General features: G+C 44.4%; 60 protein-coding genes, 1 tRNA gene and 1 riboswitch (1 of these 62 only partly in view). Of the genes, 9 read left to right on the forward strand and 52 right to left on the reverse strand.

All coding sequences use genetic code 11. The features are described 5' to 3' along the window. Positions 1-52: 52 nt before the first annotated feature. Complete coding sequence (locus ACSNJE_RS04410; protein ID WP_495252083.1) at positions 53-484, forward strand: YckD family protein; 432 nt, start codon at positions 53-55, stop codon at positions 482-484. Positions 485-597: 113 nt separating this feature from the next. On the opposite strand, the gene ACSNJE_RS04415 is transcribed toward ACSNJE_RS04410, so the two are convergent. Together ACSNJE_RS04415 and ACSNJE_RS04420 are read right to left on the reverse strand one after the other, a co-directional pair. Further along, positions 598-1434, reverse strand: coding sequence for a hypothetical protein (locus ACSNJE_RS04415; protein WP_495252084.1), 837 nt, complete (start codon positions 1432-1434; stop codon positions 598-600). A gap of 81 nt (positions 1435-1515) precedes the next feature. After that, entirely contained in the window at positions 1516-1680 is a 165-nt protein-coding gene (locus ACSNJE_RS04420; protein WP_152908933.1) for a Flp family type IVb pilin, read from the reverse strand. Between the two features lie 215 nt (positions 1681-1895). Here ACSNJE_RS04420 and ACSNJE_RS04425 point away from each other — a divergent pair, with 215 nt between their 5' ends. Further along, the gene (locus ACSNJE_RS04425; RefSeq protein ID WP_495252085.1) at positions 1896-2909 is read left to right on the forward strand and encodes a LysM peptidoglycan-binding domain-containing protein; all 1014 of its coding nucleotides are present in this window, start codon (positions 1896-1898) and stop codon (positions 2907-2909) included. A 282-nt stretch (positions 2910-3191) separates the two neighbouring features. Here ACSNJE_RS04425 and ACSNJE_RS04430 read toward each other — a convergent pair whose 3' ends face one another. From ACSNJE_RS04430 to ACSNJE_RS04450, 5 genes are all read right to left on the reverse strand, one after another. After that, a complete protein-coding gene (locus tag ACSNJE_RS04430; protein ID WP_013120098.1) occupies positions 3192-3359 on the reverse strand; it encodes a DUF2197 domain-containing protein in 168 nt (55 codons plus the stop codon). Positions 3360-3427: 68 nt separating this feature from the next. Then, positions 3428-3718, reverse strand: a complete 291-nt coding sequence (locus ACSNJE_RS04435; protein WP_052216465.1) for a late competence development ComFB family protein — start codon at positions 3716-3718, stop codon at positions 3428-3430. Between the two features lie 68 nt (positions 3719-3786). After that, positions 3787-4353, reverse strand: coding sequence for a GDSL-type esterase/lipase family protein (locus ACSNJE_RS04440; RefSeq protein ID WP_474773333.1), 567 nt, complete (start codon positions 4351-4353; stop codon positions 3787-3789). 73 nt (positions 4354-4426) lie between these two features. Then, on the reverse strand, positions 4427-5428 hold the full coding sequence (locus ACSNJE_RS04445) for a potassium channel family protein (RefSeq protein ID WP_474773334.1): 1002 nt from the start codon (positions 5426-5428) through the stop codon (positions 4427-4429). A gap of 302 nt (positions 5429-5730) precedes the next feature. Then, positions 5731-6564 carry a PHP domain-containing protein gene (locus ACSNJE_RS04450; protein WP_495252086.1) on the reverse strand — a complete coding sequence of 278 codons (834 nt, stop codon included), beginning with the start codon at positions 6562-6564 and terminating at the stop codon, positions 5731-5733. Between the two features lie 83 nt (positions 6565-6647). On the opposite strand from ACSNJE_RS04450, the gene ACSNJE_RS04455 reads away from it, so the two are divergent. Continuing rightward, positions 6648-6723 (forward strand) — tRNA-Trp (locus ACSNJE_RS04455). A gap of 152 nt (positions 6724-6875) precedes the next feature. Here ACSNJE_RS04455 and ACSNJE_RS04460 read toward each other — a convergent pair. The 16 genes from ACSNJE_RS04460 to ACSNJE_RS04535 form a co-directional block, all read right to left on the reverse strand. Further along, positions 6876-7349 carry a hypothetical protein gene (locus ACSNJE_RS04460; protein ID WP_052216460.1) on the reverse strand — a complete coding sequence of 158 codons (474 nt, stop codon included), beginning with the start codon at positions 7347-7349 and terminating at the stop codon, positions 6876-6878. Between the two features lie 81 nt (positions 7350-7430). Beyond that, positions 7431-8282: a delta-lactam-biosynthetic de-N-acetylase gene (locus ACSNJE_RS04465; RefSeq protein WP_013120092.1), complete on the reverse strand. Its 852-nt coding sequence runs from the start codon at positions 8280-8282 to the stop codon at positions 7431-7433. A gap of 141 nt (positions 8283-8423) precedes the next feature. Next, the gene (locus ACSNJE_RS04470; protein WP_474773336.1) at positions 8424-9044 is read right to left on the reverse strand and encodes an MBL fold metallo-hydrolase; all 621 of its coding nucleotides are present in this window, start codon (positions 9042-9044) and stop codon (positions 8424-8426) included. A gap of 51 nt (positions 9045-9095) precedes the next feature. After that, positions 9096-9545: a D-aminoacyl-tRNA deacylase gene (gene dtd / locus ACSNJE_RS04475; protein WP_474773337.1), complete on the reverse strand. Its 450-nt coding sequence runs from the start codon at positions 9543-9545 to the stop codon at positions 9096-9098. A 416-nt stretch (positions 9546-9961) separates the two neighbouring features. Beyond that, positions 9962-12130 (reverse strand): RelA/SpoT family protein, encoded by a 2169-nt coding sequence (locus ACSNJE_RS04480; RefSeq protein WP_013120089.1) that lies wholly within the window; start codon positions 12128-12130, stop codon positions 9962-9964. Between the two features lie 69 nt (positions 12131-12199). After that, positions 12200-15901: a single-stranded-DNA-specific exonuclease RecJ gene (recJ, locus tag ACSNJE_RS04485; protein ID WP_495252087.1), complete on the reverse strand. Its 3702-nt coding sequence runs from the start codon at positions 15899-15901 to the stop codon at positions 12200-12202. A 196-nt stretch (positions 15902-16097) separates the two neighbouring features. Continuing rightward, on the reverse strand, positions 16098-17000 hold the full coding sequence (gene secF, locus ACSNJE_RS04490) for a protein translocase subunit SecF (RefSeq protein WP_013120087.1): 903 nt from the start codon (positions 16998-17000) through the stop codon (positions 16098-16100). Positions 17001-17012: 12 nt separating this feature from the next. After that, positions 17013-18251 (reverse strand): protein translocase subunit SecD, encoded by a 1239-nt coding sequence (gene secD, locus ACSNJE_RS04495; protein ID WP_013120086.1) that lies wholly within the window; start codon positions 18249-18251, stop codon positions 17013-17015. A 119-nt stretch (positions 18252-18370) separates the two neighbouring features. Beyond that, positions 18371-19030 carry an HD domain-containing protein gene (locus ACSNJE_RS04500; RefSeq protein ID WP_013120085.1) on the reverse strand — a complete coding sequence of 220 codons (660 nt, stop codon included), beginning with the start codon at positions 19028-19030 and terminating at the stop codon, positions 18371-18373. A 100-nt stretch (positions 19031-19130) separates the two neighbouring features. Further along, positions 19131-19403 carry a preprotein translocase subunit YajC gene (gene yajC, locus ACSNJE_RS04505; protein WP_013120084.1) on the reverse strand — a complete coding sequence of 91 codons (273 nt, stop codon included), beginning with the start codon at positions 19401-19403 and terminating at the stop codon, positions 19131-19133. A gap of 62 nt (positions 19404-19465) precedes the next feature. Further along, positions 19466-20599, reverse strand: coding sequence for a tRNA guanosine(34) transglycosylase Tgt (gene tgt, locus ACSNJE_RS04510; RefSeq protein WP_461569889.1), 1134 nt, complete (start codon positions 20597-20599; stop codon positions 19466-19468). Between the two features lie 178 nt (positions 20600-20777). Next, complete coding sequence (locus tag ACSNJE_RS04515) at positions 20778-21365, reverse strand: HPP family protein (RefSeq protein ID WP_495252088.1); 588 nt, start codon at positions 21363-21365, stop codon at positions 20778-20780. Positions 21366-21464: 99 nt separating this feature from the next. Further along, a complete protein-coding gene (locus ACSNJE_RS04520; protein ID WP_495252089.1) occupies positions 21465-22709 on the reverse strand; it encodes an ammonia-forming cytochrome c nitrite reductase subunit c552 in 1245 nt (414 codons plus the stop codon). A gap of 82 nt (positions 22710-22791) precedes the next feature. Continuing rightward, positions 22792-23235, reverse strand: coding sequence for a cytochrome c nitrite reductase small subunit (nrfH, locus tag ACSNJE_RS04525; RefSeq protein WP_052216448.1), 444 nt, complete (start codon positions 23233-23235; stop codon positions 22792-22794). Positions 23236-23372: 137 nt separating this feature from the next. Then, positions 23373-24071, reverse strand: a complete 699-nt coding sequence (locus tag ACSNJE_RS04530) for a response regulator (protein WP_013120079.1) — start codon at positions 24069-24071, stop codon at positions 23373-23375. Between the two features lie 13 nt (positions 24072-24084). After that, complete coding sequence (locus ACSNJE_RS04535; protein WP_495252090.1) at positions 24085-25719, reverse strand: ATP-binding protein; 1635 nt, start codon at positions 25717-25719, stop codon at positions 24085-24087. Between the two features lie 339 nt (positions 25720-26058). Between ACSNJE_RS04535 and pduL the strand changes: the two genes are divergently transcribed. After that, on the forward strand, positions 26059-27297 hold the full coding sequence (gene pduL / locus ACSNJE_RS04540; RefSeq protein WP_461569885.1) for a phosphate propanoyltransferase: 1239 nt from the start codon (positions 26059-26061) through the stop codon (positions 27295-27297). A gap of 49 nt (positions 27298-27346) precedes the next feature. Here the strand turns inward: pduL and ACSNJE_RS04545 are convergent, their stop codons facing one another. The 3 genes from ACSNJE_RS04545 to ACSNJE_RS04555 form a co-directional block, all read right to left on the reverse strand. Next, positions 27347-28066 carry an amino acid ABC transporter ATP-binding protein gene (locus ACSNJE_RS04545; protein ID WP_013120076.1) on the reverse strand — a complete coding sequence of 240 codons (720 nt, stop codon included), beginning with the start codon at positions 28064-28066 and terminating at the stop codon, positions 27347-27349. Next, positions 28050-28727 (reverse strand): amino acid ABC transporter permease, encoded by a 678-nt coding sequence (locus ACSNJE_RS04550; RefSeq protein WP_495252107.1) that lies wholly within the window; start codon positions 28725-28727, stop codon positions 28050-28052. The genes ACSNJE_RS04545 and ACSNJE_RS04550 overlap by 17 nt, the downstream gene beginning before the upstream one ends. Positions 28728-28922: 195 nt before the next feature. Then, positions 28923-29705, reverse strand: coding sequence for a basic amino acid ABC transporter substrate-binding protein (locus tag ACSNJE_RS04555; RefSeq protein ID WP_495252091.1), 783 nt, complete (start codon positions 29703-29705; stop codon positions 28923-28925). A 222-nt stretch (positions 29706-29927) separates the two neighbouring features. Here ACSNJE_RS04555 and ACSNJE_RS04560 point away from each other — a divergent pair, with 222 nt between their 5' ends. Continuing rightward, a complete protein-coding gene (locus ACSNJE_RS04560; protein ID WP_495252092.1) occupies positions 29928-30845 on the forward strand; it encodes a DMT family transporter in 918 nt (305 codons plus the stop codon). A 2-nt stretch (positions 30846-30847) separates the two neighbouring features. On the opposite strand, the gene ACSNJE_RS04565 is transcribed toward ACSNJE_RS04560, so the two are convergent. From ACSNJE_RS04565 to ACSNJE_RS04625, 13 genes are all read right to left on the reverse strand, one after another. Then, positions 30848-31792 (reverse strand): DMT family transporter, encoded by a 945-nt coding sequence (locus ACSNJE_RS04565; RefSeq protein ID WP_495252093.1) that lies wholly within the window; start codon positions 31790-31792, stop codon positions 30848-30850. Positions 31793-31809: 17 nt separating this feature from the next. Next, positions 31810-32835 carry a tRNA preQ1(34) S-adenosylmethionine ribosyltransferase-isomerase QueA gene (queA, locus tag ACSNJE_RS04570; protein ID WP_495252094.1) on the reverse strand — a complete coding sequence of 342 codons (1026 nt, stop codon included), beginning with the start codon at positions 32833-32835 and terminating at the stop codon, positions 31810-31812. Between the two features lie 25 nt (positions 32836-32860). Then, the gene (locus tag ACSNJE_RS04575) at positions 32861-34339 is read right to left on the reverse strand and encodes a SpoIID/LytB domain-containing protein (protein ID WP_495252095.1); all 1479 of its coding nucleotides are present in this window, start codon (positions 34337-34339) and stop codon (positions 32861-32863) included. Between the two features lie 133 nt (positions 34340-34472). Further along, positions 34473-35633 carry an anti-sigma factor domain-containing protein gene (locus ACSNJE_RS04580; RefSeq protein WP_495252096.1) on the reverse strand — a complete coding sequence of 387 codons (1161 nt, stop codon included), beginning with the start codon at positions 35631-35633 and terminating at the stop codon, positions 34473-34475. Positions 35634-35648: 15 nt separating this feature from the next. After that, positions 35649-36407: an RNA polymerase sigma factor SigI gene (sigI, locus tag ACSNJE_RS04585; protein ID WP_495252097.1), complete on the reverse strand. Its 759-nt coding sequence runs from the start codon at positions 36405-36407 to the stop codon at positions 35649-35651. Positions 36408-36481: 74 nt separating this feature from the next. Then, the gene (locus tag ACSNJE_RS04590; protein ID WP_052216436.1) at positions 36482-36703 is read right to left on the reverse strand and encodes a DUF2905 domain-containing protein; all 222 of its coding nucleotides are present in this window, start codon (positions 36701-36703) and stop codon (positions 36482-36484) included. A 12-nt stretch (positions 36704-36715) separates the two neighbouring features. Then, a complete protein-coding gene (locus ACSNJE_RS04595; RefSeq protein WP_013120066.1) occupies positions 36716-37243 on the reverse strand; it encodes an epoxyqueuosine reductase QueH in 528 nt (175 codons plus the stop codon). Between the two features lie 59 nt (positions 37244-37302). Beyond that, a complete protein-coding gene (gene ruvB / locus ACSNJE_RS04600; protein ID WP_052216435.1) occupies positions 37303-38331 on the reverse strand; it encodes a Holliday junction branch migration DNA helicase RuvB in 1029 nt (342 codons plus the stop codon). Between the two features lie 15 nt (positions 38332-38346). Next, on the reverse strand, positions 38347-38946 hold the full coding sequence (gene ruvA / locus ACSNJE_RS04605) for a Holliday junction branch migration protein RuvA (RefSeq protein WP_041587710.1): 600 nt from the start codon (positions 38944-38946) through the stop codon (positions 38347-38349). A gap of 18 nt (positions 38947-38964) precedes the next feature. Beyond that, the gene (gene ruvC, locus ACSNJE_RS04610; RefSeq protein WP_052216434.1) at positions 38965-39465 is read right to left on the reverse strand and encodes a crossover junction endodeoxyribonuclease RuvC; all 501 of its coding nucleotides are present in this window, start codon (positions 39463-39465) and stop codon (positions 38965-38967) included. Between the two features lie 317 nt (positions 39466-39782). After that, the gene (locus ACSNJE_RS04615) at positions 39783-39974 is read right to left on the reverse strand and encodes an ATP-binding protein (RefSeq protein ID WP_013120062.1); all 192 of its coding nucleotides are present in this window, start codon (positions 39972-39974) and stop codon (positions 39783-39785) included. Between the two features lie 161 nt (positions 39975-40135). Beyond that, entirely contained in the window at positions 40136-40765 is a 630-nt protein-coding gene (locus ACSNJE_RS04620) for a hypothetical protein (protein ID WP_013120061.1), read from the reverse strand. Positions 40766-40846: 81 nt separating this feature from the next. Next, complete coding sequence (locus ACSNJE_RS04625) at positions 40847-41599, reverse strand: YebC/PmpR family DNA-binding transcriptional regulator (protein WP_013120060.1); 753 nt, start codon at positions 41597-41599, stop codon at positions 40847-40849. 245 nt (positions 41600-41844) lie between these two features. Between ACSNJE_RS04625 and ACSNJE_RS04630 the strand changes: the two genes are divergently transcribed. Beyond that, complete coding sequence (locus ACSNJE_RS04630) at positions 41845-42942, forward strand: D-alanine--D-alanine ligase (protein ID WP_013120059.1); 1098 nt, start codon at positions 41845-41847, stop codon at positions 42940-42942. A 38-nt stretch (positions 42943-42980) separates the two neighbouring features. Here ACSNJE_RS04630 and ACSNJE_RS04635 read toward each other — a convergent pair whose 3' ends face one another. From ACSNJE_RS04635 to ACSNJE_RS04645, 3 genes are read right to left on the reverse strand one after another with little or no spacing between them, the layout of a single operon-like run. Beyond that, a complete protein-coding gene (locus tag ACSNJE_RS04635; protein ID WP_013120058.1) occupies positions 42981-43721 on the reverse strand; it encodes a UPF0280 family protein in 741 nt (246 codons plus the stop codon). A gap of 14 nt (positions 43722-43735) precedes the next feature. Beyond that, on the reverse strand, positions 43736-44149 hold the full coding sequence (locus tag ACSNJE_RS04640; protein ID WP_013120057.1) for an NIL domain-containing protein: 414 nt from the start codon (positions 44147-44149) through the stop codon (positions 43736-43738). Between the two features lie 46 nt (positions 44150-44195). Next, positions 44196-45392, reverse strand: coding sequence for a homocysteine biosynthesis protein (locus ACSNJE_RS04645; RefSeq protein ID WP_495252098.1), 1197 nt, complete (start codon positions 45390-45392; stop codon positions 44196-44198). A gap of 140 nt (positions 45393-45532) precedes the next feature. Further along, positions 45533-45640: riboswitch (SAM riboswitch) on the reverse strand. 147 nt (positions 45641-45787) lie between these two features. Between ACSNJE_RS04645 and ACSNJE_RS04650 the strand changes: the two genes are divergently transcribed. From ACSNJE_RS04650 to ACSNJE_RS04660, 3 genes are all read left to right on the forward strand, one after another. Next, positions 45788-46213, forward strand: a complete 426-nt coding sequence (locus tag ACSNJE_RS04650; RefSeq protein WP_052216431.1) for a hypothetical protein — start codon at positions 45788-45790, stop codon at positions 46211-46213. Between the two features lie 24 nt (positions 46214-46237). Continuing rightward, entirely contained in the window at positions 46238-46849 is a 612-nt protein-coding gene (locus tag ACSNJE_RS04655; protein WP_495252099.1) for a DedA family protein, read from the forward strand. A 126-nt stretch (positions 46850-46975) separates the two neighbouring features. Next, on the forward strand, positions 46976-47158 hold the full coding sequence (locus ACSNJE_RS04660) for an H-type small acid-soluble spore protein (RefSeq protein WP_495252100.1): 183 nt from the start codon (positions 46976-46978) through the stop codon (positions 47156-47158). 12 nt (positions 47159-47170) lie between these two features. Here ACSNJE_RS04660 and ACSNJE_RS04665 read toward each other — a convergent pair whose 3' ends face one another. The 10 genes from ACSNJE_RS04665 to acsC all read right to left on the reverse strand — a co-directional run. Next, the gene (locus ACSNJE_RS04665) at positions 47171-47869 is read right to left on the reverse strand and encodes an HAD family hydrolase (RefSeq protein ID WP_474773352.1); all 699 of its coding nucleotides are present in this window, start codon (positions 47867-47869) and stop codon (positions 47171-47173) included. Between the two features lie 30 nt (positions 47870-47899). Further along, entirely contained in the window at positions 47900-48319 is a 420-nt protein-coding gene (locus ACSNJE_RS04670) for a zinc metalloprotease (protein ID WP_052216428.1), read from the reverse strand. Positions 48320-48794: 475 nt separating this feature from the next. After that, positions 48795-49835, reverse strand: a complete 1041-nt coding sequence (locus ACSNJE_RS04675; RefSeq protein ID WP_495252101.1) for an FAD-dependent oxidoreductase — start codon at positions 49833-49835, stop codon at positions 48795-48797. A gap of 27 nt (positions 49836-49862) precedes the next feature. Beyond that, the gene (locus ACSNJE_RS04680) at positions 49863-50783 is read right to left on the reverse strand and encodes a methylenetetrahydrofolate reductase (protein ID WP_495252102.1); all 921 of its coding nucleotides are present in this window, start codon (positions 50781-50783) and stop codon (positions 49863-49865) included. Then, on the reverse strand, positions 50767-51450 hold the full coding sequence (locus ACSNJE_RS04685) for a methylenetetrahydrofolate reductase C-terminal domain-containing protein (RefSeq protein ID WP_052216425.1): 684 nt from the start codon (positions 51448-51450) through the stop codon (positions 50767-50769). Before ACSNJE_RS04685 ends, ACSNJE_RS04680 begins: the two co-directional genes overlap by 17 nt. Then, the gene (locus tag ACSNJE_RS04690) at positions 51447-51872 is read right to left on the reverse strand and encodes a hydrogenase iron-sulfur subunit (protein WP_013120046.1); all 426 of its coding nucleotides are present in this window, start codon (positions 51870-51872) and stop codon (positions 51447-51449) included. The genes ACSNJE_RS04685 and ACSNJE_RS04690 overlap by 4 nt, the downstream gene beginning before the upstream one ends. A 2-nt stretch (positions 51873-51874) precedes the next feature. Further along, a complete protein-coding gene (locus ACSNJE_RS04695; RefSeq protein ID WP_495252103.1) occupies positions 51875-53557 on the reverse strand; it encodes a CoB--CoM heterodisulfide reductase iron-sulfur subunit A family protein in 1683 nt (560 codons plus the stop codon). An 85-nt stretch (positions 53558-53642) separates the two neighbouring features. Beyond that, positions 53643-54440 carry a methyltetrahydrofolate cobalamin methyltransferase gene (locus ACSNJE_RS04700; RefSeq protein WP_013120044.1) on the reverse strand — a complete coding sequence of 266 codons (798 nt, stop codon included), beginning with the start codon at positions 54438-54440 and terminating at the stop codon, positions 53643-53645. Between the two features lie 28 nt (positions 54441-54468). Continuing rightward, positions 54469-55413: an acetyl-CoA decarbonylase/synthase complex subunit delta gene (locus ACSNJE_RS04705; RefSeq protein WP_052216582.1), complete on the reverse strand. Its 945-nt coding sequence runs from the start codon at positions 55411-55413 to the stop codon at positions 54469-54471. Between the two features lie 136 nt (positions 55414-55549). Next, positions 55550-56875: the 3' portion of an acetyl-CoA decarbonylase/synthase complex subunit gamma gene (acsC, locus tag ACSNJE_RS04710; RefSeq protein ID WP_013120042.1), read on the reverse strand. It continues 3 nt past the right edge of the window; the window shows 1326 of its 1329 coding nt (coding positions 4-1329); its start codon lies off the right edge, out of view — the gene reads right to left on this strand; its stop codon occupies positions 55550-55552.

A 56875-nucleotide genomic window follows, 5' to 3' on the forward strand; every position in this document is an offset into this window, starting at 1 on the left:
GTTATACTCAAATCAGAAATAAAACTTGAGCCCATGAAAGGTGGTGACAAAGATGACAGCCAGAAAAATGCTTATCGCTGTTGCAGCCGTACTCTTAGTAGCTATGATAGTTCCGGTGGCATTTGCCGACACCACGCCTGCTCCCGCCACCTCCACTTACCCGGGAGCCCTGACCAAAGAGCAGGTCGAGCAGGTTAAACCGATCCTGGATAAGATGCTGGAATTGAGGAAAGAGTTGCTGCAAAAATACGTAGATATGGGCAAAATCACCAAAGAAGACGCTGACGCCCGCATTCAATGGATGGAACAAAACCATAACGCCCGTATTGAAAGCGGTTATGTACCTGGCCTTGGCATGGGCAGAGGCAGAGGTGCTAGAGGTTTCGGCGGAGGTGGCTGTGGAGGCTACGGCTGCGGCGGAGCCGGATGTGGTTACTATGGCAATCCTCCATCTGCTCCGGCGCCCACTACCAACCAGCTTTAATTGCTCATAGTTTACTTGCCAGAACAGGATTTGCACAAAAAAAGAACGAGGTTATCCCTCGTTCTTTTTCGTTATAGCACTGCAGTGGTGAAACAATCGTTGTTCCGCAGCGGTCAAAATTGTTGTTCCCCATTTGGCGAGTATTCACAAACCACTGTAAAGGTGTAGTTGTTTTTGGCAGCCTTGGTCAAAGCAGCAGCATAATCCTGGAACTCATAAACAGCATTATAGAAACGGTTGGCCATTATTTTATCTTTCAGGCGTAAATCATCCAGTTCCATTTTGGCCACATCGTAAAATAAAGAGAAAAAAGAAGCCAGCATAACCAGAGACCGGTCTCCCAATGTTCCCGAAAAAAAGGCATATTGAAATATATCATCGGTCGATAAATTATTTTTGCAAAAAATCCATTTACCGCCCCAGGAATATTCTATTCCTTCGGATAGCTCAAAATAGACAGGGTATCTCTGCCCGCTGCCTACCGGTTCCGTATAACATTTACGCATTTGTTTTATCTGCTGAGTATTAATAACTTTGCAAGCTAATTCTTTGATAAAATAACCAGCGGCGTCCTCCCAGTGGTTTTCGATAACCAACCGAACTGTATGGTATAAAACATACTCCACTTCTTTTTCAACAGGAAATTGAATTTCCCCACAGCATCCGCATTCGCGCTGGAAAATATTGACTGGGCACTTGTTGCAGAAATTTTTGTACTTAAGCAGGGGAAGTATGTACTCGCGCATGCCGGCAACGGTAATGGATTCTGTTTTGATTACTCCATCCTCTAAATGGTCAACAATAAAACGTTTTGTTTCACTTACAGGCATAAAGGTACTCTGGTCAACTACATCTAGAATTGATTTAATTTTTCTTAATTTAAAGATTTCTTTCAAAGGGATTTCCTCTTTTAACCTGCATGGCCTGTCAATAACATACTGAATTGACATTTAAGCTGCCCCCAAATAAAATCTGCTTTCATTAACATTAAAAATAAGCCGGGTTCCAAAGGAATCCGGCTCATAAAGGTTTTACTGGTTAATTTGGGCGGAAGCATTACTGAACAGATTGGAAATGCGAAAACCGAAAGACAATAAAACTGCTGCAACTGTAACAACTATAAGGCTTAATACCAGGGCATATTCGGTCAAACTTTGTCCGTTTTCCTCAACAAGAAACCGGGTAACCGTTAACATAATCACTGCCCCCCTGACAATTTCATCTGTTTTATATTTCTACAAATTGTCTTTTTATCCTTCTTTATAACAAAGCATATTAATCATATTCACTGTTTGCTTATTAATTAAATAGTGCTCTTTGCATCTATTTAGCAGGAAAAAAAAGCACTTGCTCGAACAAGTTATTTAAGATTGGAAAACTTTTTCACTTTATTGACAATGAGGTGGAACCGATGGATATACGAATAGAGTTGTCCCCCAAGGTGAAGACTTTTCTCCAAACTCCCCCTAAAGACAAAACGATTGTTCAGGGAGGAATTTTAATCGGTAATATTTCTGTGCAGGATGCGTATGTTACAGTTTGTGCTGAAGATTTCATCGCAGCAAAAATAACCCATGATTTTGTTGAGGAAGTGAAATTCTCGGCCAACTTATGGAAAGATATGTACCAACAAAAAAGCACCGATTTCCCCGCCAAAAAAATAATAGGTTGGTACCTATTCTCAACAAAGGAAACACCTTCTGATAAAGAAAAAGAAATTCATCGGCGTTTCTTTACCGATCCTAACCAGGTCTTCCTAATTTCTACGCCACAGCAAAGCATCAATGCTTTCCGGTATGAAAACGCCGGCTTTCTTAAATGCCCCGTCGCTGAAACCTTTGACAATCATATTAATGCCGTCGATGACCTTGCATATACAATTGAAAACAAACCAATCCCACAAGACAGGCCGGGTAGGATTCCACTTGCCCTGAAAAAGATTTTAGCCTTTACCGCTATTTTTACCATCTGCTTGCTCAGCGTCATGTACCGGGACTTAACAAAGCCAGTAAGAGAAGATAATGTTGTTCAGGATGAAAGGCCCCGGATAACCGCCAGTAACACAGATGAAACCAGGAAAGCAGGTCAATCAGGGTCCCGGAAATCTTTGCTGGTAGCAGACAACAGCTCCACACTAACCCATAAAAAAGCTTCCGAGGCATCTTCTGAAAAACCAGGGACCACTTCATCGTCTACTCACGAAATACCTTCTGAGTCTGCCGTTCCACCTGATTCCATTGCAGGTAAACCCTTTACCCCGGAGGGCGGCGCCACATATGTTGTACAAAAAGGCGATTCCCTGTGGTCCATCAGCGAAAAGTACTATGGTACCGGCTTTAGTTTTTATAAAATCATGCGGGAAAATAAAATAATCAACCCAAATACCCTGCATGTAGGTCAGGTATTAATTATTCCAAAAGAGTAAAAAGCTGCAACTTATTGTTTTTGCCATTTTTAATTTCTTAAATCACATGCACAAAAAAAAGCTTCGCTCTATAGCGAAGCGTTGGATATTTAAAATTAAAAATTAAGCTTTTTTGTATTCGCTCTCCCTATTAACAAAACAGCCAAAAGTGAGAAAAAAGTAACAATGACACCAAAAACCAATCCGCTAAGTGTACTGGTAAACAACCTTCTCCCCCCTTTTAGACGAACTGTTATTTTTGAATATTTCGTCAATTTACCATACAGAAGAATTCGCAAAGGCTTACATTGGCTTATTGGGTTTTTGGCCTTCTTTGGCTTCATGATAGGTACGAGCCATGCAGAGGGTACAGATATATACAGCTTTCGGATTTTTGGATAACTTATTATATTCAACATGATCTTTGCCGATGCTTTCTTTTTTACCGCACATCATACACCTTACTTCCACCCTGACCCCTCCCTCAAATAAAATCGCTCTCTTATATTATTTTATGTAGGCCTATCCTATTTCTGTTCTTACTTATCAGCAACTTCGTTTGCAGCATGGTGTGGTTGTCGGGAAACCTGCATGATGGCTTTCGTAATTTCTGTAACCACTTTTGTTCTTGTATCCAGGTAAGAGGCCAGCAGTTTGGAAAAGACTTCGCCCCTGTCGGTAACATAATACTGCGGCGGCAGATTGTTCAAAGCCTTGGCCATAATATCTAACTGGCAAGTTTCGCACTTGCAGATATCATCCCTGTCGGCCAGGATTTCTTTAAGTACCTGTTCCACCACAGTTTCCGTATAGTTATTTAATTTTTTCATCCCAACAACACCATCCAGCATCGTATTTTTTATATATATTTCAGCAACAAACGTAAAAAATCCTTCTTTTAGGGTGTAATTTCTCCATTACTCGACCGTAAGGCCTTTTTCAGAAAATCAACGGCCAATTTTCCCATGGCACGGTAACCGTCTGCGCTGGGATGAACCTCATCCAGGTAATACTCGGTCCGGCACCTATTATTTTTATCAAGCATAACAGGGCTAAAATCCAGGTAACTCAACCCTTTCTGCAAGGCGAAACCAGTAAGAAAACTCCTGTAGGGCGCCAGTCTTTTTTCCAGATATGAATCAGCAGAAGGAATGGGTAGGCCAATCAGCGTGGTAATGCTTGCTCCCTCAAGCATTTCTACGATTTTAGCAACATTTTGTGCATATGCGGTAACGTCCAAGCCCAGGTCGGCGTCATTAGTTCCTATCATTATAAAAGTATAGCGGGGGTTTTCCAGTATGACATCTTTTTGCACCCGGCGCAACAGATCAAACGAAGTATCGCCATTTTCGCCGGCATTGACAGTTTCCAGACCGCTATGTTCACCCGTGTATTTAACCCAGGAAGCGTCTGGGCCATAAGGAAATCCGTATGTAATGCTGTCGCCAAAGCAAACCAGTTTCATTTTCAACCACTCGTTTGAAAAAGTTTTTTGTCGATGTTTTTTGTCCATGTTGTTGTTAAATAAGATAATCTTCTCAGCGCGGCGAAGCCATTGCTTCCAATTCCGCCAACTGGCTTCTGGTACCCAAAACTATTAATAAGTCTCCCCCCATGATAACATCGTCGGCTGATGGATTGTTGATAATGTCTTCACCGCGCTTGATGGCAACCACCATAGCGCCGGTCTTTTGTTTAATACCCGATTCCTTCAGGCATTTGCCCGCAAGAGGCGAGTTATTGCCAAGTACGATTTCTTCTATCTCTATCTCAAATCCCTGGTGAATTAAGGTTTCTACAAAATCCACGCTCACCGGTTTTAACATGGAAATTGCCATTCTCCGGCCGCCTATAACCGACGGCGATATAACTTTATCGGCCCCGGCTCTGATTAGCTTGTTTTGAGATTCCACATGATTCGCCCTGGCTACAACCTTAATGTGCGGATTTAATTCTTTACTGGTCAATGACACAAAAACATTATCTGCATCACCGGGCAGAGCCGTGATTAATCCCCTGGCTTTTTTGATCCCGACTTTTTCCAATACCTCGTCTTCCGCAGCATCTCCTTCTATAGCCAAAATGCCCTCTGCCGTTAACTTGGCAATAATTTCCGGGTTCTTGTCAATTACCACAAAGGGGACATCTTCCTTAACCAACCGACTGACAACGTGCTGTCCTACCCGCCCGGCCCCGCAAACGATTATATGGTTTTCCAGAGAACTAATCTTTTTTAGCATTTTTGTTCGCCCCACTATGTTTTTTAATTGTCCTTCCAGTATAATACCTACCACACTGCCAAAAACATAAGCAACTAAACTAACTCCCAGTGTTATAATCATCAATGTCAAGATTTTACCGGAAACAGTATGTGGTACCAAATTTCCGAAACCCACCGTACTGGTGGTCAGGGTTGCTATCGTGACAGCAATAGCATCAAGTATATTGTACCCTTCAAGGTACATAAACCCGATGGTACCTGTAATAATAATTAAAAGAATAGTACTCAGGGCAAAAACAATCTTTTTTATCGGATTCAAAAACGCCACCTCTTTGAAAAAGGTATTCTCCCCACACAGTCCTATTTCCTTCAGATTTTACCAATTTCGACTTTTTTAATGTAACTTACTTCAATAACTTCTATTCAGCAAAAAAAATATGCCTTAAGACGGGCTTAAGGCAAACACCTTAATAATTTAAGGTGAAGGCGGGCTAAAATAGACGATGCACTTAAAAGATTTCTACATAATGATATAAATTCCTGCAACAGAAACAAAATTCTCGTACTTTTTTGTATTCTATATACCTTTTTCAACCAAAATATACCTTTTTTAACAAACACTTAAAAAAGCTTCTTACTTTCTTTTAATGATGCTACTACCGCATCGGGTATTTCTGTCTCGCCCAAAACCACCGGAGTAATGGTACCATGGTAATCGCTTCCGCCTGTCATCAGCAGACCATGGTCTAAAGCCATTTTCTCATATTTGGCTATATAGTTATTCTTGTTGGGCCCAAAATAATTATAATACACTTCCAGACCCGATATGCCCATTTTAATGAGATCCAATACCAGATTATCGTCTCCTATTAACCCCGGATGAGCCAGGATAGGAATTCCCCTTGCTGATTTAATTAAATCTACCGCCTCGGCAGAAGGGAAATTATAACAACTGTAGGCTTTTCCTTCCTGGTTAAAATATAATCCCAATATCCTAGCGGCATCTTCCCTGGTTTTAATGTAGCCCTTTAGTTTTAAAACCTGCATGATATGCCCTTTTGATATAGGCCCGCCAAAACAACTAAGTCTTTCTACTTCATCCCATTTTATGTCAAAACCACAACGGCGAATTTTTTCCACCATGGCCATGGCACACCGGTTTTTATCCATTCGCAGTTCGGTTAAGCGTTTTTGAAAATTAATATCGTTTACATCAATAAAATATCCCAAAATATGGATTTCTTTGTTTTTATGCCAGGTCTGCAGCTCAAGGGCAGGTATAATTTCCAGTCCTTTACCCTCTGCCATATCCTTCACTGCAGTATATCCGGCCGTATTTTCATGGTCGGCAAAAGCAATTGTTCTTAGACCTGCTTGCACCGCCAGGTCAATAACCTCCGCAGGGCTGATATTTCCGTCAGAAGCGCTGGTATGAATGTGTAAATCAACAGCCATCAGTTTTCTCCCCAAGATTTGTCAGTGTTTTTCTATTGACGAATGCCATCTTTTTGGTTATACTATTTAATGCAACAAGATACAGGGGAGTAGCTCAATTGGTAGAGTAGCGGTCTCCAAAACCGTTGGTTGCGGGTTCGAGTCCTGTCTCCCCTGCCATAAAAAACATGCACTGCAAATTATTGCAGTGTTTTTTTATTTTTCGATACTTCATTATACCATTAATGCATACCCATGAAAATCCGTTTGTCCAAAAAACTGTTATTTTAACTCCCAAGCAAAACAGGGCGCTTTTTAGGCGCCCTATAGCATTATCGTATTAAATCTTGCACAATAACCCAACGACCGTCGGGTTCCTGGTTTACCACTATGTCATGGCGCCGGTTGGCCCATGCATCTTCTTTCGCAAAATCGGTGCCTTTTACTCTGCCCGGATCTATATAATCCCATGACACCACCGCAGTTTCGTATACTTCCGCCCTGGCCTGTTTACCGCTGATCTTTAAGTTTTCTATTCTTATGGAATAGGAATATTTTAAATCCTTGACATTATCCCACTGTCCCTTTGGCGACCAATCCAACAACCCTTTACTCTGCTGCAGCGCTTCCGGACTGAAATATTTTGTCAAAGGCTGTTTATCCTGATATTTAAAAACAGCTTCCGCCCGGGCCTTAAAAGCATCGTTGATAACCTGCTCAACATCTTTGGCAGTCTGGCTGCTTCCACATCCGATTAAAAACACGAAGCAGAAAAATATTGTAAGAATCAATGTTTTTCTCAACATAAGCCTCTCCCCTGTAATAAAGCAAACCTAATTATTTTAAATTATTATACTATAGATAAGGGGACTAGCATAGACAGACCATTATTTATCTATTTCATAAATAGGAACAATTTTAAAACCCTTAGCCCTGGTCTGTAAAATAATTTGTTCCAGCCCCTGGACAACCTCTTCGGAGTTGCCATGGAGGAGAACTACTGCTCCATTGTGCAGATAGTTTACCACTCCCTCAACAGCTTTATGGGCGCCTCCCATCGGCATCCAGTCGCGCATAGCGATACTCCAGAAAGCAGTGGTATACCCTAGTTCCTGAGTTACCCTGAGACTTTTTTCACTGTATTCCCCCATCGGCGGTCGCATGTATTTATATTTTGGCAGGCTACCTGTTACTTCTTTGGCCACATTCTCCCAGCCGCGAATCTCGGCTTTTATTTTTTCTTCACTGAGGGTAGGTAGGCTTTTGTGGGAACAGGTATGATTGCCTAATAAATGGCCGTCGGCCACCATTCTTTTAGCCAACTCCCGATTTGATCTCAGCCAGTGAGCAGTAACAAAGAAACTGGCTTTAACATTATGTTTTTTCAGAGTATCCAGCATAGCAGGAGTTAATCCTTCTTTTTCGTAACCCATGTCGAAAGTCAGAGTAACCTGTTTTTTGCCGGTATTGCCGACAAAAAGGGCACCGTATTTTTTAATCAACTGTTTTTGGCGAACAGTTATTTCCGGTGTTTTACCGTCCCGGGATTTTACAAACCCCCAACCCTCGGGCACCCTTTGGGTAGGTGAAACCGGTTCAGGTTTCCGTTGTACCGAATTTGGCAGGGAAAAACGGTTTTCATTAATAAACTCCTTTTGGTCAAACCAGCGAACATTTAACCCCAAAATAAATCCAAAAGCCAGAACCCCAATAATCAGGACCAAATTTTTTTTCTGCATCTTATTTCCCCCTATTATCATTGCCGTGTAAATTGTTTAACTGCTAGGTCTATTGACTATTCTGTTCAATTTTAGGGGGATTTAACGCAGGAAAATTAAGTTTATTGATAATTTTTCTGCGTAAAATATGCAAAAAGGGCATTAGGCAAGAAATGGATTATACTTTTTCTCCTGCCCGATACTGGATTTCCCCATATGCCCGGGGTACACTTCCGTATCGTCGGGTAGGGTCATTAATTTGGTCTTAATGGACCTGATAATTTCGTCAAAGGAACCGCCGGGAAAATCGGTTCTCCCAATGGAACCGGCAAAAAGCGTATCGCCGGTAAAGACTACGTCTCCGGCCAGGAGACAGATACCTCCCCTGGTGTGCCCAGGAGTATGGATAACCTTTAGTTTTACATTACCTATCTCGATTTCGTCACCTTCATTCAACAAACGATCTGCCGGCTGCTGTCTAACAGGCACACCCATAAAAGCCGAAAGATTCAAATTGGGGTTTTCCAGCATAGCCGCATCCTGCGTATGTATCAGCAGTTCAGCGCCTGTCTTTTCCTTTAACTCCTCATTGGCAGCGATATGGTCTATATGCCCATGAGTGTTAATGATATATTTTAACTGTAAACCCTGATTGTTGAGGTAAGATATAATTTTCGCAGCATCTCCGCCGGGATCAATGACAGCCGCCTCTTTTGTCTCCTCGCAGTTGACGATATAACAATTTGCCCCCATAGGCCCCACGGCCATACTTTTGATATTCATATGTGTCCTCCTTAATCAGTGGTCTCCGGCCAATCGGCCCGGTCAATGTTTTTAAAAATTCTTTTTACTGTCCAGCAGCAGGGTTACCGGACCGTCATTTTGGATATCAACTACCATATGGGTTCTAAACCTTCCCTGCTCTACCTTAACCCCATAACCCTGAACGAAATCTACAAATTTTAAATAAAGTTCTTCTGCTTCCGCTGGTGGAGCGGCCTCCGCAAACCCCGGCCTTCTGCCCTTTCTGCAGTCTCCGTATAAAGTAAATTGTGAAACGGCCAGGACCTCTCCCGCAATATCCAGCAGGGACAGGTTCATCTTGCCGCCGGCATCTTCAAAAATGCGTAAGTTAACAATTTTGTCAGCCATATACCGGGCATCTTCTACAGTATCACCATTACCGACACCCAATAATACTACTAAACCTTGGCCTATTGCGCCGACAACTTCCGAATTAACCGTTACTTTTCCATGCGTAACCCTTTGAACTACTGCTCTCACAGTTCTCCTCCTGCTTCTTTATTACCGGTAACCCCGGTAACCCGTGGCTGTTGATTTCAATGTATTTTTTGATTACCACTTTAGTAGTGAAACAATCGTTGCTCCGAAGCTACGGGCGGAAATCGTTTACCACAGAGAATTTATTACACTAAAATCTTCTTTTTCCTCGGCGTACTTTGTAGTTTTAAAAAAATCACCACAGAGGGCACGAAGAACACTGAGGAAACATTGAGAAAAGAGTAAACAGGAAAATAACAAAGAAAGCATTTGAAATTCAATGACCGGAGAAGCCGGAAACTTAACTTTTGAAACTTAATCTCTGTGGACTCTGTGGTTTAAAAAAGTATGCTTTATAGCTGGATTTCCACCATATAGTGACAGTAGCCGTTACCGGGTTACCGGTTACCGGTCACGGGTTAAACCTTTGGAGTGACCCGCCAAACATCGTAAACATCTTTCACGCGGCGAATTTTGCTCATAATGTTTTCCAATTGCTCGAGACTGCCGATTTCCAGCACCAGATCAATGGTAGCCTGTTTGTTTTTAGTCCCCCGGGCATTCACCCAATCAGCGCTTATTCTCATTTCAGACAAAATGAGCATAACATCTGTAAGCAGACCGGCCCGGTCCATAGCTGATATTTCCAGATGCACATGATAAGAACCCCTGTCTGTATCGTCCCAACTAACCTGAATCATCCGTTCGCCTTCACTCAGGCTGTGGTTGACAAGGTTTCGACAGTCTTTCCTGTGCACTGAAACTCCCCGTCCCCTGGTAATATAGCCAATGATGGGGTCGCCGGGTACAGGATTGCAGCACCGGGCCAGGCGGATCATAACATCCTGCTGCCCTTCTACCTTAATCCCCTGGCTTGACGCTTTCTTCTTTTTGGAATGCTCTTTCTTTAATAATTCCTCTATCTTGACGTTCTTACCCTGCTTCTGCTGTTCATCCTTCAGTTTGGCTATAACCTGCTGGGGAGTAAAAACCCCATTACCCAGGGAGGCGTATAAATCATCAAGGGTGACGAGATTAAATTTCCGCGGAAGCTCTGATAGTCTTTCAGGCTTTAAAAATTCTGCTACATCGTAACCTGCTTTTTTAACTTCCTTTTCAAGGGCATCCCGCCCCTTGATGATATTTTCCTCTCTTTTTTCTTTTTTAAACCAGGCCCGAATTTTACTCCTGGCTTCCGAAGTTTTTACTATATTCAGCCAGTCCCTGCTGGGCCCGGCTGCCTGCTTCTGCGTCAATATTTCCACTATATCGCCATTGGCCAGCTTATAATCAAGAGGCACTATCTTGCCGTTTACTTTGGCGCCGATACAGCGGTGACCTACCTGTGTGTGAATACGGTAAGCAAAGTCTATAGGTATTGCGCCGGCAGGCAGTTCTACAACATCGCCTTTGGGAGTGAATACAAATACTGCGTCGGAAAACAGGTCTATCTTAAGAGTCTCCATAAATTCCCTGGCGTCACGCATATCATTCTGCCATTCCAACAATTGCCGCAACCAGGCCAGCTTATTCTCGAATTCTTCATCGCCACGGCCACCACCTTCTTTATACCTCCAGTGAGCCGCGATACCGTATTCGGCGGTGCGGTGCATTTCCCAGGTCCGGATCTGAATTTCAAAAGGTTCGCCGTTCGGACCGATAACCGTTGTATGCAGTGACTGGTACATATTTGACTTGGGCATGGCGATGTAATCCTTGAAACGCCCCGGTATGGGCTTCCAAAGGGTATGAATGATACCGAGAGCGCCATAGCAGTCTTTTACTGTATCGACAATAACCCGTACCGCCAGTAAATCGTAAATTTCTGCCAGTTCCTTCTGTTGCTCCAGCATTTTTTTATAAATACTGTAAAAATGTTTCGGCCTGCCCTGGATATCGGCTTTTATCCCGACGTTTTCAAGCTTTTCCGCCAATATTTGGGTCACCCGGGCGATATATTCTTCCCGCTCCGCCCGTTTTTGGGCAATACCGTCAACCAGTTCGTAATATTTCTTAGGCTCCAGGTACCTGAGGGCCAGGTCTTCAAGTTCCCACTTTATTTTGAAAATACCGAGCCGGTGGGCCAATGGCGCAAATATCTCAAGGGTCTCTTCGGATATTTCCTTTTGCTTGGGTTCCGCCAGATGTTTGAGTGTGCGCATATTATGAAGGCGGTCTGCCAATTTTATCAATATAACCCGAATGTCTTTAGCCATGGCCAAAAACATTTTGCGCAGGTTTTCAACCTGTTGTTCCATCTTGTTTTTATATGAAATACGGCTTAACTTGGTAACGCCGTCAACAAGCAGGGCAATTTCAACTCCGAATTTCTCCTCAATGGTTTCTAGAGGACTATCCGTGTCTTCAACGACATCGTGCAATAATCCGGCCGCGATGGTAACAACATCCAGTTCTAAATCAGCCAGAATGTGCGCAACACTGAGCGGATGTATAATGTAAGGTTCCCCCGAAATCCTGGTCTGACCTTCGTGGGCCTTTTCCGCAAACCTGTATGTTTCTTCAATAAATTTTTCATCAACTTGAGGGTTGTACTGTTTTATTTTTGCCAAAAGTTTATCCAGGCCCATAAAGCCATCATCTCCGTCTGAGAGTTCACTTTTCGCCGTGATTACCTAATTATTTATTATAACATAAATTTATCCCAATGTGCTATTGAGCATCTGCCCTTCAATTCCGGAATTTGTTGCATATTTACTCGGAAAAATCGCCCGGTTAACCTGATTGAGCAGTTCTTCTGATGAAGCGTCAAAAAACGCCTGCTGAAATTCCTGAAAAGCCGCTTTCTCTTCCTGTCCCTCAAGAAATCGCAACGAGTTCTCCAGGTTTATTTTATTTCCCGGCGGCGGGTTGATAAATATTTGCCTTTCTCTTCCGACCGATTCCCGGCGTATAAGTCCTAATTCTTCCAGTATGCCCAGACCGCAGGATACAGAACTGTCCTTGGCCAGGCGCATCCCCGCCTTTTCCATTTTGTGAGCAATTTCTTTGTTGGTTAACCTGATTTCTCCCCAATCGTTTTTCAACTGCTGCAGCGCTGTATAAAGCGCAGCCAGAAAATCCCGCCCCGGAGCCGCCAATTCCAGGATAAATTCGTTGATCCTGATATCCTTTGGCCCACAAAGGAGGTGAATATGGCTTGTACCCCCGTCGCGACCGGCCCGGCCGCTCTGCTGGTTAAACTCGGTAAAATTGAAATTCAGGTGGTACAATATTACATGCCGTACATCAGGGATGTCAATTCCTTCACCAAAGGCAGAAGTTGCCACAATAGCCAGAAGCTCGCCTTTCTTAAACATTTTTTCAATTGTATGCCGGTGCTCATTCTTCAGTCCGGCATGGTAATAGGCAATTTTATCGGCTAGATGAGGATTAGCTTCCCTTAGCATCAGGGCCAGTTCAACAGCTTTCAGACGGCTGTTAACATAGATAATCGTTTTTCCGCCGGTGGCCAGCACCTGTTTAATATAAGCGCTTTTATCCTCAATCCCTCGTTTATCTATTAACTGTAAGTTTTTCCTCACATATGGGTCGATCACCACTTGGTTAATTGCCAGCACGGCAATTATTTCCTGCGCAACTTCATCGTTGGCTGTTGCGGTAACGGCAAGAGTAAGAGGCCGGCCCAGGCCTTCCGCTATATGGGAAATACGTTTGTATGCAGGCCGGTGGGACAATGAAGACATGCTGATATGATGGCTTTCGTCCACCACAAACAGTCCTATTTTTTTGGGCATGGCCAAGATTTTTTCCATGTGGAAAGACAAAAACTCAGGCGTAGTTAACAAAATATCTATATCACCGGCCTCCAATACGGCAAAAAGCATCGCCCTTTCGCCGGCGCTGAGGGTGCCGTTGCCCTTATAAATGCGCATGCCCAGCGCTGAAAGTTTGTTTAACATGGCTTCATATTGGTCATTAACCAGAGCGCGCAGAGGATAAACTATGATAGTCAGGGCATCTTCTTTAATAGCTTTATACACAGCCATGGATTGAAAGACAGCGGATTTACCTCTGCCCGTTCCAAAAATAGCCAAGGTATTGTTACCTTCCAAAAGGCTCTGCAAAGCCGCACGCTGCGACTCCCGATAGGGGTAAGGCCCCAGGAGTGCTCCCCGGACAGCTTCCAATAATTTTTTTTCGTCCAAGGATTTTAGGCGTTTCCTGATGTCTGCAAGAATAGCCCGTTTCTCAGCAAAAGATTTATCCTGAACCTTTTGAATAATAATATTCAGCCCGTAGTTTTTATCCTGTCCCCCGGTTACATTGGAAACCAGGGTCAGGTATTGTTCCCCTTTATCCAGCAACGGCGCAAAATGTTTGGCTAAACGGGCATTGAGATATCCTACCTGTTCTCCGGTCCTGTTTTCAACCCGCACTGCATTTGGGTCATGCGGGTTATTGTGTTCCCGAACCAGGAACAATTTTTCTCCTTCTCTCAGCCTGGCCACAATTTCCTGCCTGTTATCAAAAGTAACACCGACAACTTTAGTATAAAACTCTTCCTTTTCACCAATATTGCGGTAGTAGTCGTCAACAAGGTACTCTGCAGCATGATCAAACAGCTCGTCAAGAAAGCTTTTCGGCGTCTCCTGTTCTGCGGATGGGGAGCTGGCTCTAAAAGGATTGTCGGGAGAACCTGCCTGTTTTATGGCCCTGACGTTTAACTGCAGGTTGGACCTGCCGTTCCAGTCATTTTTCTTCAGTTCAAAAACTATATCTATTTTGTCTGCGAAATCTATTGAATTTTGGCATGCCGATAAATTAAAACCAATAGCTTCCATCAGCAGCTTTTCGTTCATTATTTTCATTTTCAGGTGCTTACCATCGCTACCGACCTTCCGACAATCAATAATATCCGCCTGACGGCAAGCAAAGAGCGGCGTCGGGTTGCCAAACCCGAAAGGTTCCAACGCCACCAGTTGGTTATATAAATCAAAGGTCACATCCTTGAAGGAGATTTCTCCGTCAATTGGGAGCGCTTCGGCCATATGCTCTGCAGTAATCTGTTGATCCACAATTTCATTGAAAGCAGCGGTAAAAGCAGAAATATCATCAACGTTCAAAGTTAAACCGGCAGCTTGGCTGTGGCCTCCATATTTCTTTAAAAACGCCTCGCACGACTGCAGGGCCGCAAACAAGTTGAAGCCCGGTATGCTTCTGGCTGAACCTTTAGCAACCTCGCCGTTCACAGACAACAAAATCACCGGCCGACAGTACCTGTTAACCAATTTGGAAGCAACGATCCCGACTATTCCCAGGTGCCAGTCAGGCCGAGCCAAAACCAACGCTTTGTTGTCTAAAAGACTATTACTTTCGATAATTTCCACAGCCTCCGTAAAAATAAGATTTTCAATGGCCTGTCTTTCCTTGTTGGCCCTGTCCAGCGCTTTGGCGATACTGACAGCCATTTCCCTGTTTTTTTCCCGCAGTAACCTTACACCTTTAGCTGCATGGTCAATTCTGCCCACGGCATTTAGCCTGGGCGCAAGAGCAAAGGCAATCTGCTCCGAATCAATGCTTTGGTCCGCCAGACCGGCCACCTCAATCAGGGCTGCCAGTCCTTCCCGATGGCCGGCATTAATTAATTGCAAACCCTGCTTAGTAGTAATCCTGTTTTCCCCGACTAGCGGAACCATATCAGCTACCGTGCCTAAGGCTACAAGGTCCAGCAATTTGGGGACCAAGTATTCTTTTTCATGGGCCCGTAAAAGCGCCTGGGCAAGTTTAAAGGCCACGCCCACGCCGGCCAATTCTTTAAAAGGGTATGTACACCAGGCCTGTTTGGGGTTGATCACGGCATAAGCCTGCGGGATATGTTCCGGCGGCTCATGGTGGTCAGTAATAATAATCTCCAGTCCGTTGTCCCGGGCCCAGGACACTTCATCAGCGGAAGATATTCCACAGTCAACAGTAATAACTAAATTGAAACCTTGTTCCTTAATCGTTTTCAGGCTATTTATATTTAACCCGTAGCCTTCTGTCAGCCGGTGCGGTATGTAAAAGTCACAAGCAGCGCCCAGAAATTCAAGAGTGTCAAGCAGTAATACCGTACTGGTTATGCCGTCCACATCGTAGTCACCATACACCAAAATACGCTGATTTTCTTTGATAGCCTGCTTTATTCGCTGTACTGCCTCCTCCATGCCGTGCATCTGCAAGGGGTCGTACAGGTCTTCCAGAGAACCAAAAAGGAAAGTCCGGGCTTCCTCAACAGAACAGATGCCCCTATTAGCTAAAATTTGGGCCGTTATTTTAGAAATACCTAACCGGCGGGCCAAAAGTTCCTGGATAAAAGTGTTGTTATTGTGAAAAGACCAGATCTTTTTATAATGCTCCATTTTTCCTCCCCAATTTCACCTATCAACTTAAGAAAAATGCTTCGCCGGCGCGAAGCGTAAAGGCTATTCTTTTGGAAGAACACTCCATTATAATAATTTCGACTTCCGGTTAGTTATTCCTTTTTTGTTAAACAAAAAGCCCAGCCGCTCGTGACCGGTTAACGGTCAGTGCGGTCGGGCCATTATTAGATTTGCTTTAGGTCTTGGCCAATTTACGCCGGCGTTGTTCCCAATACTTAAATTCTACCCATAACGGGCTGGCGTTAAATATTGAGGAATAGGCCCCACTAATGACACCAATGAGCATCGCCAGCGTGAAGTAACGGATTGTAGAACCTCCGAAAATCAATAGAGCAACCAGGACGATAATAACGGTCAGAACGGTATTGATGGACCTGGCCATGGTCTGCATGATACTTTTGTTGACCAGTTCCTCAAAGTTCTCGTCCTTTTTCTTACGGTGCAGGTTTTCCCTGATCCGGTCAAAAATAACGATGGTATCATTGATGGAATAACCAATGATGGTCAGAATAGCGGCAACAAAAGCGCTGTCTACTTCCCACCAGAAGATAGAGAAGATACCCATAGTTACAAAAACGTCGTGTAACAAAGCTATAATAGCCGCAATACCAAATTTAAATTCAAACCGGAAAGTGATGTAAATCACCATTAATACCGAAGCAATAGCTAAAGCCCAAATAGCATTTAAAGTCAGTTCTTTTCCTATGACAGGCTTCACTTCATTGCGGCTCAGTTTACCTTCCTGATAAGGCGCCACATCGTTTTTGAAGGCATCCAGAACCTGTTTATATTCCTTGTCAGTCAGGGTTTTGGTCCTGATGATAAATTCCCCTGTTGCCGTCTTTTGAATAACACTGTTACCCAGGTCTAGTTTGTCCAGGGCCTGTCTCACATCGGAGACAGAAACGTTTTTAGTAAAGGAAACAGTAATAATGTTGCCACCGGTAAAGTCTATTCCCAGGTTAAGGGGCGCTCCGAGAGTAAAGGTCTTGATGATCATTGAAGCAATACCGGCCAATATAATAATTAATGAAATCGCGAACCAGATTTTCCTTTTTCCGATAATATCCAGTGTCATCCCAGCCACCCCCTACGCACCGTATAATTTCTTGTTGGTTATGAGTTTCGAATCGGCCAGGTTCCTTAGCATGAACCGGGTCAGGGTAATTGCCGTAAACATACTCGCCAAAATACCGATGCTTAACGTTACGGCAAACCCGCGAATAGCGCCTGTACCGAAATAATACAGGATGGCCGCGGCAATCAGCGTAGTTACGTTGGAATCAAATACGGTCCAGAAGGCCCTGGAAAACCCGGATTCAATAGACCGGCGCAGGGAGTTGCCTTCCCGCAGCTCTTCTTTAACCCGTTCAAATATAATGATGTTAGCATCTACGGCCATACCTATTGACAAGAGGAATCCGGCAATGCCGGGCAGCGTCAGGGTGGCCTGCAGCGCAGCCAAAAGACCTAACACTATCAAGGCATAAGCGGCAAGAGCCACATTAGCAATCAGACCCGGTATCCGGTAATAGGCAATCATAAAGATTAAAATGGCGATAATACCAACAATACCGGCCTTAGTGGACTTAGCCAAGGAATCGGCGCCCAGGGTAGGACCAACGGTTTGGGTATAAACTTTTTCCATGTTCACAGGAAGCGCGCCCGAGCGAAGGAGAACTGCCATTTTGGCTGCTTCTTCCAGTGTGTTATAGCCGTTTATCTGGGCTCGTCCATTTGGAATGGGCTCCCTGACCACAGGATTTTGCAGTTGTTGCTGGTCAAGGTAAATGCCGATTCTTCTCCTTGGGTCGGTTTCGCTGTACTTCTGCACCAGTTCAGACGTTACATCGGCAAATTTTTTAGTGCCCTCTTTATTAAACTCCAGCGCGACATAAATTTCTCCGGTGGTAGGGTTTTTTGCCGCCTGTGCATCCTTCAGGTCACTGCCGGATACTACCACCTTACCGTCGGATGTTTTAAACTGCAAAACCGCTGTTTTACCGATTAAATCGATAGCCGCATCTGGGTTTTTAATACCGGCCAATTCCACAATAAGTCTTCTTTTTCCTTCCCTTTGTATGATGGGTTCTTTGACCCCTGTTTCATTAACCCGCCGTTCAATGACAGCCTTCACCCTGTCAAGGGAGTCATCAGTAACCGGAGCCTCCGGAGTGTCAACAGCCTCCATTACCACATGAAGACCACCTTGCAGGTCAAGTCCGAGATTAATGTGCTTTTGGAAAACTTTAAAATGAATTAATAGGTACCCTGAAACAGCTATGAGTGCAATCGTTAACAACAGGGATATGAGACTTTTGGTACGCATTGTTTAACCTCCCTCGCTTTGGCTCCTTTTAAAAATTACGGAAACCATATATAAAGACCCTAGAGGCAGAAAACCCCTAGGGTCTATTATATAACTGCTCATTAGATGTGTCAATGAATCTATAACAAACGGGCCCCGTTAATCTCCAACTCGAAACTCGCATTCAGAAAATCCGCTGCCCTGCGGCACAATATCATCCGGCTTAAAAATATTTCAAAATATTCCATGATAGGTACAATATCTATGTCAATGGTCAGTTCCATGGTAATTGTCCGCTTTTCAGTGTTTACCCTTAAAAAAGAATGCTCTACCGCATAGTTTACCCGGTCGTGGATATCAAAAGTGGCAAAGTCCTGGTTCCTTACCCTGGAACGATGCACGTCGGACTTATCAGCCAGAATCAGGGCTGCCGCAACGCTGTTGACGGGATGGCCATATTCTTCCTCGTGGTTGCCAATGGCAGCAATTATCGTGGCTACTTCATCGGGAGGCATGCCCATCCTGGTTAAAACATAAAAAGCTATGGTGGCGCCTGACTGCCCGTGGTCATACCGGCTGATAACATTCCCCAGATCGTGCATGTAACCTGCTATCGCGGCTAATTCAGCTTCCCGCTTTGAATAATTTAGTTTTTCCAGCACATGCCGGGCAATGCTGGATATCAGATTAATATGCCTGTAACCATGTTCCGTAAAGCCCATGACACCTAAATATTCATTTCCCTTGCGGATAAAAGTATCCACCACTGGATCCTTTTTTACGTCTGCAAGTGTAATCAAACCCGGTCCTCCTTTTCAAATGAATATATCTTATTCTATACTTTGCATACTCCTTACATTCGAAAAAAGTTGGCCCGGGCATGACCCGACGCCAACTGTTTTATTTCTTTTCTTCCTTGTCATTGCGGTAGGCAATGGCTGTTTTTAGAATTTCTATTTTTACGTTATCAGCAATTTTTAAAATCACGGTCTTGTCCTTTACTTTAACAATTGTACCCAGAATACCGCCTATTGTAGTTACCTCCGTATTTTCCTGCAGGCTGTTGATTAACTGCTGGTGTTTTTTCTGTCTCTGTTGCTGGGGTCTGATAATCATAAAATAAAAAATAGCTAACAGGGCTATAAGATAAAGTATTGGTCCGAAGTCTTTCATTTACCACGCCTCCCTAGTTTTTCGTCTCAACTCTTTATTCTGCTTCAAAGCGGAAAAAACCTCTAAAGATTTGATATTTCTTCTCCATCGTACCCATATTTTTCAAAAAACCTTTTTCTGAACTCCGGCACACGGTCTTCAGCAATGGCTTTGCGCAGGTGTTCCATGAGCCTGAGCAGAAAATACAAATTATGGATGGTCACTAATCTCAAAGCAAGTATTTCTTCGGCTTTAAAAAGATGCCTTATGTAGGCCCTGCTATAATTCCGGCACGTATAACAATCACATTCATGGTCCAGGGGTGTAAAATCCCTGGCATAGACCGCATTTCGTATCACGACTTTGCCCCCGCTGGTCATGGCTGTGCCGTTACGGGCAATCCTGGTCGGCAGTACACAGTCAAACATATCAACGCCCCTGATGACTCCCTCGATTATGCAATCCGGCGAGCCGACACCCATCAGGTAACGGGGCTTATCGGCAGGCAGTAAAGGTGTGATATAGTCCAGCACTTCATACATCAGAGGTTTTGGTTCCCCCACGCTTAACCCACCAATAGCGTAGCCCGGAAAATCCAGCTCAACTAATTCCCGGGCGCTTTGTTCCCTAAGCTCCCGGTACATCCCACCCTGAACAATACCGAAAAGAGCCTGGTCCATTCTGTTGTGGGCTTTCTTACACCTTTCAGCCCAACGGGTAGTCCGTTCCAATGCTTCCCTGGCATATTCAAAGGTGCATGGATAAGGGGCGCATTCATCAAAAGCCATGGCGATGGTAGAACCTAAATCCATCTGCACTTCTGTGGCCAGTTCCGGCGTCATAAAATGTTTGGATCCGTCAAGGTGGGACCGGAATTCGACGCCGTCTTCCGTAATTTTACGCAACGGACCCAGGCTGAATACCTGAAACCCCCCGCTATCGGTAAGGATAGGCCGGTCCCAGTTCATAAACTTGTGCAGCCCTCCGGCTTCCCTGATTAGTTTCGATCCCGGCCGTAAGTAAAGATGATATGTATTGCTGAGGATAATCTCGGCCCCTATATCTTTTAATTCTTCGGGAGTCATAGTTTTTACGGTGGCCTGAGTACCCACAGGCATAAAAACAGGTGTGTTGATAATCCCGTGAGGCGTATGCAGTCTACCTAACCGCGCTTTCGTCTGTTTGCATTCTTTGATTAGTTCAAACTTTACTGCCAACCTGCACTGCTCCTCTTCCGTATTATAAATATTCAACTTTGACAATTTAAAATGATTCACTTGCATCATTATATCAAAATTTTTCCTTCAGGGCAAATAAAACTGCTTTGGGCTACAGGCGTCGAAAAAATTGGCCGACATTTTCTTCTGTCGGCCCGTTTCCTCTTTATGTCATTTTTTATAAATCCTTTTCCTTTAAGTTAAATCTACTCTGGCCTTCTATACCTACTTCTGCTGCAACAGGAACCCTTGCGGAAACACCTCTGCGGATCGGGTACCTTCTCTGCCCGCACGTGTTATGAATCAGTAGCGCTATAGCTACCAGGATGATTGCGCCAATGGCTACAGGCATGAATACGAAGGAGTAATTCTGCTGGGTAAAAACTGCGGCAAAAGCGGTGGCGCCTCCAGGCGGATGCAGAGTATCGGTAAACATCATCCCTGTTATCGCCAGCGTAACACCCAAAGCTATTGTCCACCACGCTAAGCCCCACAGTTTAAAAACCGTTACACCAATTAATGCAGAAACCAAATGCCCGCCCAAGACGTTTTTCGGCTGGGCCATGGGTACATGGCTGGCGGCGTAAAGCAGTACTGCGGAAGCTCCGAATGAAGGCACCAATAAAGCCAGTTTATAATGGAGGCTGAGATACGAAACGGTTGCAATACCGATAAAACTGCCCAGGCCAGCGATGATTATCTGCCCAAAAGTCGGCCTGCTGTTACAGTCTTTATGGAACCATCCGGGAACCCTGCATTTGAACATGGGAAACCTCCTTCTGAAAACACGGGAAACCTCTCCTGAAATCAACCAATTGCTTAAAAGTTTGGTCTCTATGACCGAATACCTGCCAGCCACCGGTTTTTAATATGCACTGCGGGCCAGCTCAATGGCCTGGTAGGCATAATCTATGGCCTGGCCAAGAGAATCAAGGGCCTGGACTGGATTGTGGAAACCGCGGCTGTTTTCAGCAGCTACCCAATCCCAATACCATTGCGCTTTAACTACCATTGTCTGGGCTTTTTTCAGTTTGTTTAAATCTGCTTTCGGGTTAGCAAAAGCCGTTTTTATGGCCTCATGAGCCTGTACCAGGGTCTTGGCTGCTCTGGTCTGCATATTGAAAGTTCTGTTTTGGGTATTATGCACACGTTCTTTAAGCCATTTGGCATCCTGCTGGTGGCATACCTGACATGACACATCAATAGTTTTCAGGGGGCTGGTCCACCAATGAGACGAGTATTTTTTGCCGTCCTTGATCATGTATGGCATGTGGCAGTCAGAACAGCTTACCCCGGCCGAACCGTGTACACCGGTACTCCATGTTTCAAACTCAGGATGCTGGACTTTTCTCATTTTGGCCTTGGAATCGGGGTGTTCCCAATCAGAAAAGTTTATTTTATCGTAATATTCCTCAATTTGGGCCGGTTCAATACCGTTTGCCCACGGGTATATAACTTCCTTGGTATCCGTCTGGAAGTAGTATTCTACATGGCACTGCCCGCAAACATAGCTGCGCATTTCCTTTTTCGAAGCCTTGTTCACATCTATTCCTCTGGCCTTCATGGCTTGGATAAAGGCGGGCCTGGTTACCCTGAGTTGCATGGTTTTAGGGTCATGGCAGTCAGCGCAGGCAATAGCATGCTTTGCTTTTTTAGCCAATTCTATTACCGGGGTGGTATAATAAGCTGCTCCCATCTGCTGCATAAGTACGGGAGCAGTTGGGGTTTTACATGACAAACAGGACCCGGGCGTCTTGGGACCGACCCGTTTGCTGTTCAAAAGGTCCTTTAAAGCGTAGGTATGCCCGCGGTCTTCATTATATTCCTTGCTAAATCCATACCCTTTAAAAAGCTCTACTATTTCCGGCTCGGCAATGAATTTGGACTCTTTCACCGAACCGCCAAACTCTGTTTTGGCGCCTTCGTTGTTTTTCAGGTAACTTTCATACTGCAGCGGATAATATTTACCCCAGACAGCAGGATCAAATTCGTTTTCACCAATGCTCGATTTGGCAGAGGTTGCTTTGGTATTACCTGAACAACCGATAACAAATACTGATAAGGCCAAAATAACTATAATTAGCAGGCCTATTGACCGGCTGTTTTTCATTTTGAACACCTTCCTCCCTGAATTAGTAACTAAAAATCTGCAACTTCTCCTGTTCGTTCCAACCTTCTATGGAGTTATATTTTTAAATATTTTTTTCAACTTTTTTATGGGGTAACTGTCGGTGGCAGTCGCTACAAAACCGCCCTTCGCCCATTTCTGTGTTTTCTACCGTGGACAGATGGCACCTGATACAGTTCTCTTTAATAATTTCCTTACTTTTGTCGGTAGCTTTAATTACCGGCGGAATCTCCCCCAAAGTAGTGACATAAAGGTCTCGCAATCCTGATTTGGTCTTAAATGCAACCTTTGCCAAGTAAGAGTGAGGAGCATGGCAATCAGTGCACTTAAACTGTTTGTGGGTGGAATGCTGGTATGTCATATAAGCTTCATCCATAGAATGGCAGTTAATACAAAACTCCGGGTTGTCGGAATAACTTATAGCCGCATCGGTAACAACAAAAAGAAAACTCATCATACCCACAATTAAACCGACTGTAATAATTATTTTTGAAACCCTTTTTTCCATACCAGACCCTCCTTTCTTCTAAATTCTTACGCCCTTTTATCTTCATTCTATTGGGATAAAATGATTTTGAAATGACGCTAGGATGACATTTTTGTGACAAAAACAAAAGGACTGCCTTTTAGGCAGCCCCTCTAATATCAACAAGGTTTGACGCCAAATTTGTACCCTACTCCCCTGATTGTTTTAATATACCGGGGATTGGCTGTATCAAGTTCAATCTTTTCCCTCAACCTTTTCACCAGTGTGGTGACGATACCGGTGTCTTCGCAGTATTCCGTATCCCATATCTGGTATATCAACTGGTCGCGGGTAAAGACCTGATTCGGGTGGCTGGCCAACAACCACAACAGGTCAAACTCTTTTGGTGTCAGTTCAATCTCCTTGCCCTCAAATTCCACTGTCCTGGTTGCCCTGTTTATCACTAGACCGGGCACTTTGATAACATCTTTATTTTCAACACTGCTATTATCAGCCACCCGTCGCAAAATAGCCCTTATCCTGAGCAATAACTCGGCGCTGTCAAAAGGCTTGGTCAGGTAATCGTCACTGCCTAATGTTAAACCCATAATTTTATCGAAGGTCTCGTTTTTGGCAGTAAGAAAAATAATAGGGACATTACTCTGCTCACGTATTTTCCGACATACTTCATAACCGTCCATTTTGGGCATCATGACGTCAAGCACCAGCAAATCCGGCTGCCAGCGGTTAAATTCCGCCAGGGCATCAAAACCGTTAGCGGCGGTGGCCACTGCAAAACCTTCCCGTTGTAGAAAACCGGCCAGGAATTTTAAGATTTTCGGTTCGTCGTCGGCAATGAGGATTTTCTTTCTTTCCATTCATTCCACCTCTTTATTCAAGGTTATCATCATACGGCGGATAAGCCGGAAGATATACCGTAAAAGCGGAACCCTGGCCTTCTGTCGACTCCAGGGTAATTTCCCCTAAATGCATTTCCACAATTCTTTTCACCAACGCCAGGCCCAAACCGGTACCGCCATATTCTTTGTTCCGTCCCCGGTGTCCCTGGTAAAAGGAATCGAAAATACGCGCGCGGTCTTTTGCCGGAATTCCGGGGCCTGAATCTTTCACGGTCAACAGGACTCCTTCATCAGGTCGGTCAGTATCTCTTACATATAATTCAATGCGGCCGCCGGCGGGAGTAAACTTAATAGCATTACCGAGTAAATTGCGGATAACCTGGCGGACCTTTTCTTCATCAGCAATTATCACATTGGTACCCGTTATGGCAGACTGCATCTCTATATTCTTTTGCTGAGCCAGGGGCCGTAAAAGTTTTTCCACCCCACGGACTGCTTCCCCTACATTTACCTCCGTTAAATTAAGGGCCATTTTCCCTGATTCTATTTTCGACAGGTCAAGTAAATCATTAATCAGATTCAGCAGTTGCCGCCCGCTGTCCCTTATATCATTTAAATACTCCTCTTGCTCCGCATTTAATTGTCCCATGCTTTTCGTCAGCAATTCTTCCGTAAAGGCTAAAATAGCTGTCAGTGGGGTGCGCAGTTCATGACTCATATTTGCCAAAAATTCCGTTTTATACTGGCTTATTTCCGCCAATTCCTTGTTAGCGGCCGCCAGTTCCGCTGTCCGTTCAGCAACTTTGCTTTCTAACTGTTCGTAAATATCATGCAGTTTATGGGCCATGTCAGTGAACCGCTCTGTTAGCTCCTTGATTTCACCATAACTTTTGTAGTATTCCGGTTGCGCAGTAAGGTTACCCCGACCAAGCTCCTGAGCAAAACCGGTCAGCTTACTGATAGGTATCGTGATAAAGCGCCTGGTGAGGAACGTAATCACGCAGGCAGTGAAAAAGACTATCAGTACAGTAAGGAACACACTTTCCAGAATCGACTTATTAAGATTTGCTTTCATCAATTCCATTGGTATACTGATGGTAAGAGCGCCGGCCAAGTCACCGACCTTATACCCCTCTTTGGGATGGCCGCTGATATCCAATTCGCCCTGGGGTTCACCGTGGCACTGCAAGCACGACGAGTCCACGTACAGAGGCACCATATAACGGAAATAACGTTGTCCGTTAATAACTGTTTCTCCCCATGATTCCTTAGCGTCCCTATTTCGCGCAAATAACAAAAGCTGTTCCCTTTCATAACTATCGGGTTTATTTTCCAAGAGCCTGGGGTGCAGACTCACCTGGCGAATCCGGTATCGCGTGGAAGCATTAAAAACCCTGTCAACCTGCTGGATAACGGACGCAGGGTTCAGATGCTTAAACTCAAAGTGACCCTGGGTGTCGTAATTGATTTTATGTTGATTTTCAGCCAATACTCTGCGTACAGCCAAAACCTGAGCAGCCAAAACACGGCCCTGTTCCAGCAGTTCTATACGAGCTTGTTTCGTTTGGCTATATATATTCCATATGATGCCTATGCCCATCATGAAAAACAACACCAGACTGGTGCTGCGGACCAGTTTTGTGCCTACTTTAGTATTTGCTCCCACAGATATCACTTCTTTTGTCCATAATATTTATTTTACTTAACCATACCAACTGTCGATTCCTGCCGGTTAACGTATAAATCGTACGTTTTAACTATTAAAAATTAAGGAAAACAGGAAATATTTTAGAAAATAATCCATAAATTAAGACAATTCCGGCCAATTTGTGAATTTGCGAACAAACGAAAACCTGTGAAATCACATGAAATATAGCGAAAAGTGTCAAAAAATGCCGAAACAGAAAAGATTAGCTCATTGTCCTACCAGCCCCTTGCCTGCTATAATTTTTAAGTGTACAGGAATATAGACATTTATTTGCTTTATTGGGGGAGGCAGGACAAAATGCTGAGCTTTCAAGTTGACCCTAGAAAAGTAGATTTCAAAAAGGAAAACAAGTGGTTAGTCCCCATTGGCGTATCAAATCACCACGTCCATTTATCCAAACAGGATATAGAAAAACTGTTTGGACCAGGCTATGAACTTACAGTAGCCAAAGACTTAGCCCAACGCGGAAACTTTGCAGCCAAGGAAACGGTAAATGTTATCGGTTCAAAAGGCGTGTTGGAACGGGTGCGTATTGTTGGACCGGCCCGGGAAGAGACTCAGGTAGAGCTAAGCCGTACGGATGCAGTAAGAATTGGCGTTGAGCCGGTCATTAGAGATTCAGGAGACCTGGAAGGCACGCCCGGAGTAGTTCTTATGGGACCTAAGGGACCGGTAATAATCGAAAAAGGCGTTATTGTTCCCCGCGCTCATATTCACATGGCCAAAAGCAAAGCCGATTTGCTGGAAATCTCTGATAGGGAAAAAGTCAGTGTGTTAATTAAAGGCACCAAAGTCGTCTGCTATCATGATGTACTGGTAAGAATCACCGAAACGGGCGAAACAGAATTTCATATCGATACAGATGAAGCCAACGCTGCTTTTGTGGACACCGGCGACCTGGCTATGATTAAGCACAAAGAAATCGTAATAAAAGATAATTTCGGTAATATCGTCGAATTAGGTGTGGACAATATCAAGTTCATTCGGGGCAAAAAACCGCATGATTATGCTACCCAAGAAGGCCTGCGCTTACTGCGCAACGTCTTTGAATACCCTTATGCCATGCAGCGGCTGATTGTGGAAAAGCTGCTCAATCCCAATAAGATCGCTCCCCATAAGTTTTATCTGTTAACTGCGCTGGCCGAAGACAAAGTAGTGGGGATTGCCACCTTCTATTACCTGGCTGAAGCAAATCTCGGTTATGTTGAAAATATAGGTATTACTCCGGAATTCCGCAACAGGGGTATCGGTAGCTTCCTGTATCATAAAGTTACATCAATACTGGAAAAAGAACACCCCGATATAGAAGGTGTTTTATTGGAGGTAAGAAAAACTTGCGGTAAGGATATGGACAACAGGAAATCCTTCTTCCTCAATTTGGGCGCCATTCCTGTTGACACCAAATTCTATCCGGAAGAGAAATTTAAATTTGCCGAAGAAGTCCTTTTAATGTTTAAACCTTTAATGGTTGATGCCAGCCTAAACACCAAAACACTGGAAAAAGCATTCCATGACCTGGCTGAAGTTTTAGGTTAGAATAACGGGGCTGTCCTCTTATTGGGACAGCCCCGTTCGGCTTTCGTCATTATAAAATCTTACTGAGGAATGCTTTTGTTCTTTCGTGCTGGGGATTGTTAAATATCTGCTGAGGTGTACCCTCTTCCAGTATTTTTCCTTCATCCATGAAAATTACTCTATCCCCTACCTCCCGGGCAAAACCCATCTCATGGGATACTACTACCATTGTCATCTGGTGGGCTAATTCCTTCATTACCGCCAAAACTTCCCCGACCATTTCCGGATCAAGAGCGGAAGTCGGTTCGTCAAACAGCATAACCTTAGGCTTCATAGCCAAAGCCCTGGCGATGGCCACCCTCTGCTGCTGACCGCCTGATAACTGGGCCGGATAATTGGACGCCTTATCTTTCAACCCTACCCGCTCAAGCATTTCCAAAGCCATGGCCTCGGCCTGTTCTTTAGACATTTTCCGTACCTTTTCAAGGGCCAAAGCCACATTTTGCAGCGCCGTCATATGGGGAAAAAGGTTGAAATGCTGAAACACCATCCCTACTTCTTCCCTTACTTTATTGATGTTTATATGCGGATCGGTTAAATTATGGCCATCTACAATTATTTCACCGCTGGTTGGCACTTCCAGCAGGTTAAGACATCTTAAAAAGGTGCTCTTGCCTGACCCGCTGGGGCCAATAACTACTACCACCTCATTAGGTCTGATATGGCAGTTAACCCCTTTTAAAACTTCCAGTTTACCAAAACTTTTGTGGAGGTTACGAACGTGTATCACTCTTGCCAAACCTCCTTTCCAGGTAAGCTACAAATCTGGACAAAACCATAGTAAGTATCAAATACAATATAGCCACCGGAATCCAGGCTTCAAAAGGTCTGGCAGTTCTTCCGCTGATAAGGGAGCCTGTCATGGCCAGCTCCTGCACGGCTATAACCGACACCAGGGACGAATCTTTCAGCATGGCAATGAATTCGTTGCCCAGGGCAGGCAACACCCGCTTAAAAGCTTGCGGAACGATAATATACCGCATGGCCTGTCCGTAAGTCATCCCCAGAGACCGTGCCGCCTCCATCTGTCCCCTATCAATTGACTGAATCCCAGCCCGAAAAATTTCAGCTATATAAGCACCACTATTTAAACTTAAAGCCACCAGTCCGGAAACAATACTGGGAAATCTGCCTATCGCCGGCATAATGGCAAAGTGAAACATAAGTATTTGCACCAATAGCGGAGTACCCCGGAAAAAATCAACATAAACAGCGCTGAGAAACGACAGAATTTTAAACTTGGATAAACGGAGAATACTGAAGATAAGCCCCAACACAGTTCCGATACTGACAGAAATCACCGTCAGTTGCATAGTGGTTTTAACCCCAATTTTCAGCATCATTGGCAGGTATTCTGCAATTATGTCAAATCTGATTATTCCTAAAGTCATCACTTATGTTTCACCTTTCTGACAGACTTTTACAAATACCGTAGTTTATAATCGCGCATCGACTCTCAAGCGAAAAAAGATATTGGTTACTAAATCAACTTTTCTACATATTCCCATGAAAAGGCGTAATGCCCATAAACGGGCATCACGCCGAAAAAGCACACCGGTTTGTCAAACAAAAATCACAATCACAAATTATTCACTGAACCACTTGGAATAAATTTTGTCATATTCGCCGTTTTCCTTTATTTTCTTTAGACCGCTGTTGATTTTGGCAAGCAGTTCGGTATTTCCTTTAGCAACTGCAATCCCGTAATATTCTTTGGGAAAAGTTTCATCTTTTACAATCTTCAGGTTGGCGTCAGGGTTATTTTTTACATAGTTAGCAACGACACCGGAATCGGCCACAGCAGCATCGGCTTTACCGTTTCTGAGTTCGAGAAACGCTTCGGGAGTGCCCTTAAACCGTTTAATATTCCTATAATCCTTGCCAAGAAACTTGGTAAGGGCCTCGTCCCCTGTTGTTCCTTCCTGAACCGCCACAACCTTGCCTTTCAGGTCATTCAGGGAAGCAATGTTGGAATCTTTGGGCACAGCAATATAGTTGGTTGATTCAAAATACGGCTCCGAAAAATCCATTTCTTTCTTCCTGTCGTCAGTAATGGTAACAGCGGAAATAACAATATCGTTTTGCCCCTTCAGAGAAGCAAAAATTCCCTCCCAAGCAGTATTGACAAACTCAACCTCAAAACCTTCAGCTTTAGCAATAGCGCGCATAATATCCACGTCAAAGCCCTCAATCTCGCCACTGGGAGCTACTGATTCAAAGGGTGCGTAAGCAGCATCGGTACCAACTTTATAGGTTTTTACATCTTCCCCCTTGCTCTCTTCCGTAGTTGCTTTTGTACCGCATCCTACAGCAAAAAGCAAATTCAGCGCAAGGATACTCAAGACAAAAATTTTCAGGTACTTTTTCATATTAGGCCTCCTTCATTGTTTAAAAAATTCATTTTCTTGCAACAATAAATTGCTAATTCTAATTCGTTCTAAAGCTCAAAAATCCTGCTTGCGCTGTTATTTTTTCTCGAAATTTCGTAGCATAAATTTTCACCGAAGTAGTTTCCAGCTTGTTGTCTCTAATTATTGACACATGGCAGCTAATATGCAACAATGGATACGTACTTTTCTAAGGAGGCAGACATGAGCAGAAAAAACCAACTTTTGGCAGATTTAGCCCTTGTATTTGTTACCGCCGTATGGGGGGCAACTTTTGTATCCGTTAAAGAAGCCATCACTCGTGTGGAGCCTTTTTATTTTCTGGCTATCCGCTTTGGTATAGCCACCTTTTTAATGTTGCTCATCACCAATAAACGTATCGTCCAAACTACTCGGTCCACTTTATGGAAAGGTATCCTGATTGGCCTGGCGCTTTTTGCCGGATACTCCTTCCAGACCTTTGGCCTACAGTATACCACCGCTTCCAATGCGGGTTTCATTACCGGCTTATCCGTTGTCATTGTCCCTGTCATTGTTACTTTTATTCAGAAGAAACCCCCTGGCATAATTTCAGCCCTGGGCATTATCAGCGCAACAGTAGGACTGGGGCTTTTGACCATTAATGCCACCCTTACTTTTAACTACGGTGATCTGCTGGTGCTGTTTTGTGCCTTTTCTTATGCGCTGCATATTTTGTTGGTAGGAAAATATTCCCCGGACCACGATGCCTTTATTTTGGCCACAGTACAAATCGGTACCGTGGCATTAGCAAGTTTTGTTGCAGCTCTGATCAAAGAGACAGCTCCAACGGCGGAAGCTTTTAATGCACAGGTATGGCGCGCTATTTTGATCACGGCAGTTTTTGCTACCGCCCTGGCCTTCTTTTTACAGACCTGGACCCAAAAGTATACCTCTCCTACCCATACCGCCATTATCTTTACTATGGAACCCGTTTTTGCCGCTATTTTTGCTTATTTCATCGGCGGTGAATCTTTCACCCTCCGACAAGGAATCGGGGCAGTTTGTATCCTGGCGGGAATGTTAGCTGCAGAACTGGGCGGTCATGAAAAAATTAACGAAAAGATTCCGGAAGAAGCGGCTGAAAACAATCTTAAAATATAACCTTATGCTTTTACGTTTTCGATGGGATTAGTTTTCTGTCCTGTTTGTTTCCTCCGGTCATCTTTTTTCAGCCAATTACTCAAATCGGCAAAATACACGGCTAAAACAATAATCCCTCCACCAATCATCTGGGTGGAGGTTATTTTTTCTCCCAAAATAAAATAACTACTGACTACCGTAACAACCGGTATAAGGTTAATAAAAAGGGAAGAAATATCTACCCCCAGTTCCCCCATGGCATAAACGTAAAAATAGTAACCCAGTGCCGAGCAGAAAAACCCTAGAAAAAGAACGTTGCCAACCACAACCCAGTTGAGGGCGTCCCATTTATTAGTTTCAAACAAGGCAAAAGGCACAATAGCAGCCGTACCGAATAAAGTCTGGTATGTAGTAACAGCCAGACGGGAATAACGTTGGCCCAACGGCCGTGTGAGCAAACTATAAAATACCCAGGAAAAAGCGGCGCCAAACATCATCAGGTTGCCGATAAAATGCCGGGAAGCAAAACTTAAATCTCCACTTTCTTTAACTATCAGGTATACCCCGATAACGGACATGGCCACGCCAAATCCTTTGGACCAGGTGACCCGATTACCGCAAAAAATAAAATCAGCCAGAATTGTTAACAGCGGTATGGTACCGATTATAATCGAAGCAGTAGAAGCGGCAGTCAGCTTGACTCCGTTGTTTTCAAAAAAGAAATAAACGGTGATACCTATAATTCCGGAAACTGCCATCAATAAAGTATCCTTGCGTTCCAATCTGGTCCCGGGTTCCCTGATTTTAAGAAAGGTAAACAACAACAAAGAAGCAATTGCAAACCTGCTTAGGGCCAGGCTCATCGGACCCAGGGCCGCAACTGATACCTTAATGCTTAAAAAGGACAGCCCCCAGAAAATCATAACCAAGGTTATTGCCGCGAAAGGCCAAAAACGTTTTTTCGTCATGGAAGATTTCTCCTTCTTCATAAAATCATCATGGCATCGCCAAAACTGAAAAACCTGTATTTTTCGGCTATGGCCTCCTGATATGCCCTCATAATCAAATCCTTGCCCGCAAAAGCGCTGACCAGCATAATCAGTGTTGACCTGGGCAGGTGAAAATTGGTGATTAACCGGTCGACGGCTTTAAACCGGTACCCCGGATAAATAAATATATCTGTCCAGCCGCAGCCAGGTTTTAAATTACCCGAAGAATCCGCAGCAGTTTCCAGCGCCCGGCAACTGGTCGTCCCGACAGCGATAATTTTATGACCCCGGTCCCGCTGTCTGTTAATCAGGTTAGCTGTTTCTTCATTTATTTCATAATACTCGGCATGCATCCGGTGGTCTTCCACGTTATCTACCTTCACAGGCCTAAAGGTACCCAGACCCACGTGCAGCATAACTTCGGCAATAACTACGCCCTTTTCATGCATTTTTTTTAACAGTTCCTCAGTAAAATGGAGTCCGGCCGTAGGGGCGGCAGCGGAACCGCTTGCCCTGGCATAGACCGTCTGATAACGTTCCCGATCATCGAGCTGCTTTTTAATATAAGGCGGCAACGGCATCTGACCAAACCTGTCCAGCAGTTCTTCAAAAATACCTTCGTATCTAAATTCCACTAACCGTCCCCCTGATTCCGTAGTTTGCAGAACAAAGGCTTCCAGTAATCCACCGCCGAAGAGGATTACGGTACCGGGCTTGACCCGCTTACCCGGCTTGACCAGCACCTCCCACTTGTCCCGGTCAATCCTTTTTAGCAGGACAAATTCGATTTTCGCACCGCTGCCTTTTTTCTCCCCAAACAACCGGGCCGGAAGAACCCTGGTATTATTGACCACCAGCACGTCTCCCGGCTCTATATAATCGATACAATTATAAAACCTTTTATGTTCGATATTCCCGTTATCCCTGTTCACAACCAGCAACCGTGAGTGGTCTCTTGGCTCAACCGGTTCCTGGGCGATAAGCTCTTCCGGCAGTTCAAAATCGAAATCAGCGACTTTCATAATATTCCTTTCTGTTATGCATAATTTATTTGCTTATTTCCACTCCTGTATAATAAAAGGTGATTATATCCCTATATGTCTTTCCTTCTTTCGCCATCTGGTAAGCGCCCCACTGGGACATACCCACTCCATGCCCCCAGCCGTGGCCCTTGAAAACAATCTGCTCAGGAAAGACGGTTAACTTAACAGTGTTGGTTCCATCAGTCCCATAAACGCCTGCGGAACCGCCGTCCAGGGAACTGACTGTCCCGTCCCCGCTTACTGCCATCAGGCCTGACTGGCCTGTTACAGACCTGGTATTCCCCGCTGCATCCACAACTGTCAAGGAATTTTGCTGCAGGAATTCCACACTGAAAAAGTTGGACATAAAACTTTGCTCATTTAAATAAGTATAAAAACTTGGGTTAAATAGCTTGCCAAACTCACTACCCGTTTTTTCAATAGTATAACCCATTGAATCAGTAATTACTATCTTTTTCACCCGGCCGGAAGGGTACTTAATGAGTTCAATGTCTGCCAACGTACCGAAATTGGGGTCAATCTGCCGCAACTTATCCTGCACTCCAAGCCTGCCCAAAGCATCGGTTCCCGTAGCAACAGTTTCATAGGTCCAACTGCCAAACTTGCCTTTCAGACTATATGGGTCCGGTTTCCCTCTCAGGTAAGGCAGCGCCGGTCCGGACCAGACATTTTCGTTATCTTCCGTATGTCCACCGCTATTAGAATGGTAAACAGCAGAAATTGGTTCCCCCCGGTAAGTGATAATTTCCCCCTGCGTCTCCTGCACAGCCTGAGTAGCCTGCGCCCCCTCGCTGTCATAGCCGCCGTAAGCCTGATCATCGGGGGTATCCAGCAGGTTGAAACCAAGAGCAATTCTTTTATTGTAATTGACAACAGCATAAGTTCTGGCTGCCAGGGCCTGCGCCTTCAGCGCTTCAATCGGCCAGTTATTGCTCATTTCTCTAGGTACAACACCATATAAATATTCTTCCAAAGGCAAGTCGTTAATACCAGTTAAATAGCCGGAACCGAGCTTAAACTCCATGTTCCCGCGGTATCTTTTATTTATGGCTGTTTCACTACTGCCGTTAGGCGTATAACTCTGCAAAACAACCAGGTTGCTGCCGGAATGGGATTTTTCCTGTATGACTATCGGCCCGGGCGTAATGATTAACGGCTGTCCGTCCCGGATAACCTGAATTCCGGTAGTCAGGTAAGCTACCTGCCACGAAGAGCCTTCTTCCATATCACCCAAGACATTCAATGGAGGCAAAGCGCCTGCATCTATGACCTGGTAATTTCCCTGCACCGTAAATTTAACGATCCCGGCGTTTTTATAAGCAGCTTTGCCTGTACTGGCAATAACACCTATCCTGATTGTTTTCGGTATCGCAGCTTCCGCAGAACCGGTATTTCCTGATAGGAATGAGGCACATAACATCAGGGCCAGAGCAATTGTTCCTTTTTTGATGGCATACTTTAGAGCCTTGGACATCGGCAGCATTTCAGTCCTCCTCTTGGAAAATTGTTGCCAATAGGAGTTCGACAAAAAGCAACGCCCTTCCTCCCTGTTTTAGCAAAATCCTAGAAAAAACATAAATAACGAAGAGCTGCCCTATTTAAGCAGCTCCTTAGGCCTAATTCATGCTGTTATCACGGTTTCTTGTATTGTTGTCGATAATGATGGTCGTGTTGGTCTCCCGTTGAGAATCATTATTCGTCGAATTACCGGTATCAGCGGGTTTCTGGGTTCCCGGCCCGCCGGCAGCAGGCTTTTCATTTTGTTCCGCCGGTTTGGCGCCACTGTTCCCCTGTTCGTTACCCGGTTTTTCAGTGTCATTTTCCCGGGCAGGATTATCTTTCGTAAGTGTCTGGTCTTCATTATTTCCGGAGGTATTTTTACCGTCTTCTGCTGCAGCAGGTTTATCTTTACCCTGCTCCTCCTTGCTGCTCCTGTTTCTGTCGATCCGGCCGGCAATCATCAAGTATTTCTTTTCTTTTTCCGGCAATTGCTCTATTTTCTCTTCATGGGCTTTTTGCAATATTTCTTCCGGTTTGCCACCAGCCTTTTTGATAGCGTCGGTTATACTGTTGTCTTTTATTTCATCTTCGCTGATCAATATACCGGAATTAACAGCTTCTATCAGTACCGCATATTTTCCAGTAGAGATTTCTTTCTTTTTGGCTTTTTCACGAAATTCCGGCGTTACCTTCACAGTCTGTACAACTGCTGCCATTCGCTTCTCTGACAGCACGTCCTGGGTGGCTGCCACCAGTTTTTGTTCAAGTTCCTGGCTGTTAAAACCCTTATCGGCACTGGCCACCGAAATGACCACGTTATTCTCCTTTGCCTGCTTGATATAACCCATATTGGTGGCCTCATCGGTCAATGCAATGAGAGCTTCTTCAGGTTTCATACCTATAATGTCAACCCGTTTCAGCAGTTTCCGCCCGTCATTGTTAAGACCAATGGCGCTGATTATACGTTCTCTGTTGCTTATGGTAAGCTCCAGGCTGGGATTTATATCAACGGTTATCCAGGCAATAGCTTTTTCTGGTGGTTGATTTACCATAGCAGCGAAAGGAGACATCAGGGCCAAGACCAGAATGGCGGCGGCAGCTGCAATCCAGGAAAATTTTGTTACAAAGGGTCTATACGTATTGGTTTTTAAGAATATTTCTTCGCCTATTTCCGGCAGCCTTCCCCGACACCTTATACGCTTAAATTCACCCGTCGAAGTCAATACAATCACATGTGTACCTTCCTGTTCCAAAACAACTCCCGTCATTCTGTTCATCATGTCCCCTCCTTTCTACACAGCCTTTTCCACATACTGTTTCAAATGCGCAAAATCATTGATTAAAATCAATGCCACGGCTATTATGTATTTACGCTGTCTTTCCAGGGTCTTTCTGCTTATATCGACCCTTTGTTCAATAGTTTTCAAAGGCAGCTCTTTTTTTCTAAGCAGGTATTCCTTTATTTCTTCATCCCTGGAAATCAGGTGCGCCACCTCTATAGCCCGCACCCGGGCATCTTCGTGTTTCGGTGAAATCTTTACCAGTTCCGCAAAGGTTAACCCAAATTCCTGCAGTTTCTGGTTATAAATAAATATTTCTTCTTTTCTTTCTGCAGCCAAAGATGCCTGTTGATAAACTTCCTGGGATCGTTTTGCCTCTATGTGGTAAAGAGTACCCTCCGATTCGTCTTCATCCTCAGTTTCAAAACTCGATAAAGGAACCGCGTTTTTGTTTTGCTGTTCCTTTCGGAAATAATCTACCAGCCTTCGTTTGATGACCGTCTCGGCAAAACTGAGAAAAGACATGTTTTTATTATCATCATAACAGTCAATAGCTTCATTGAAAGCCATTAGACCTATACTTACTTCGTCATCCTCTCCCATATGCACAAATCTGCCGCATACTTTCGAGGTTATCTTCAATACAAATGGGGAGTACCTTTTGATTAACCGTTCCCGAGCAAAGTGGTTACCGTTTTTGGCTTCCCGGACCAGTGTTTTATAATCGGAACTTTCCTCCTTGTCAGAAGAATTTCGGAAGAGAAACCCCATGGTGGTTTACACCTCCCCGATATTATAGTCTTCGGCAATGTAATTTCTTTTTTAAGGGTTTGAAAAAATAAATTTTATTTTCTTGCTAACAAGTTTAGAATCAATGTTAACAGGATACTTAGTACTATACTGGTAACGATGGGAAAATAGAAGGAAAAGTTTCCTTTTTGATAAAAAATATCCCCGGGTAGTCTGCCAAAAGGAATAAACCTGCTACCAAAGGTAATCAAAGCGCCAAAAAGAAGCAAAAATGCGCCAATCAGCATCATTAGGCGGCCCATATTTCCAAATTCCATAAAAAAAACCTCCTATCGGCAATAGCGTTCCTTTTCACTGAAAATACATCCACAATATTGCTGCCGGTACATCTGCATTTCTTTGGACGCGGCCGTGGCTTCCTTAAACCCGGGCCGAAAGTCCTGATAATAAAAAGGTATACCGGTTTTCTCCGCAACCTCTTCACCAATCTCCTTGATCATTTCGTGTTTTTGAAAAGGACTTACCAGCAAAGTAGTGGTAAAAGCATCAAACTTGCCTTTTTTCGCTATTTTAGCCGCCCGCAAAAGCCGCATGTAATAACATATACGGCAGCGGTTTTTTTCCCGGTATACAACTTGTTGTAAAAAGTCTTCTAATTCATAATTTTCATCAACTATTAACGGCAAATCTATTTTTTCTGCATACTCTTTAAGGGTATCCAACCGTTTTTTCCACTCCGTATAAGGGTGGATATTCGGATTATAAAAATACCCCCTAACCCGGTGCTGTTCCTCCCGTAGTTTTTTAACCGGATATATGGAACAGGGCCCGCAGCATATATGTAACAGTATATTCATGCAACACCACCAAAGCTTATTTTTTCCTTAAAATTATATACCAATACAATCTAAAACTACTAACTCCATAATTCTGTCTGCTTGGCCACTTCCTCCGCACAGGTCCTGCCTAAATGCTTATAGGCTAATGGCGTGGCCTGTCGCCCCCTGGGGGTCCGGTTGAGGAATCCCAACTGCAATAAAAAGGGTTCCACCACATCTTCTATAGTATCGGCTTCTTCACCGATAGAAGCCGCTAAAGTATCAAGGCCGACAGGACCGCCCCCAAATTTATCAATAATAGTCGTCAGCAACCTACGGTCAATGCTGTCGAGCCCCAAAAAATCAACGTCCAGCGAATTTAGCGCCATGTCGGCAACTTCCTTGGAAACATGCCCGTTGGCTTTTACCTGGGCAAAATCCCGCACCCGTTTCAGCAAACGGTTGGCCACCCTGGGGGTACCCCTGGAACGGCGGGCTATTTCATAAGCGCCTTCGTCATCAATGGTTACCTGCAATATGGCAGCCGCACGCCGCACTATTTCCATCAATTCCTCAGCAGTATAAAATTCCAGCCTTAAAATAACCCCGAACCTATCTCTTAAAGGTGACGTCAGCATACCGGCCCTGGTGGTAGCCCCGATGAGGGTAAACTTGGGCAGGTCAATGCGTAAGGACCGGGCGCTGGGGCCCTTACCAATAATAATATCCAGGGCATAGTCTTCCATAGCCGGGTAAAGAACTTCCTCCACACTTCGGTTTAAACGGTGAATCTCATCTATAAATAAAATATCACCCTGGCTTAAATTGGTCAAAATGGCAGCCAGGTCGCCGGGCCTTTCAATGGCCGGTCCCGATGTAATCCTTATATTGACACCCATTTCGTTGGCAATAATATGCGCAAGAGTTGTTTTTCCCAGCCCGGGAGGCCCGAAAAGCAACACATGGTCCAACGATTCCGACCTTTGTTTGGCAGCCTCCACAAAGACCCGGAGATTTTCCTTGACCTTTTGCTGGCCAATGTATTCCGAAATTCTGCGGGGCCTTAGACTGTAATCCCCTTCCATATCTTCCTCTCTCGGTTTGGTGGAAACGATTCTTTCTTCCATGCTTTTCCCCCTTATTTAGAACCTGGCCAATTCCAGCAAGGCTTTCTTTATGGACTCTTCCACTCCCAGCTCAGGATGAGTGTTAACTACTTTGTTGACAGCCTTTCTGGCCTCATTGGGGGCATAGCCCAAAGCTATCAGGGCCTGAACTGCCTCCTCGGTGTTGGGAGCAAAATTAGCAGAAACAGGCGGGGCCTGACCTCTTCCCGGCAATTTACCTAATTTATCTTTTAATTCCAATATCATCCGCTGGGCTGTTTTCTTACCTATCCCCGGGACCTGCGTAAGTACTCCTACCTGTTCATTTACAATAGCCTGCTTAAAAGAAGAGGCGGGTACAGCAGAAAGAACGGAAACAGCTACCTTTGGTCCTATTCCGGAAACCTGGAGGAGAACTTCAAAAAGCTCCAATTCTTCTCTATCCGGAAAACCGTATAGCTGCATAACATCTTCCCGGACATATAAATGGGTAAATACTGTTACCGGCTGGCCGCAGGCAGGGAGTTTACCGATAAACGACGCCGGAACATAAACCTTGTATCCAACCCCGTGCACATCAATGATTATGTAGTCTTCGCCAATATAATTCAGTTCTCCTCTTAAAAAAGATATCATCATATTTTCCCCTTCATCTTATTTTCCCCTTATCAGGAAAATATCTTCCATCTTATAAAAATGGCTGTGACAAATTGCTACAGCCAAAGCGTCGGCAGTATCATCAGGTTTCGGTATTTCCGGCAAACAAAGAATTGTTTTGACCATGTACTGCACCTGGTTTTTATCAGCCCGCCCGTAGCCAACCACTGCCTGTTTCACCTGCAGCGGCGTGTATTCTGCAATTTCCAGGCCGGCGTTGGCGGCAGCCAATAAAGCCACACCTCTTGCCTGCCCCACGGAAAGGGCCGTACGTGTGTTTTTGTTGAAAAAAAGTTCTTCTATGGCAAAATGAGTTGGCTTGAACTCCCTTATTAACCTGGATATTTCCGAATTAATTTTCTGTAGTCTTTGATGTAAAGGCAACCCTGCATCTGTACGGATACAACCGTAAGAAACGGCATCCAGTTTGTTACCCTGAACCCTGACCAGTCCATAGCCCGTAATAGCTGTTCCAGGGTCCACGCCTAATATCAACACATGCATAACCTCCCTAAAAACCTATTTCGACACCTTCCTAACATTATCCTCCCCCCAACAGAAAAGGAAACCGAGTATAATATTGGTAGCCTAGATAATTAGTGGTTTATATTACCGCAAAGAAAAAAGAGGGTATATTACAGCTCATTTACCCTCTGAGGCTATCGACCTAAAATATTCGGGGAAAGTAAACGTTTCCGGAGCGGGGCTCCGGTTCAATCCGCCGTTTTTTATGGAGGGGTGGGTGGGGTAGCGGTGAGCCCACCTACCCCTCCAATAGACTGGCTTAGAAATATTGGAGCGGAGCTATTTGTTAACTAAACCATGGAAACAGCACGTCTCGGGCAGTACTGGACACATTTACCGCAACCCTGGCAATAAGCATTCACAAAATACGGGTCGTTATCATCCTCCCGTTCGACGGCATTGGCCGGGCACACCCTTTTTACCGGGCACCACGGCGATCTATCGCATTTCTCCGCATCAATTACAGCTCTTCTGTTATCCATCAGAATCTCCCTCCCCAATCTTTATACCCCGTTGGGGTATCTATTCATATTTTAAACTCTGCCCGATATACTGTCAATAACAAAGTTCATATTAACAGAATCAAAACCCCGTCGCTTCGCTCGGGGGTTTAAAGGAAGGTTTGCAACGCAAACCCTATTTATTATTCTTCTTTATATTCATCAAAGTTCTCCAGCACGGCGCTCAATTTATTCTCATCTTCAAATTCCAACTGGCTTTTTAACCTGGCCTGGGTATCGGGGTCCTGTTGGTTATAATTCATTGCCATGTTCAAGTCTTCCTGGATTTCAGGAGGCAGCAGGTAAACGGCTACGTTTTCCCGTTGCAAAACCTTATCGTTGTAACCAAGGGGGCCCTCATAAATGGCCAGGAAACCTTCATCTATCCCTAAATGCCTGAATTCTCTATGATAAGGACAGACCTTGTTTTCGTGCCGGGTAATAATAAGTTCGTTTGGCACAGAATCATCTATTTCCCAACCCTCTTCGGGGGGAAACTCCTTCGCCAGGGCCTCAAAATCCATGCCTATATATTTGCTGGTTGTGGGTATGGTAGTATAAACTTTATCATTGCACGCAAAAACCAGCGCTTTGGCTATCCTGGTATCGGCCTTGATACGCGGTTTCCTTTCCACCGGTTTTTTGGCTGCAGACTCCGAAGTATATATGCCCGGCAGCCATCCGTCAAAAAAGGCATAACAGGCTGTAAAACTTAAAACAAACAGAATCCCCAGCGCAACAGCCAGTTTCTTTTGCCAACTCCCTTGCCTCATCTTACCCCTCCTTTCAATACTCTTGTTGACTAATAAGTATTGCCAGAAAGGAGGGAAATTATTCATGAGGAAGTAATCAAACTACCCGATCATTTCCATTTGCTCGTCAGAAATCTCGAAGTTGGCATAGACTGCCTGTACATCATCATGGTCTTCCAATAAATCCATCAATTTCATCATCTTTACGGCTTCGTCGCCTTGTACGGCCACCGTACTCTTTGGCAGCATGGTTAACTCGGCTACCTCAGGTTTTAACCCCTGGGCTGTCAGGACTTCTTTAACCTTGTGCAGGTCTTCCGGAGCAGTGATAATCTCTATCATATCGTCCTCTTCTTTCATATCTTCCGCTCCGGCATCCAACACGAGCAGCATTAAATCGTCTCCGTCCATAGTCACTTCTTCTTTATTCAGGGTAATTAAACCCTTGTTTTCAAACATCCAGGCCACACAACCCGATTCACCCAAGTTACCCCCGTGTTTAGAGAAAAGGTGGCGAATTTCTCCTGCTGTCCTGTTCCGGTTATCGGTAGTGACATTAAGCAGAACGGCCACACCGCCGGGACCATAGCCTTCATAGACAATTTCCTCGTAATTTACACCGGCCAATTCCCCGGTAGCCTTGGCAATGGTCCGGTTAATATTGTCCATGGGCATGTTAGCTTCCCGGCACTTCTGAATTACCGCTTTCAACCTGGGATTGGCTTCGGGGTCACCCCCGCCCTGCTTTACAGCAACAATTAATTCTTTACCCAGCTTGGTAAAAATTTTGCCTTTCTGAGCATCCTGCTTGGCTTTTCTATGTTTAATGTTAGCCCATTTAGAATGACCGGCCATATCCAATCCTCCTCTTTCTGAATTAGCCGAAATTATTTTAGCATAAAAAACCCTGTCTTTCAAAGGAAAAAGATATATTATGTCATTCCGCCTCCCGCCAAAAGCCTTTGTATCATATAATTAATATTGGATGAAAAGTTTGTGATTTTAGGAAACCACAGAGGAATAAACCGACTCTTGTTGAATAAATCATATCTTGTAGACACCAGTGGCTCACCGGCGGATTAAATTAAGGAGGTCATCCGATGAAAAAAAACAGAGTAGCAGTAATTTTCGGCGGTAAATCGGGCGAGCATGAAGTATCCCTTGCCTCGGCCAATTCTGTTTTGCAGGCTTTAAACAAGGAAAAGTATGAGATAATTCCCATAAAAATATCCCGGGAAGGAAAATGGTACATTCTATCCTCACTTAATACATTTGACAGCAACATCAAATGCGAAGCAGCCATCCTGGCCGACCCCACGGGGGATAACCTGGTTAACTTACAGGAAAAAGAGCCGGGCCAAATTTTCTTTACCCGCGAATCTGTGGATGTGGTTTTACCGGTCTTACACGGTACCTTCGGCGAAGACGGCACACTGCAAGGACTCTTGGAATTAGCCAATATCCCCTATGTGGGCTGTGGAGTTGCCGCATCCTCGGTAGGCATGGACAAAGCCATGATGAAAGCCATGTTTGCCCAACATAACCTGCCCCAGGGAAAATACCTGACATTTCTCCGCAAGGAATGGGAAAAAGACCAAGACCCTATATGTGACGAAATAGAAACCGCTCTCGGTTATCCCGTATTTGTAAAACCGGCAAATTTGGGTTCCAGTGTAGGTATTTCCAAAGCAGCCAACAGGGATGAGCTTGTAAAAGCCATGCACCTGGCGTGTCTTTACGACCGCAAGGTTGTAGTGGAAGAAAATATCAATGGCCGGGAAATTGAAGTAGCCGTTCTCGGCAACGACGAACCGGAAGCCTCCATTGCCGGAGAAATTGTCCCCTGTAATGACTTTTATGACTACGAGGCCAAATATATCAGCGGGACTTCGGAATTGAAAATTCCGGCCCCTTTGGATGATAAAACTATGAACGAAGTAAGAAAATTGGCCGTCAAGGCCTTTAAGGCGATCGATGGAGCCGGGCTTTCCCGCGTTGACTTCTTTATAAAAAAAGATACCGGGGAAATTTTAATCAACGAGATTAACACCCTGCCCGGTTTTACAGAAATCAGCATGTACCCCAAATTATGGGCTGCCACCGGTCTACCCTATGATAAGCTGTTAGACCGGCTAATTGAACTGGCCATCGAACGTCATCAGGATAAAAACAGAAACAAAACCGTATACTCCGAATAACACGCTCACAAAAAGGGGCTGTCGAGACAGCCCCTTTGTTAGGCCCTGGGCACTATTTCTATATCTCCCCAGGCCGATAACCGGTCGTCTTTTATCACCAGAACCCCGGTTACTCCTTTAATTCGTTTGGCGGCTTCAACGCCTTTTACCACATCGTCTTTCGTTTGGATCAGGTTGCCGACAGCAGTGGCCGCAGCGTCTGCCAAAGCCGCCGAAGGGGCAGCAATTACCACGGCATCAGCTTTACCAAAACTCAGGGATGGGCCAACAGTTCCCGAAGAAGTACACAAGCCCAGGGGACTTTCCCCAGGGTAAACTTTCAAGGCCAACTTATCGGAAAAAGGCGACTGACCTGCAAATATTCCGACGATTCTGGGCTTTTTAATACATAAAAACAAGTCGCCACCGTTTTCAACTATTACTTCTTTTACCTTCTTCAGCAAGGCTCTGCCCACCCGCTCGGCCATGGCTCCTGCCACGGCTGCCATTGGGCCCACTCCGCAGGAGTTGCCCGCCTTTACCATTTCCAAGGCTATGGGCGGCGCATCTTCATAAGCTAAATGCGGTTCGAGAGTTGTTTTGAAAATGGGGTCGCGCATAATGTAATCTTCTAATTGGGTGCGGTAAAACCTGGTTATTTGTTCGGCTTTTTTAGGCAACTCGGGAACATAACTTTCCTTATCCACCAAAATCATCATGTCGCTATCCTTAATGACGACCCGGAATGGGACCAGGTCCTTGGCGGAAAACGTTTCACGATAAGTACGGTCTACATACATAATTTACCTTCCTGTTACCTGCCGTTAAAATTAAGCTCAATAGCTTTCACCGGGCAGGCCTTGAGACACAAACCGCATACTATGCACTTTTCTTCATCAAAAGCCACTTCCATGGAGGGCCTGATTATATATAGGGCGCCCACAGGGCATAAACTGGTGCAGTGACCACAATGAGTACATCTGTCAACATCGCGGACAATATCTTCCGCCAATTTTTCTACGGTAACACCCTGCTTTTTCAAAAAATCAATTCCCTGGTCGTAGCTGGATGTTTCACCCGATAGTTCCATAACCATAAACCCTTCCTTACGGGGGTTAACATTTGCTTTCAGCACATTAACCATCAAACCGAAATCCTTGACCAGATGGTACAACAAAGGTTTATCTACAATCTGAGAAGGAAACCTCAGGACTATCCTCTTTGTCAATTTTCCGCACTCCTTTCTAATTCACATTCGAACGCCGCGCCTACGCCTACACTTCTTTCAAAGGTTTGGACTGGATGCCGGAATCTGCTCCCGGCAGGCTTTGCACGGGCTCCGTCAAAGTAAATTTACCCTGTTTGATCCAGTCTTTTAAAATATTAGCTATTTCCCGGGCTTTCGGATAACTGGAAAGGGGCGCTGTGGGGACTTCTTTCCCGTTGATTTCTATCTTGCCTGACTTCAACTGAGCGTAACTTACCCGGCCGAGAATTTCTCCCGTTCCCTGTGGGTAGGCTTCGCTATAGTCCACTATCGGACAGAAAATGTCCTCATCCTTCACCGCCGTAAAACGCAGCATATCCTCATCAAGTATGGGGATAGGAATACCCAATCCCACCGTAAGAGTAGAGCCATAACCGAGGAAACTCGTACCTCTTAGCCAGCGGGCATCCATTTGCTTCAGGTCGCCAATGACAGCGATGGTCCCCGCTCCACCCAAAGGCACGCCATTTTCGCCACGGGGCACACAGGGATTATGCTGAGTACCGTGCCAGGCCACATAGCCAATACCGCCCCCAAGGAAAATTCTTGTTCCAATACCGATGGTCCGGTAGTATGGGTCATTTAACAAAGGGCTAAGCTGACCGGCGCTGCAGTAATGGGCATTACCCAGGTTAGGCTTTAAAACTCCCATATATGTATAAATGGTCCTATCAGAAAGGTTTACGGCACAATTGTAGTTCTGGTAAGCATTGCGCGGATTAAAAAGAGTCGCTTCATTTATATCGTCAAGGGTTATATAAGTCTCAATCTTTTTTCTGGGATAACAATCAGTACCGTAGCCGATAGCTTCAAATTTAATTTTCTTACCCAGAAGCAGGTCCTCAATAACATGCCCGCCGCCATACCGAAATTCGCCCGGGTGATTGCTGTTCAGGGGATCATATTCTGTAAGTTCGTTTACCCCCAGGTATGCATCGACTGCAGCAATACCTGTATAGGCAGGAACTCCATTCATCCAAACTTTCTGCATCTTAATCCTGGGTTTCGGGTGACCAAAATTAAAAAAGGCTCCGGAAGAACACATGGGCCCAAAGGTCCCTGTAGTAACTACATCCACTTCCTCAGCTACTTTCTGCACGCCCTGCTCTTCAACCATAGAAATAACTTCCTCTGCTGTAACAACTACCACCTTACCGGCTTTTATTTTTTCATTAATCTCGTCATAGGTCCGCTTAATACCCATTTCCTTCCCTCCTAATTTAGCGAAAAATAACAAAAGTTTCTATCAAAACCTCAAGGAAACTTTCCCTCAAAGCAAAATTCCCTAAACATAAAAAAACCTCTTTTCTGGTCAAAAAGAGGTTATAACTTCAGTTATACATCCTCTTATCTGCCAGAAGCCGAACTTCTGCAGGAATTGGCACATTCCGTCTCTTCAGACGTTGTTGCCGGGTTTCATTGGGCCAGTCCCTCCACCTCTCTTGATAAGAGACTAAAATATTTAGCTGTTTTAAATTTATGTTAGCAACTATTATATTAAATGTCAATCATTTTTTGTAATTCAAGAGGATATGGGCTAATATTAATCTAAGTAATAAAGAATGATTTTATTACCGCACAGCGTATCCGGAGGGTAAGATGGCACATTTTACAGTTCAACACATCCTGATTATGCGATTGGTTACACAATTTAACTTCCCATCCTTTAAATCTATTCATACTTTGCTGTACCTGGCCTCTGCCAATAATCTGGAAAAACACGATATTGGGTTTTACGATTTTATCCGCACTGCTTCGGGAGTTTACAGTTTTTCTCTGCAATCAATCATAGAAGAACTTATACAAGGAGAATTGATGGACAGAAAAACCATCAAGCTGACGGAAAAAGGCCACCACGCTTACTACGCATTAGCCCGCGCCCTCACTCCGTTTGAAGACTACTGGGCAAGGTGTGTCAGCCAGATTAACTTAAACCCCGATTTCGACCAGTTACAGAAGTCGCTGAAAAGACACGTCTTGTATCGTAAAGCGAAAATTAACGGCAAACTATTCCCGGTTGACTAAATTCAATATAACCAGGAGGCACAAATGACGGAAATTTTATCAGATTTTTTTAAATTAGTCATTCTGGCCATTGTCAAAATGCATTATTGGGGCATTGGTATAGGTATGGCCCTGGAAAGCGCCTGTATACCTATTCCCAGCGAAATTATATTGCCTTTCGGCGGTTACCTGGTTTCCACCGGAAAACTATCCTTTTGGGGGACCGTATTAGCAGGAACTATGGGCGGAACAGCGGGTTCTGCCCTAGCCTATCTGGTGGGCCGGGTTGGCGGACGTCCTTTTATCACCAGGTTTGGCAAGTATTTTTTTATTTCCCCGCAGGACCTAAAAAAAGCAGAAACATGGTTTGCCAAATACGGCGAAGCCACAGCCTTTTTTACCCGGCTACTCCCCATTATTCGCACTTTTATCTCATTACCCTGCGGTATAGGCAAAATGAATTTTACCAAATTTCTCCTTTATACATTTCTTGGCTCTTTACCATGGTCCGTGGCCCTGGTCTATGCGGGGTACAAAATGCGAGAGCACTGGGAGCGCATTCGCCTTTGGTTCCATGAAGCAGATATTTTCATTATTATCGCCATTGCAATAACTCTCATCGCCTACTACCTGAAAAAGAAAAGGTGCTGGCGCTAAAGGCGATTACTGCGTGAAAGTTTATCCTCAATTCTTAAGCCGGTGAACAAATGAATAATAGATATTTCTCTGTGGCAATATAAGAACAAATATTGTAATAAAAAATGTAAAAGGAGACGAGGTACTATGGATTATAAACGCGCAGAAGAAATAGTCAATTCACCGGAAATTATTGACGTAAGGTATAACGGCGCCCCAGTATGGATTGAAGGCTTAAATCCCGAACAACAAACAGCAGTGATTTCTTCCGATGTTTTTGCGGAACCTGTAAAAACCGTCCCTGTGCGGCAGTTAACAGAGAAACACTAGGACAGTTGTGTTTTATTTTTCGCCATTCTTTATAATATCTGGTATCTCTTCAAGGCTTTGGACAGATACGAAGTCCCCGACTGGCGGTTCTTCTTCAAAATCCCATGTATGTCGGTGGTAAACATGAATACAGTTAAACCCCACCTTTAAGCCTGGGTTAATATCACCTTTCATACTGTTCCCCACTACCCAGGACTGCGCAGGTTCAAGTCTGTTTTCCGCCGCAATTCTCTTATACTCGACGGGAGTTTTATCCGGAACCACATAAACTTTTTCAAAATATTGCGCCAACCCTGTTGCCTTTAGACGTTTAACCTGCGTTTCCGGTTCGCCTTTGGTAGCCAAAAACAGCCGATAATCACGTGCCAGTTCCTTTACCACTTTCTCTGCTCCATCAATGAGAACCACGGGGGCATCAAATACCTTCCAACCAAGCTGTTCCAGCCAAGCAGCCGTTGTTCGGCAGGCCTTCAAATTATGAAGAGAACAGTAATACTCGTATGTTTCAACCAATGCTTTAGGAAAACATTCTTTTAAAAACCCACCGCAGTTGAGAACATTCCGAATATCAAACTTGTTTAAAGTATCCAACGCCTCTGGGATAGAAAAACCCAGTTCTTTCATTTTTGCCGCAAATTTTTCCTTGGCCTGGTCAAAATAAATGGTTGTCTCAACCAGTGTATCATCAAAATCAAATATAATCCCCTGCAAAGAAAAGTACCTCCCCTCCAATGCCTTCTTTTATGCCCTGGCCTTAAACAAGGCTATTAATTTCCGGCCGTCAGATTCCTCGGGAATCAGGTTAAGCAGAAACAGATAAGCGTTAACAAAGGCGCCGGTCAACCATCCAGCTCTTCCCCAGCTTACAGAGCTATGATAGGCAGCGAATAAAGCTATAATTAAAATGATGAGGTGTACCATTAAACCTGAACCGTGCATAAATCCTTTCTTCAGCATAAGCTTTTTAGTGTGTCTGCTGATAAATACATCAACATATCCTCGGCGCTTGAAGGGAATTGTCCAAAGCTGATAACCAACTATTTTAAAACCCGCCAACCTGGCGGCCACATAGTGAGACAGCTCATGTAAAAAGGTTGACCCTATTAAAAATAAAACAAAGGCTGCCCCAATAATTATAAGATTATAAACAAAATGATGCACGTTGGCCACACTCCGGAACATAAAATATTACAAAAAGAAGGGAAGATTAAGATGTCCATGTTAAGTTTTCGCAAATTTCCATTTAAACATTCTGTGCCCTGCCCGAGCGGCATTTACTGGGAGGTTAGCCCCGGAGATACATTATACTTGATCGCCAAAAAATTGAATATTCCATTAAAAAAACTTCTTGCGGCAAATCCTGATGTGGACCCCCGCAATCTCCAAATAGGCAGTAAGATCTGCATACCCAAAGTGGATTAGCGATTACAGGCCGAGATATATTGCCTACAGCCTGTGGAAAATAGTTCAGCAAAGGTGTTGGCGAACTGTTCATAAATTTTGTACCAAAAACCTTTGTAAGCGGAATGGCCCAAATCACCGGGAGAGGCCATGGAAGGCCGAGCGACTGTGAGCCATGGATGGCCATTCAATCGAGACGGTGATTTGGGCTATAAAGCGAACAATGTTTCGCTGTTCATAATGTGGAACAAAGAAAATCAACTACAGCGCCGGCAGCTGCCTTTCCCTGTTCAATACTCCCCGGTATATCTTTGGGAGACTGGCACGTTCCGGCAACAAAAACCGCTTCTTTATTTGTAGCAACAGGATTTAACGGGTTCACGGCAAAGAAACCATGTTCATCAGTTTCCAGACCAAAAATTTCGGCCAGTTTTGCCGTATCTTCACCCGGCAAGATAGCCGACGAAAGGATTATGATATCAAATTTTTCTTCAATAGCTTCACCCGTTATTGAATCAGCATACCTTACAGTTAACCTGTCATAGGGGAAACTGAAAATCTTGGCCGGAATTCCCCTGATAAAATGGATTTTGTCATCTGACCTGCAAGATTTAATGAAATCATCAAACCCTTTACCAAAGGTCTGCAAATCCATAAAGAAAATCGATATTTCCGCTTGGGGTAGTTCCGCCCGTAAGAGTTTGGCCAGCTTGGCGGCATACATGCAACATACCCTGGAACAATAGTTATTGCCCAATACCAAATCCCTGCTGCCGACACACTGGATAAACCCTATCTTTCTGACTTCACCAAAGGCTCGTACCACTGAGCCTTTTGTCTTTAAAGTTTGCTCTAATTCCAGTGCAGTAACTACATTAGGGTGTTTGCCATAGTGAAACTCTCCTTTTAAAGCTGCATTAAAAGGTTTAAATCCGGTAGCCAGTATTATGGCAGCCACGTCAAGTTTTATTTCCCCCTGTTCTGTTCCTATTTGCACCGTATAGGCTCCTGCCCTGCCGGTCATTCCTATAACATGGCTATTGCAAAAAACGGTAATCAGTGGGTGTCTTTCAACATATCCTTTTAACTGCAGCACCAGGCAGGTCCCGCACTTATTACATTTTTCTGTGGCTTTACAACAGTAAGTATAGGCCCAGCCGCCCATATCCCTGTTTTTTTCTACCAGAAATACCAAAAGTCCCTGGTCGGCAGCTTCTAATGCAGCAGCCATCCCAGCGGTACCGCCGCCAATAACAAGAACTCGTTTGTTATGCAAAGTATTTCTCCTCCGCCAAACATAGGGTTAATTTATTTGAGGTCTTGGATAGAGGTTGGCCCTCTTAACAATCTCAGGAATAATTTCTTCCCAGGCAACAGCCATTATGTGCACTCCGGCAATACCTTCCATGGTCTTCAGGTAGTTTATTTGCTCCACGCATATCTTGATGCCTTCTTCCTCTGGGTCCTTCGCAGCCTTAAGCCGTTCAATGAGTCTGTCGTCAACAATCATTCCGGCCACCTTATTTTTGATAAAACCAGCGGCCTTCCAGGACCTTAGAGGGGTTACCCCAGCCAGAATTTTAACCTTTTTATGCAGCCCTGCAGCCCTGACTATTTCCATCCATCTTTCAAACCTTTCCATATCAAAAATACTCTGGGTTTGTACAAAATCTGCTCCTGCTTCAATCTTTTTGGCCAAGCGCAATACACGGTACTCAAAAGGATCGCCAAAAGGGTTAGCTGCACAGCCCAGGAAAAGTTCCGGCCGTGGGCCCTTAATTTCTTCACCGTTAGCAAAATAGCCTTTTCTCATGCCGTCCAGCATTTTTAACATCTGAATCGAATCTATATCATAGACGTTTTTAGCAGTAGGGTGGTTACCCAAGGTCTGGTGGTCTCCGGACAGGCAGAGAACATTCTTAATCCCAAAAGCCGCCGCTCCCAGAACATCACTCTGGATAGCTATGCGGTTCCTGTCCCTGGCTACAATATGAATGTTCGGCTCGATGCCCATTTGCTGTAAAACAATGCCTGAAGCGATACTGGATAGGCGTACCACGGCAGTTTGGTTATCAGCAAGGTTTATTGCATCACAATAATCTCTGAGCATTTCGCCGTGATGAGCAATGACTTTGCCTTCGGCATTTTGGGGAGGATTTATTTCACCGGTAACAGCAAAATGACCGGCATTTAATACCTTTTCCAGTCTACTTCCTGCCTTCAAGGTATAATTCCTCCCTTACCAGCTTTCTCGGGCCGCCATCACGACTAAAACGCCAGTTTTTCATGCCCATTATTTCCTTCAGGTTATCCAGTTTCCTCAAGCGGGTAAGGCGTTCTATAATCAGGGCCCAACCACATTCAATTTCGCCCTTCCCCACTTCGCACTTGCCATGCTGCGATCCACCGCAAGGCCCGTTAAACAAGCTTTTCGAACAACGAGAAACCGGGCAAATGCCGCCTGTTTGTCCCAACACGCAATCTCCGCATGCCTGACACCTTTCCTCCCACTTACCTAAAGCAATATTGGCACCTAAAAATTTAGTATTAAGAGCCGGATAAACATGTTTATTCCTGAAATACTCGGCACATAGCTGCACACCCACTCCGCAGGCCATAGACAGAATTGCCTCCGCTTCTTTCGCCTCATGCCGCAAACCAGCCAGGTACTCAAAGTCGCACTGCCGCTCTACAGTCTTTTCAAAAAACTCTACACGGCGTTTTTCTTTGTTACAGGCCAGATTTAACTGGGAACCAAGAATGCTAACTTCCTTTTCCCCGCCGGCTGAACATACTGTAACACAACCACGACATCCTAAAATCAATACTTTCCCGTGGCTGTTAACGACTTTCAGGATTTCTTCAATGGGTTTTCGTTCGGCAACAATCATTTTATCACCTTCCCGGGATTTGGCCCCATCTCCCTAAGCTTGTCATACATTCCCCGGACTATCTCTACAAACTCGTGGCCCATATTTCCAGCGATATAATAAATGCCAACCCGTTCTTCTTCAATACCGATTTCCTTAAGCATTTTTTTAACCTGCACAACGCGTTGACCCGCTCGGGAATTGCCTTTAAGGAATCTACAATTTTCCTGGTGACACGCCAGTAAAATAGCTCCGTCAGCCCCTTTTTCCAAGGCCTTCAAAAAATATATAACATCTATTTTTCCAGCGCATGGCAATTTTATCAAATCTACTCTGTCAGGATAGCATAACTGCATTTTACCTGCCTGCTCCGCCGCCAAAAGGCCCGAATTCTCACAACAAAAAACAACAAGTTTTGGCTCAAAGCTGTTCTGGTTATTCATAGTTAGACCTCCAGGGCATCCAGTTGGGCCAAAATTTGCAAATCAGTATAACCGGGTAAATGAATGGCTTTAGCCGGACACTCCGCAGCACATATTCCGCAGCGCCGGCAAGCAAGAGGATTTACCTGTGCCGCAGATCTATACAAGTTATTGAACTGCCGATCGTATGCAATGGTAATGGCTTTATGGGGACAGCAGCGATAACAGGTTAGACATACCACGCATTTTGAAGCATCTACATAGGGTTGCATATATTCAACTTTAACCTCTTCCGTTCTCAATTTCTTATATATATCTGCAGCCACTGTTTTAGCCTGTATCATAATTTCCGGAAGGAGGCTGGGCTTCTGACAACTGCCTGCCAGGTATATGCCCTCCCTGCTTGTATACTCCGAAAAAAGATGAACATTATCAGGCCCCAGAAAATAGTCGGGCCCCAGTTCGATGTCCAGCATCCCGGCCAGTTCTTCCGTTCCGTCCGAGGGTACAATTTCTTCAGGCAGTATGGCAAGATCACATACAATCCTGTAATTTCCGGGAATCTTAGCGGCCAGCAAAGGATCCTCATAACTGATAGTCACTTCTCCGTTATCAACGGTTATATTAAGCTTTTCTGTAAATTTATAAAATCTGATTCCGGCATCCTTTGCTTCGGTATATAAAGCCTCCCAGTTATCGCCGGCAACCTTAATATTAGAGTAAAATACATATATTTCTGCATCGAATCTCGTCTTCAGATATAAGGCATTTTTCAGAGCCACAATAAAAGGTAAATTGAAATTTTCGCCCGTTTTACCAATAACGAAAGATATTTTCTTTTTCGTGAAATCTTTTCCCTGTAATAAATAATGCTCTAACTTCGCTAGCCCCAGTAAATTATCGGCAATTCCTAAACCATACTTAACGGAACAGAAAATGGTTTGTAACCCGGTGGCCACTACAATGGAACCAACCTTAACAGAAAATTCCTGTCCCTCGTTTTCCAGATAAACAGTGAAATTACCAATATTACCGTCAATATCAATCACTTTGGTAGATGTCATCAAATTTATGTCAGAATTAGCCTTTAATAAAGCTAATTTTTCTTTCAAAATTTCAGAAGGTTTTGAATCTATTCCATATACTGAATTAATCTTTGTTAGGTTACCGCCAGGAAACTCTTCTCGTTCTATAATAATCACTTTTAACCCCTTGGCCGCTACTTCCAGAGCTGTTTCTATTCCGGCTATCCCACCGCCGATAATCAGGACAGTCCGGTTAACCTTAACTACTTCACAAGATACTTCATCCATTTTAACTAACCGGGCAATACCCCTTTTTACTTGCCGCAACGCTTTTGCGGTCGCCTGAACGCTTTTCGGATGTACTAAACTGCATTCTTCCCTCAGATTAACCATAGTAAAAAAATGTAAATTAAGGCCAACTTTCTCCAAAATAGATGTAAAAAATTTCTCCTGCCGGGGACCTGAACAACCAACTACAACGATGCGGTTTAATCGGTATTTTTTAATTTCCGCAGCCATAAGTTCACCCTCAAGGCAGGCGCAAAGGTGCTGGCTTTCCCGTATGTACTGAACGAAGGAAGTCTTTTTAATTTCGGCAATTATCCGGCCAAAATTTACAGTATCGGTAATAACCTCCTTACAGCCACAGAGAAAAACACCCACTCTTGCTTTGTTCCCCATTTAAGCTCCCCTCCTAAAGAGAGAACTTAATTTTAGAGAGCTCCCTTAAGAGGGAGCTCTCTAAATTATCTTGTAACAGTTTTATCTATTTCTGTCTAAAAATCTTAAGGTAGGAATCGCAGTAAATAGACTGATTCAGAATGATGCTGGCAGTAGCTGCGGTATCTACCAGGTCATCATCATCAGCATCCATAATAGCGGAATCCAAACCGCAGACCATTGCCATAGCCAGGAAAGTACGGTTGATCAGCGGACGGTTAGGAGCCTTCTGGGAAATGTTGCTCAAGCCAACAGTGGTTTTGGGAGCCGGGTTGGAGAGAAGCTTAACCTGGCGGAGAGCCTCCAAAGCTTCCGGAGCGTGCTCCTGAGCAACGTTTACAGGCAATACAAGGGGATCTATGTACAGATCCTGGAAGGGTATGCCGTATGCATCAGCCATAGCAACTAATTCCATTGCAAGCGCTGTACGGTCTTCGGCGCTCTTGGGAACACCTTTCTCATTCATAGCCAGTGCTACCAGAGCCGCATTATATTTGGCTGCCATGGGAAAAAATACTTCCATTTTAGCCTGTTCTGCCGTTGTGGAGTTAATCATGGCTTTACCCTTATGAACCTTGAGCCCTGCTTCCATAGCCAAGGGGTTAGTAGTATCGATAGCACAGGGAAGGTCAACGGCTTCCTGGGCAGTCTTTACTAACCATTCCATTACTTCAGCTTGTTCCTCTTTACTGGAAATAGGCCCGGTATTAATGTCCAACCAGGCAGCGCCCTTCTCAGCCTGCTTTACAGCCCACTGCTGAATAGGTTTCGGGTCTTTGTTGGCAATGGCCTCACGAATGTCTGTGAAAAGACCGTTAATTCTTTCACCGATAATTTCAAACATTAATTTTCATGCCTCCTTTTTCTTTATATTAATAAGCGTTGGACTTCCTCATTTCGTTTTCCCAAGCATAGAAGAGTTTCATTGCCTCGGGATGGCGCATAATCATAATGGAACTACCGGCAACAGCAAAAGTAGATGCTGTTATAGCTTCCCACAGAATAGCGCGGTCATGGATCGGACCCCACTCAGCAACATCGGGATCTTTTGCTTCCTTGCTCTTCCAAGCTTCCTGACCTACGAAGGAGCAAATTGGCATAGCCAGCATCTTGTCACCGGTAAGAGCTCCCATACGGGCACGTTCCATAATGGAGTAAGCATATTCAATACCGTATCCAAGAGCGCCAACCAACGGGTCAATCGCAATCCTGTCTAACGGCATAGCCATTTCATTCAGCAGAATATTTAACTGCTTGGCAAGGTTAATGTCCAACGGAGAGGAAGCTATAAGGCTATGTCCCGCACCAATGGCAGCGGCTGTAATGGTCTTATAGTTTTCAGGAGTTACGCAACCAATCAGGCAAGCCTTGCCAGATAATGCGTCTGCGACAACGGGAAGGATTTCGCCGTCTTTTTCTTCCACACCGCAACCGATAACAATCAGAGGTACATCAATAGCATCGGCAACAGCCTTAGCTGTTTTAGCAACCTCTTCACCGGAAGCATTTTTCCAGTCAGGATGAGCACTCATCAATCTTAATGCTACTGCGCCGGCGCCTAATTCCACACATTTTTTGGCCCAAGCAACCGGGTCGTTAAGTACATCTGCAAAAGCGGATGTTAATAATTCAGGCCAATCTTGGGGTGCCATATCGAAAACTTCCAAAGCTACCAGAGACTTATTTGGTAATTCTCCTTCAAATTGCAGGTATGGAAGTGTAGTTTCACCTCCAACCTTAACTGCATTCGGACCAGTACCAATAGTAAGTTCTGCTACCTTACTGGTCCATCTTTCCTTAACTATATTTACAGCCATTTCTCCCGCTCCTTTCGCCATTTTTAATAATTTATACTCTCGGTTTCCGAACAAAATCTCTCCCGTTACATTTCTTGCGCCAAATTTTCTCTTTAAATATTCGGCGTCAAGACCATTTTAACCAGAAGCTATTTTACTACTTATTCCACCTTTGTTTGAAGAAGGAAGGCAGTCCGGCAGACTCACGAGGTCCAACAATTACTTCGCAACCGGTCAGTTCAGCAGTCTTACCACTTAATACCGCTACGCCACCAGGGATAATAATCTTGTTGTGATTAACTTTTTCCATAATGCCAAGTTTCTTAATGGTATCAGCGATGCTTTCCGGAGTAAACTTACCGGCAGCCCAAGCAGTAAGTACGGAGATACCGTCAGTATCAACGGGGATAATATAAGCTGGCATTCTTGCAGCTTCAGTATCACCGGCAACACAGAAGTAACTGAGTGAGAAGTTTGTTGTGATAAGTACAGGTGCATCAGGACCCGGATTGAGGATTTCGTAAATCTTGGACTCCACAGCAATCGGTTTCTGCGGGTCGGTGTATATGTTCAAACGTAATGTAATGAGAGGCAGTATGTGTTCTGGTTCAGCACTGTTAACCACTACAACAGCGGCATACTTTGCAATCAAAGTAGCTGCATTCATAGCTTCCATCATCGGGTCATCATTGGTTGCAAATGCAACAGTCGGATAACCGAAAGGACGGAACAGTTTCAGCGCAGACCTTCTGATTTGAACCTGGTCAGCAACCATTCTGGAAATCTCGGTTGCGCCGGAATCCAGCATAAGGTTTTTGTAGCCAAGAGCAACAACTTTTTCAACAACTTCGGCCAGGTTATTAAGGTCGGTTCCCTTAACTACCAGCGGAGCTTCATACTTCTTGGCCAGATTGGTCATAGCCTCATAGTTGTTGGCATCAGCAGCGTAAACCAGCGGCTTGTTAGCTCCTGCAACCTCAAGGGCTTTTTCCATGGCAGCAACATCGGAAGTTACCAGCATTAAAGGATATGCAGTATTATCCTGGGCTGTTTTTACGGCTTCCGCAAACTTGGCTGCGTCACCGGAATCATTGGTAATAGCAACCATACTAACTTCATGAATTTGACCAACACGGTCAAATACTAATTTATTGATCTTTTCCACTTTAGCTTTTACATCTTCGTTGTCGCTAACCCGAATGGTGATCGCGGTAGGATGTTCAAATCTCTTATCATGCCTGAACAGTACGGTTTCATTACCGAGCTCGATTGCCTTTTCACCAACGCCTATTTTAATTAAAGCAACAGGCGGAGCCGAAGCAGAATCCAATGCTTCCCTAGCAGCATCACTTACATAAGGACAAGCGTCCAAGCTTGCCTTACCGGCAGCCAATTGCATAGCAAATGCTAAACAAGTTGGCTGGCCACATTCCTTACAATTCTTCTTGGGTAGTTGTTTGAAAATTTCTAAACCTGTTAAACC

Source organism: Thermincola sp. GK-1, from assembly GCF_059412445.1.

What these genes read in the sequence shown, in the direction of transcription:
- ACSNJE_RS04695 (WP_495252103.1), bottom strand. Translation starts at nt 53,557, where the DNA reads ATGGGGAACAAAGCAAGAGTGGGTGTTTTTCTCTGTGGCTGTAAGGAG.
- secF (WP_013120087.1), bottom strand. Translation starts at nt 17,000, where the DNA reads ATGACACTGGATATTATCGGAAAAAGGAAAATCTGGTTCGCGATTTCA.
- ACSNJE_RS04580 (WP_495252096.1), bottom strand. Translation starts at nt 35,633, where the DNA reads ATGAACAGAATGACGGGAGTTGTTTTGGAACAGGAAGGTACACATGTG.
- ACSNJE_RS04620 (WP_013120061.1), bottom strand. Translation starts at nt 40,765, where the DNA reads ATGAGGCAAGGGAGTTGGCAAAAGAAACTGGCTGTTGCGCTGGGGATT.
- ACSNJE_RS04520 (WP_495252089.1), bottom strand. Translation starts at nt 22,709, where the DNA reads ATGAAAAACAGCCGGTCAATAGGCCTGCTAATTATAGTTATTTTGGCC.
- ACSNJE_RS04440 (WP_474773333.1), bottom strand. Translation starts at nt 4,353, where the DNA reads ATGAAACTGGTTTGCTTTGGCGACAGCATTACATACGGATTTCCTTAT.
- sigI (WP_495252097.1), bottom strand. Translation starts at nt 36,407, where the DNA reads ATGGGGTTTCTCTTCCGAAATTCTTCTGACAAGGAGGAAAGTTCCGAT.
- ACSNJE_RS04625 (WP_013120060.1), bottom strand. Translation starts at nt 41,599, where the DNA reads ATGGCCGGTCATTCTAAATGGGCTAACATTAAACATAGAAAAGCCAAG.
- secD (WP_013120086.1), bottom strand. Translation starts at nt 18,251, where the DNA reads ATGCGTACCAAAAGTCTCATATCCCTGTTGTTAACGATTGCACTCATA.
- ACSNJE_RS04530 (WP_013120079.1), bottom strand. Translation starts at nt 24,071, where the DNA reads ATGGAAAGAAAGAAAATCCTCATTGCCGACGACGAACCGAAAATCTTA.
- ACSNJE_RS04660 (WP_495252100.1), top strand. Translation starts at nt 46,976, where the DNA reads ATGGATTATAAACGCGCAGAAGAAATAGTCAATTCACCGGAAATTATT.
- ACSNJE_RS04515 (WP_495252088.1), bottom strand. Translation starts at nt 21,365, where the DNA reads ATGTTCAAATGCAGGGTTCCCGGATGGTTCCATAAAGACTGTAACAGC.
- ACSNJE_RS04685 (WP_052216425.1), bottom strand. Translation starts at nt 51,450, where the DNA reads ATGATTGTTGCCGAACGAAAACCCATTGAAGAAATCCTGAAAGTCGTT.
- ACSNJE_RS04590 (WP_052216436.1), bottom strand. Translation starts at nt 36,703, where the DNA reads ATGGAATTTGGAAATATGGGCCGCCTAATGATGCTGATTGGCGCATTT.
- ACSNJE_RS04550 (WP_495252107.1), bottom strand. Translation starts at nt 28,727, where the DNA reads ATGACTTTAGGAATAATCAGATTTGACATAATTGCAGAATACCTGCCA.
- ACSNJE_RS04420 (WP_152908933.1), bottom strand. Translation starts at nt 1,680, where the DNA reads ATGTTAACGGTTACCCGGTTTCTTGTTGAGGAAAACGGACAAAGTTTG.
- ACSNJE_RS04645 (WP_495252098.1), bottom strand. Translation starts at nt 45,392, where the DNA reads ATGGGTATTAAGCGGACCTATGACGAGATTAATGAAAAAATAAAAGCC.
- ACSNJE_RS04595 (WP_013120066.1), bottom strand. Translation starts at nt 37,243, where the DNA reads ATGAATATACTGTTACATATATGCTGCGGGCCCTGTTCCATATATCCG.
- ACSNJE_RS04470 (WP_474773336.1), bottom strand. Translation starts at nt 9,044, where the DNA reads ATGAATATCAAAAGTATGGCCGTGGGGCCTATGGGGGCAAATTGTTAT.
- ACSNJE_RS04700 (WP_013120044.1), bottom strand. Translation starts at nt 54,440, where the DNA reads ATGTTTGAAATTATCGGTGAAAGAATTAACGGTCTTTTCACAGACATT.
- recJ (WP_495252087.1), bottom strand. Translation starts at nt 15,901, where the DNA reads ATGGAGCATTATAAAAAGATCTGGTCTTTTCACAATAACAACACTTTT.
- ACSNJE_RS04655 (WP_495252099.1), top strand. Translation starts at nt 46,238, where the DNA reads ATGACGGAAATTTTATCAGATTTTTTTAAATTAGTCATTCTGGCCATT.
- ACSNJE_RS04560 (WP_495252092.1), top strand. Translation starts at nt 29,928, where the DNA reads ATGAGCAGAAAAAACCAACTTTTGGCAGATTTAGCCCTTGTATTTGTT.
- ACSNJE_RS04635 (WP_013120058.1), bottom strand. Translation starts at nt 43,721, where the DNA reads ATGTATGTAGACCGTACTTATCGTGAAACGTTTTCCGCCAAGGACCTG.
- yajC (WP_013120084.1), bottom strand. Translation starts at nt 19,403, where the DNA reads ATGAAAGACTTCGGACCAATACTTTATCTTATAGCCCTGTTAGCTATT.
- ACSNJE_RS04555 (WP_495252091.1), bottom strand. Translation starts at nt 29,705, where the DNA reads ATGAAAAAGTACCTGAAAATTTTTGTCTTGAGTATCCTTGCGCTGAAT.
- ACSNJE_RS04465 (WP_013120092.1), bottom strand. Translation starts at nt 8,282, where the DNA reads ATGCAGAAAAAAAATTTGGTCCTGATTATTGGGGTTCTGGCTTTTGGA.
- nrfH (WP_052216448.1), bottom strand. Translation starts at nt 23,235, where the DNA reads ATGGAAAAAAGGGTTTCAAAAATAATTATTACAGTCGGTTTAATTGTG.
- ACSNJE_RS04575 (WP_495252095.1), bottom strand. Translation starts at nt 34,339, where the DNA reads ATGCTGCCGATGTCCAAGGCTCTAAAGTATGCCATCAAAAAAGGAACA.
- ACSNJE_RS04460 (WP_052216460.1), bottom strand. Translation starts at nt 7,349, where the DNA reads ATGTTGAGAAAAACATTGATTCTTACAATATTTTTCTGCTTCGTGTTT.
- ruvB (WP_052216435.1), bottom strand. Translation starts at nt 38,331, where the DNA reads ATGGAAGAAAGAATCGTTTCCACCAAACCGAGAGAGGAAGATATGGAA.
- ACSNJE_RS04705 (WP_052216582.1), bottom strand. Translation starts at nt 55,413, where the DNA reads ATGGCTGTAAATATAGTTAAGGAAAGATGGACCAGTAAGGTAGCAGAA.
- ACSNJE_RS04650 (WP_052216431.1), top strand. Translation starts at nt 45,788, where the DNA reads ATGGCACATTTTACAGTTCAACACATCCTGATTATGCGATTGGTTACA.
- ACSNJE_RS04565 (WP_495252093.1), bottom strand. Translation starts at nt 31,792, where the DNA reads ATGACGAAAAAACGTTTTTGGCCTTTCGCGGCAATAACCTTGGTTATG.
- ACSNJE_RS04690 (WP_013120046.1), bottom strand. Translation starts at nt 51,872, where the DNA reads ATGAATAACCAGAACAGCTTTGAGCCAAAACTTGTTGTTTTTTGTTGT.
- ACSNJE_RS04450 (WP_495252086.1), bottom strand. Translation starts at nt 6,564, where the DNA reads ATGGCTGTTGATTTACACATTCATACCAGCGCTTCTGACGGAAATATC.
- pduL (WP_461569885.1), top strand. Translation starts at nt 26,059, where the DNA reads ATGCTGAGCTTTCAAGTTGACCCTAGAAAAGTAGATTTCAAAAAGGAA.
- ACSNJE_RS04615 (WP_013120062.1), bottom strand. Translation starts at nt 39,974, where the DNA reads ATGGATAACAGAAGAGCTGTAATTGATGCGGAGAAATGCGATAGATCG.
- ACSNJE_RS04630 (WP_013120059.1), top strand. Translation starts at nt 41,845, where the DNA reads ATGAAAAAAAACAGAGTAGCAGTAATTTTCGGCGGTAAATCGGGCGAG.
- ACSNJE_RS04425 (WP_495252085.1), top strand. Translation starts at nt 1,896, where the DNA reads ATGGATATACGAATAGAGTTGTCCCCCAAGGTGAAGACTTTTCTCCAA.
- ACSNJE_RS04480 (WP_013120089.1), bottom strand. Translation starts at nt 12,130, where the DNA reads ATGGGCCTGGATAAACTTTTGGCAAAAATAAAACAGTACAACCCTCAA.
- ACSNJE_RS04415 (WP_495252084.1), bottom strand. Translation starts at nt 1,434, where the DNA reads ATGTCAATTCAGTATGTTATTGACAGGCCATGCAGGTTAAAAGAGGAA.
- queA (WP_495252094.1), bottom strand. Translation starts at nt 32,835, where the DNA reads ATGAAAGTCGCTGATTTCGATTTTGAACTGCCGGAAGAGCTTATCGCC.
- ACSNJE_RS04435 (WP_052216465.1), bottom strand. Translation starts at nt 3,718, where the DNA reads ATGAAAAAATTAAATAACTATACGGAAACTGTGGTGGAACAGGTACTT.
- ACSNJE_RS04410 (WP_495252083.1), top strand. Translation starts at nt 53, where the DNA reads ATGACAGCCAGAAAAATGCTTATCGCTGTTGCAGCCGTACTCTTAGTA.
- ruvA (WP_041587710.1), bottom strand. Translation starts at nt 38,946, where the DNA reads ATGATATCTTTTTTAAGAGGAGAACTGAATTATATTGGCGAAGACTAC.